Raw genomic sequence first — 54649 nt, forward strand, 5'->3', positions numbered from 1 at the left:
GAGCTGGACAAGCCGCGCGGCTTCTCGGTGATCGGGGCGGCCGGCATCGAGGCGTTCCTGGCCCCGCGGCCGGTGTCGATCCTGCCCGGCGTCGGCCCCGCCACGGTCACCGCCCTGGCCTCGGAGGGCCTGCGGACGGTGGGCGACATCGCCGGCGCCGACCTCAAATGGCTGGTCAAGGTGCTGGGCTCGGGGGGCCTGCGGCTGCACCACCTGGCCCATGGCCGCGACACGCGGGTGGTCGATCCCGACCAGGAACGCAAGACGATCAGCGCCGAGACCACGTTCAACGACGACCTCTACAGGGCCGAGGACCTGGAGGACGAGCTGTGGCCGCTGTGCGAGAAGGTCGCCCGCCAGGCGCGGGCCGGCGGCGTGGCGGGCCGGGTGGCGACCCTGAAGCTGCGCACGCCCGACTTCAGGATCCACACCCGCCGCCGCACCCTGGCCGTGCCGACCCAGACGGCCCGCACCCTGTTCCAGGTGGCGCGCGAGCTGCTGGCGGCCGAGCCGCGCGGCCTGCACTACCGCCTGATCGGCGCGGGCCTGACCGACTTCGTCCCCGCCGAGGGCGCGGCCGACGACTTCTTCGCCGGCGACGAGCGCAAGGCCCTGAAGAGCGAGACGGTGATCGACGGGCTGCGGGGGAAGTTCGGGGCGGGCGCGGTGGTCACGGGGCGGGCGTTGAAGGGGAAGTGATCCAAGCGCCCTTCCCTCCCCTTTACGGGGAGGGTGGCCCCGAAGGGGTCGGGTGGGGCTTGATGAGTCAGCGGACCCCACCCACCAGCTTCGCTGGTCCCCCCTCCCCATAAAGGGGAGGGAAAGACACAGGACTACATCAGCGAGCCCTTGCCGCTGGTCACCTCGGTATAGCGGTGCACCCGCACCGCCTGGACCAGCCCGAAGCCGACCATCACGGTCAGCATGACGGTGCCGCCGTACGACAGCATCGGCATCGGCACGCCCACCACCGGGGCCATGCCCATGACCATCGCGCCGTTGATCAGCACATAAAGAGCGAAGGTCGCCGTCACCCCGGCGGCCGACAGGCGTCCGAAGTGGCTGTGGCTGATCGAGGCGATGCGCAGGGCCATGAAGATCGCCACGCCGTACAGGAACAGCACGCTGACGCAGCCGACGAAGCCGAACTCCTCGGCCAGGGTGGCGAAGATGAAGTCGGTCTGTTTCTCGGGCAGGAAGTTCAGCTGGCTCTGCGAGCCCAGGCCCCAGCCCTTGCCCAGCAACCCGCCCGAGCCCAGGGCGATCTTCGACTGCATGATGTGGTAGCCGTTGCCCGAAGGATCCTTCTCCGGATCCATGAAGGTCAGGATGCGGTTGCGCTGGTAGTCGTGCAGCACGAAGAAGATGAACGGCGGCAGCGCGGCCAGCACGCCGACAGCCCCCACAGCGATCAGCCTCAGCGACAGCCCCGCCAGCACCATCACCGCCAGGCCCGGCAGGGCGATCAGCATCGCCGTGCCCAGGTCGGGCTGGTGGGCCACCAGCAGCACCGGCGCGCCGATCAGGGCGGCGGGGATCAGCAGCTTCCACGACAGTCGAGCGCTGTCGGCCGACAGGCCGTGATAGTAGCGGGCCAGGGCCAGGACCACGCCGATCTTCATGATCTCGGACGGTTGGAACCGCACCGGCCCCACGGCCAGCCAGCGCTGGGCGCCCAGCGAGGAGTCGCCGACCAGAGCGACGGCCACCAGCAGCAGCAGGCCGACGCCATAGATCGGATAGGCCAGGCTGAACCAGACGCGCAGGTCGACCAGGGCCAGGACGATCATCAGGATGAAATAGATGCCGAACCGCAGCAGGTGCTTGTCGGCCCAGGGCTCCCACGAGCCGCCGGCGATCGAGAACAGCATCAAGGCGCCGGCCCCTGCGATCAGGGCCAGGACCAGACACAGGGTCCAGTCGATCTCCGAGAACTTGATGATCGGCCGGTCGCGTTCGCCAGGCCGGCTGAGGCCGCCGCTGAGGGTCATCGGGGAACTCCGGGGGCGGGAGGCGCAGGAACAGTCGGGGCGGCGGTCGTCGGCGCCGCGCCCAGGGTCGGGTCGTCAGGCGCGGCGCCTTCGACCGAGCCGTCGGGGGCGGCCTCGACCGGCTCCGCCGGCAAGGGCATGGGCCGCTCGATGCGGGCCCGGACCTCGGGGTCCTTCAGCAGGGCCACGCGCATCACCTCGCGGGCCCGCGGGGCGCCGGCGGTGGCGCCGCCCAGGCCGCCATGCTCGACGATCACGACCACGGCGTAGCGCGGGTCGTCATAGGGAGCGAAGGCGATGAACAGATTGTGGTCCTTCAGCTTCCAGGCGACGCTGTCGCTCTTGCGGTTGGCGACCTTGTCGTAGCTGCGCACCTGGGCGGTGCCGGTCTTGCCGGCCATCTTGACGTCGCCCAGGCCCAGCTGGCTCTGGCGATAGGCGGTGCCGCGCACGTCGTTGGCCACCGCCTCCATGCCGCCGCGCACATAGGCCAGGTGCTCCATCGTGAACGGGAGGTCGGGCACGGCCGCGCCGCTGGGCTGCTCGACCCCGCCCACCGACTTGATCAGCCGCGGATTGAGCGCCTTCCTGCCGTTGGCCAGCCGCGAGGTCATCACCGCCAGCTGCAGGGCGTTGACGCTGAGAGCCCCCTGCCCGATGCCATAGCTGGGGGTCTCGCCCGGAAACCAGATCTGGTTGGCGGGATTCTTCTTGAAGGCCCGCTTCTTCCATTCGCGGTCAGGGACCAGGCCCTTCTTCTGGCCCGGAATGCCGATGTCGAAGGTGCTGCCGAAGCCCATGGCCCGCGCGGCGCTGGCGATGGCGTCCGGACCGATCTTCAGCGAGGTCTGGTAGAAATAGATGTCGCACGAGTTCTTGATCGCCTCGTGCAGGTTCTGCGAGCCGTGGCCGTTCTTCTGCCAACAGCGCCAGGTCCGGCCGCCATAGTACCAGCTGCCGCCGCAGCTTACGCGGACCTCGGGATCGACGCCGGCGGTCAGGGCCGCCAGGCCGACGGTCGGCTTGAAGGTCGAACCCGGCGGGAAGGTGCCGTTCAGCACCTTGTCCAGCAGCGGCTTGCGCTCGTACTCGGCCAGGGCCTTGTACTCCGGACCCGACAGGCCCTTGACGAAGCGGTTGGCGTCGAAGCTGGGGGCCGAGACCATGGCCAGCAGGTCGCCATTGCGGATGTCCATCACCACGATGGCGCCGCTCTCGTCGCCCATCACCTCCAGGGCGCGGTTCTGGATGTCGGCGTCCAGGGTCAGGCGCACTTCCTTGCCGGGGGTCGCGGGGATGTCACCCTCGGGATCCAGGCGCACCACGCGGCCCTGGGCGTCGACCTCGGCCTTGGTGGCCCCCGGACGGCCGCGCAGGTCGCGGTCCAGGGACTTCTCGATACCGGCCTTGCCGATCCGGAAGCCCGGATGGTGCAGCAGGTCCTGGTCCTGGGTGGGATCGTCCTTGGCCCTGTCGAGATCGCGGTCCGAGACCTTTGCCACGTAGCCGATCACGTGGGCGAACGCGCCGCCGAACGGATAGACCCGAACCTCGCCCATGTCGGCGGTCACGCCCGGCAGCTCCGGGGCGCGGATGTTGACGCGGGAGAACTCCTCCCAGGTCATGTCCTCCATCACCGCCACCGGGGCCTTCTTGGGGGCGCGGGCGATGTCCTTGAGCAGGCGGGCGCGGCGCGCGGCGTCGATCGGCACCAGCAGGGCCAGGTCGTCGAGGGCGGTCTCGACGTCGAAGTCCTTGGAATCCTTGCTGACCATCAGCCGGAAGTTCGGCCGGTTCGACGCCAGGGCCACGCCGTTGCGGTCCAGGATCAAGCCGCGCGGCGGCGGCGTCAGGCGGTAGTTGAACTGGTTGCCGGCCGAAAGCTTCTGGTAGCGCTGGGCCTCGACCAACTGCAGTTGGGCCAAGCGGCCGCCCAGGGCCAGCAGGCCGCCGCCGGCCAGACCGCCCATCAGGAACGCGCGGCGATGGAACACCCCCTGCCGCTCGTTCACCTCGAAGAACATGATGGACGGTTCGCTCATGGCGTCACCGGAACCGAACGTCCGCGTCCTCGAACCGGTCGATCAGCCGGTGGGCGAACGGGAACAACAGGGTCGTCACCAGGAACTGCCAGAACACGGCCAGCAGGCTGGGCATGGCCAGGCTGTCGAGCATGCTGAACAGGAAACCGGCGGCCATGGCCACGACGGTGACGCCGGCGAACCAGCCCCACATGATCGGCAGGCTCTGGCCGGTCATCATGCTGCGGCCGGCCAGGGCCGTGGCGTAGGCGACCAGCAGCGACAGGCCCCACAGGCCGGTCGGACCGCCCCAGAACACGTCCAGGAACAGGCCCAGGGCCAGCAGGGCGAACGGGGCCAGGATCGACGGCCGGATCAGCGCCCAGGCGAAGGCCGGGACCATGGCGAACACCGGCTCGGGCAGCTGCAGGCCGAAGATGCGGATCGGCGCGGCGAAGACGACCGTCGCGAGCACGCACAGCACGGCGGGCACGCCCAGCCAGAGGCCGGGGTGCAGGGGCCGCGCGCCGCCCACGCTAGAGCTCCCCGCCGGCCCGCTGGGCCGTGGTCGGTCCAGAGGTCACGGGCTTGGGCGCGGCCGGCTTCGGCGCCGCGGGCTTCGGGGCCGCCGCGGCTGGCGGCTTGGGCGGCGTCGCGGCCGGGGTCGCCGAGGCGCCTTGCGCCGTCGGTGTCGCGCCGGGACCCGTCGGCGTCGCACCGGCCTGGGCCGGCGGCTTGGGTGTGGCGGCGACCGGGCCCAGGATCGAGACGTCGGGGTCCTCGGTGGTCACTGGCGGCAGGCTGCGGGTCAGCAAGGCCTTCTGGTCGGCCAGTTGGGCGAAGTCCTTGAACAGCAGGATGCGGACATAGTCGATGGCGGCGTCGTCGGCGAACAGCACCACCCGCCAGCGGCCGTCCAGGCCCTTGACGGCCGCGCCCACCGGCAGGCCGCGCGGCACCACGCCGCCGTCGCCCGAGGTGACGACCCGGTCGCCCTCCTTGATCGGATCGGCGCCGCGCAGATAGTCCAGCTTGGGATTGGGGCCGCCGTCGCCGGTCAGGATGGCGCGGGCGTTGGTGCGGTCGATCATCACCGGGGTGCGCGAGGCGATGTCGGTCAGCAGCAGCACCCGGCTGGCCCCGTTGGCGACGCCGACCACCCGGCCGACCAGGCCGCGCTCGTTCATCACCGGATTGCCGACCACCACGCCCTTTTCCGAGCCGGAATCGGCCAGGCGGGTGTTGGCGAATGGACCGCGGGTGTCGGCGACCACGCGGGCGGCGACCATGGGGATCGGCGGATCGGTGCGCAGGCCCAGCAGCGAGCGGTAGCTCTGGTTCTTGTCGACCTCGGCCAGGTACATGTCGCGATAGCCGCGCATCTCCTTCAGCTCGGCCTTCAGCCGGCGGTTCTCGGACGCGGTGAAGAAGTAGCTGCTGACGAAGTCGACGCCCAGGCCGGTCCAGCGTCCCGGCGCGGCGATCACGCCGCTGACCGGCTTGGACACCGTGTCGACCGTCTGGCGGGTGACACCATAGGCCTGTTGCTGCAGGGTCTCGCGCCGGTCGGCCAGCAGGAACGCCACCGCGATCACGATCGCGACGATCAACGCCACGGCCGCCGTCCAGGTAAGCGGCACCTTCAGGTCGCCGAGCGGACCTTCGCGAAAGGGCACGAACTGTTCTCCCGACGCTCCCCGCAGCGTCCGACTTGGATGGGCGACCTAGATTTGGCGCCTAGGCGAGAGTCGATTCAAGCACGCCCTTCATCCACTTGGGATGTTCGAGCACCTTGCCGCAGCCCAGGGCCACGCACGACAGCGGATCGTCGGCCACGGTGACCGGCAGGCCGGTATGGTCGCGGATCTCGGCGTCCAAGCCGCGCAGCAGGGCGCCGCCGCCGGTCAGCATGATACCCTTGTCGGCGATGTCGCTGGCTAGTTCCGGCGGGGTGGCTTCCAGCGCCACCTTCACCGCCTCGACGATCTGCCCGACTGGTTCGGCCAGGGCGTCGGCAGCCTGCTTCTCGCTGATGCGGACTTCGCGCGGCACGCCCTGCATCAGGTCGCGGCCCTTGACGTCGATCGACAGGCCCTCGCCGTCGGCCGGGGCGCGAGCGGTGCCGATTTCCTTCTTGATGCGCTCGGCGGTGGTCTCGCCGATCAGCAGGTTATGGTGGCGACGCATGTAGCTGATGATCGCCTCGTCCATCTTGTCGCCGCCGACCCGGACGCTGCGCGAATAGACGATGCCCGACAGCGACAGCACGGCCACCTCGGTGGTGCCGCCGCCGATGTCGACGACCATCGAGCCGGTCGGCTCGTGGATCGGCAGGCCGGCGCCGATCGCCGCGGCCATCGGCTCGTCGATCAGGCCCACGCGGCGGGCGCCGGCGTTCAGACAGGAATCGTTGATGGCCCGGCGCTCGACGGCGGTGGCCCCCGACGGCACGCAGACGATGACCTTGGGGTTCACGAAGCCCTTGCGGTTGTGAACCTTGCGGATGAAGTACTTGATCATCTCCTCGGCGACTTCGAAGTCGGCGATGACCCCGTCGCGCATCGGGCGGATGGCTTCCATGTGGCCCGGCGTGCGGCCCAGCATCTGCTTGGCCTCGATCCCGACGGCGTGAACGATCTTCCGGCCGCCGACATTGCGCAGCGCCACCACCGACGGTTCATTCAGCACGATGCCCTTACCCTTTTGATAAATCAGGGTATTGGCGGTGCCGAGGTCGATGGCGATATCGCTGGAGATGGCGCCGAAAAGGGAAGAAAACATTGAAAGCCCTGACTGAGGGATAGGGGGGCGAAGGCGGCGGGTCGGTAGGGAAGCAGAAGGCGGCGGGTAGGCGAAACGGAACCGTTTGCGCCGGTGAACCGACGAAGGCGAAGGGGAAATACGGCTCCTACTTCAATTCCAAACGAGGACAACATGATTCCCGCGAAATGCGGGTTTTGTCCCTTTGACGAGCGCCTGCCGCACGACGGGAGCGCTGGCTCCCGCCGCGCCGTCGCCTGACTGCCACAAAGCTGTCGACGAAGCCCGTTTGCCCTGCGAAAGCGTTGAATTCAAGGTCTATTGCAGACCCCGCCTCACCTGTTTTCGCAGAACGGCGGCGTCGGGGGTTTCATCCCAGAAACATGGCCTTTTCTAGCCGAGCGCCGCCGTGGCCACGCCGGCCGCCGCGATCAGGCCGAAGATCATCTGAACGGCGCTCAGCCTTTCCGCGAACAGGCGTCGTCCGGCGATGGCGGCGATCGGCGCCTCGACCACCCCGACCGCCCTCACCTGCCCCGCCGGGGCCAGGGCCAGGGCGATGAACCAGCCAGCCGAGGCGGCCGCGCCCCAGAAGCCCGCGCCCAGCGACGGCCGCCAGGCCTTGGCCACGGCGACCAGGGTCGCCCGGCTGGTGATCGCCAGGAACAGGGTCAAGGCCAAGGTCTGGACCGCCTGGACCACGATCAGGGTGAACACCGCCGCGAAGATCGGGTGGGCCGGCTCCAGGGCGTGGCCCGCCTGGCGGAAAGCATTCAGCGAGATGCCGAAGGCCAGGCCCGACAGCAGGCCGAACAGCCCGCCGCTGACCGGCTGGTCGCCCGACGCCCCGGTCCGGGGCCAGGTGACCACCAGCAGGGCGACGCTGGTCAGGGCCACGCCCGTCCAGCCGACGGCGCTCAACCGCTCGCCATAGACCAGCCAGCCCAGCAGGGCGGCCAGGGGGATGGAGCTTTGCTGCACGGCCGTGGCCACGGCGAAGCCGGCGCGCTTCATGGCGGTCAGCAGGGCGGCCGTGGCGCCGATCTGGGCCGCGCCGCCCAGCAGGGCCGGAATCCAGAACGCCACGTCGGCCCGCGGATGCTCGCCCCGGGTCAGGGCGAAAGCGATGGCCACGAACACCGCCGTGAACGGCAGGCCGAACAGGAACCGCACCAGGGTCGCGCCCCAGGGCCCCGTGCCGCCCATCACCGAGCGCTGGGCGGCGTTGCGGGCCACCTGGGCGAACGAGGCGGCGATGGTGATGGGGATCCAGATCATGGCCGTCTCGCCGCGATGATAAGGCCCGACGCCCAGTCCAGGGCGACCGTCGCCAGGTCGGGATGGGATTTCAGGCGCGTGACCAGGGCGTCGATGCGAGGCTGGTGGCCGGGCGGCCAGTTGGGCTGGGGCGACATGTCGTCGACCACGTAGAGCCCGCCCGGACCCAGCAGCGCCAGGGTCTCGTCCAGGCCCTCGTACTTGCCCGGCCAGGCGTCGGCGAAGATCAGGTCGAACGAGGCCGGCCGCTGGGCGCGAACATAGTCCAGGCCATCCTCGATAACGAAGGTGACGCGCGGGTCGCCGGCGAGCACGGCGCGCGCCACCGCCTGGACACCCATGTCGGTGTCGATGCTGACCAGACTGGCGTCAGGCGCCATGCCGTCCAGCAGCCAGGCCGTGGCTAGGCCCGTGCCCGTGCCCAGTTCCAGAAATCGCCCGCCGGCCTTCGTGGCGGTCAGCAGACGGAGCATGGCGCCGGTTCCAGCTTCGGAGGGCATGTCGAACCCCAGGACGCGGCTACGGGCGTCGATCTCGCGCCAGGTCGCGGGCGTCGTGGCGGTGTTGTCGTCGAACATCGGCTCGTCCTTATGCCCCCCCTATGCGGGCGGCGGGTTTCCGAATGGAGGTCTTAGGCCGCTCGGGCGCACACCTTGATCGTCGGCCTGTCCGGTGACGGTTCCGACCAGAACGAGGTCTCGACCATGTCGTCCCATCCTTTCCGTCAGGCCGCGCGGTTCCTGCTCGGCGTTCCGACCGACGGGATCCACCACGCGCTCGGGCGGATGCTCGCCCTGGCCCAGGCCACGCCGCTGTGTTTCGTGGCGGTGACCGGGCCCGACGCCGGCGAGGCGATGAGCGTGCTGTGGCGACGCGGCTACGACCGGGTGGAAGCGGCCCGCCGGGCCACCTGCCGGGCGGCCGACGAGCAGAGCGACGTGCTGCTGGTCGTGGGCTGCGCGACGGCGGCCGACGCGCGCGCCGCGGCGGCCTCGACGATGGCCATGCTCCGCCCGGGCGGGGCGATGGTCATCGACGCCGGCGCGGTCCTGGACCAGGCGGCGCGCCGGGCGCTGTGCGACGACCTGCGGACCCTGGGGCTGGAGGTGGAGGCCCAGGCGCACCTATCGGCGGAACTGCTGGCGACACGGCCTTTCAGCAAGCGAGCGGCGGCTTAGGGTTGGATTGGGGACAGGCACATGTGCCTGTCCCCGTCCGTTGCAAACCCTAGAACCCGCTGGCGATCGCCGCTTCCGGCCGGCCCTTTTCCTTGCGCGCCATGAGGTTGTTCAGGGCGTTGACATAGGCCTTGGCCGAGGCGGTCAGGGTGTCGGTGTCGGCGGCCTGGCCGGTGGCGATGCGGCCGTCCTCTTCGAGGCGGACCGAGACCTGGGCCTGGGCGTCGGTGCCTTCGGTCACCGCATGCACCTGGAACAGGCGCAGGGCGGCGTTGTGCGGCACGATCTGCTGGATGGCGTTGAACACCGCGTCCACCGGACCATCGCCCGAGGCCTCGGAGGTCTTGATCTCGCCGTCGACTTCCAGGGTCAGCTCGGCCGACTGGCCATCGGTGCCGGCCACCACCCGCAGGCGCTGAACGCGGATGCGTTCGGAGCCGCGGGCCAGGGCGTCGTCGACCAGGGCGATGATGTCGTCGTCATAGACGTGCTTCTTGCGGTCGGCCAGGTCCTTGAAGCGGCCGAAGGCCTCCTTCAGGGCGTTCTGGCCCAGCTCGTAGCCCAGGTCCTTCAGCTTGGCGCGGAAGGCGTGGCTGCCCGAGTGCTTGCCCATGACCAGGCTGGACGGCGCCTGGCCGACCGATTCCGGGGTCATGATCTCGTAGGTCTCGCGGTTCTTCAGCATCCCGTCCTGGTGGATGCCGCTCTCGTGCGCGAAGGCGTTCTTGCCGACGATGGCCTTGTTGTACTGCACCGGGAAGCCGGTGATGGCCGAGACGTAGCGGCTGGCGCGGGTGATGTGGGTGGTGTCGATCTTGGTCTCGAAGGGCAGCTTGTCGCCGCGCACCTTCAGGGCCATCACGATCTCTTCCAGCGCCGCGTTGCCGGCCCGCTCGCCCAGGCCGTTGATCGCGCACTCGATCTGGCGCGCCCCGCCCTGCACCCCGGCCAGGCTGTTGGCCACGGCCAGGCCCAGGTCGTTGTGGCAGTGGGTCGAGAAGATCACCTTGTCGGCGCCCTCGACGTTCTGGGTCATCCAGCTGAACAGGTCGGCGTATTCGGACGGATAGGTGTAGCCCACCGTGTCGGGCAGGTTGATCGTCGTGGCCCCGGCCTTGATGGCGGTCTCGATGGCCCGGCGCAGGAACTGGCGGTCGCTGCGGGTGGCGTCCTCGGCCGACCATTCGACGTCGTCGCGCAGGTTGCGGGCGTGGCCGACCGAGCGGGCGATCACGTCGATGACGGCGTCCGGCTCCATCTGCAGCTTGTGCTTCATGTGCAGGTCGCTGGTGGCGATGACCACGTGGATACGGCCGCGTTGCGTGCCCTTCAGGGCCTCAGCGCAACGGTCGATGTCGACCTGATGGGCTCGGCACAGGCCGGCGATGGTGGAGTTCTTGACGATCTTGGCGATCTCGCGGACCGCCTCGAAGTCGCCGTTCGAGGCGATCGGGAAGCCGGCCTCGATGACGTCGACCCCCATCTCCTCGAGGATCTTGGCCAGTTCCAGCTTTTCGTCGTGCGACATCGAGGCGCCGGGCGACTGCTCGCCGTCGCGCATGGTGGTGTCGAAAATGACGACGTTGTCGCGCTTGTCGAAGGCGCCGGCGGATACGCCAGAAGAAGGGGGGGTCATGGGTCTACTCGTCGGAAGGTGTCTGCGTGGGGCCAGGTCTGACCTTTGGGGCGGCGGGTTCAGTCATCCCCTGCGCGCCCGGCCGCGACGAAGCGCGGCCCCTAGAGCGCCCAGGGGGTGGTAAGCCGAAGCGAAAGCAGTTGGCGCGCGACGTTCATGAGTTGCTTTCTACACAGCGACCCAAAAGCCAGCAAGCATTTTGCGCGGATCGCGCTATTGGCCGCACGCGAAGCAAGTTTCAACCAGGAGCAGCCCTCGGTTGAGAGACGTCGTGCGAGGGAGCGGCCGATCGCAGCGTCAAACGACCCGTTGAACGCGTTCAGGCGACCCGAACCCGCCCCGCCTACTCCGCCGTCTCGCGCTTCTTCAGCCAGTTGCGGGCCACCAGGCCGGCGGCGATCCAGACCAGCACGGCCACCACCAGCATGACGATGTGCCGCTGGCCGCCGCCCTTCAGGGTCTGGACGATGGAATTGCCGGCGAAGGCGGTCAGGGCGATCTTGGGGATGATGCCGACCGCCGTGCCGGCCGTGAAGTCGAGCAGCCTCATCGGCGTGACGCCGGCCGCCATGTTGACCACGATGAACGGCGCCGACGGCACCAGCCGGACGATCAGGCTGGCCAGGAAGCCGTTCTTGCCGATCAGCTTCATGAACTTGGCCACCCCGTCGCCGGCCAGGTCCCGCAGCAGGCGGCCGCCGAACGTCCGTCCCAGCCAGAACCCGACCAGGGACGAGACCAGGGTGCCGATCCAGCTGTAGGCGAAGCCGGTCCACGGCCCGAAGGCGACCACCGCCGCGGCGATCAGCACGAACTGCGGCACGCCGATGAAGGCCAGGACCGCGAAGGCGCCGACCGCGACCGGCAGGGCCCAGGGCCCGTGCGCGGCGCTCAGCCACTGCTCGACCGTGACCTCGCCGTTCAGCCCCAGCATCTGGGCCCCGAACAGGAAGACCACGCCCACGCCGCCGAACAGCACGAACGACACCGCGACCGTCCGCCAGGCCCGGGCGTCCATGTTGGTGAAGAAGTGGATCAGGCGACGAAGCATCCGCCTGCCTCGCCCATGCCCAAGGCGCGGTCAAGAGCCTGGCCGAGCGCGGTCCAGACGCAAGTCGCCCGGCGATCGCTCATTTTATTGTCAAGCTTCCCAAGGTATGGCGCGGCGGCGTGGTTAAGATTCCCCAAATACGACATTTCCGTTGCGAACCCGTCGTAACAGGCGGCTAAGTTATCCACAGGCCTCCGGTTGTGGACGGAAGGCGTTGGGGAGAGTGTCGGACGTGAAGACCCTGGCTGTCATTTCGCGCAAGGGCGGAGCCGGCAAGACGACTCTGGCGATCAACCTGACCCTGAGCGCCCACCTGGCGGGGTGGAAGACCCTGCTGGCCGATCTCGATCCGCAGCGCTCGGCCTCCGACGCCCTGCGGGCGCGCGGCGGGACCGGCCCCACCCTGGCCGAGATCAATGCCGGCAAGCTGTTCCAGGCCCGTTCGCAAGCGGTGCACGACGGCTATGACGTGATGCTGATCGACACGCCGGCCGCGCCGGACGCCGACGTGGCCGTGGCGGTCAATTCCGCCGACCTGTGCGTGCTGGTCTGCCGCCCCACCTTCCTGGACATCGCCTCGGTGGCGCGTTCGGCCGAGATGGTCCGGCGGCTGGGCAAGGCCGGACTGATCGTGCTGAACCAGGCGCCCTCCAAGCGCGGCGGCGTCGAACCCGCCAGCGTGCAGCAGGCCATCGAGGCGCTGCGGTTCTGCGGCCTGCCGATCGCGCCGGTCGGCCTGCGCTCGCGGGCCGTCTACCAGCAGGCGATCGCCCGCGGCCTGTCGGTCGGCGAATGGGACGCCCAGGCTCCGGCCGCCCAGGAGATCGAGCGCCTGTGGAGCCATGTCGCCGCCCTGCTGGCCCTGGACGGCCACGGACGCGACGTCCGCGCGGGCTGAGCCCATCGCCGCGACGCGGTTTCTCCAGGTTACGCAACGGCTTGCCAGGAAAACTGACTCCGCCGTCAAATACCCCGCAGGTTGAAGGTTCTGTTCATACCTTGGCCATAACAGTGTTCCACCTTGGGAAACCTTGCGGCCGCCTGAACCGGCCGCTCGGTCTGGGCGAAGAGTGCACGTCGTGAAGACAATTACTGTGCTTTCCCGGAAGGGCGGATCGGGCAAGACGACCCTGGCCGTGAACCTGGCGCTGATGGCCTTCCTGCGAGGTCACAAGGTGCTGCTGGCCGATATCGACCCGCAGCGGTCCGCGTCGGACGCCTTGCGGGCCCGCGGCGAGCCTGGGCCTGTCCTGGCCGACATCAACGCCGGCAAGCTGTTCATGACCAAGTCCAACGCGATGCGCGACCGCTTCGACTATCTGTTCGTCGACACCCCGGCCATGCCCGAGGCGGATGTCGCCCAGGCGGTGAACATCGCCGACCTCTGCCTGGTGGCGGGCCGGCCCTCGTTCCTCGACCTGGCCCCGATCGTCCGCACGGCCGAAGCCGTCCGCCGCCTGGGCAAGGGCGGCATGGTGGTGCTCAACCAGGCCCACACCAGCCGATCGGACGTCGCCCCGGTGGCCTTTCCGGACATCATGGAGGCCCTGCGGTTCTGCGGCCTGCCGTTAGCGCCGCACGGCCTGCGCTCGCGCGAGGCCTTCCAGAAGGCGATGGCGCACGGGCTCTGCGTCGCCGAGTTCGAGCCCAGCGGCCCGGCCGCCCGCGACCTGGAGCGCCTCTGGGCCCATGTCGAGGCGGGACTGGGCGGCCTTGGTCGCGGCTTGGGCGAAACGCCGATGAAGACCGCCCTCACCGCCTGATCCGGCTTTCACCCAGAGCCGACGCCGACTAGGTTCACCGCTCCAACGGCGGAGCCTCGCGCATGAAACTTCTCGGCGTCTCCGGCAGCCTGCGGGCCGCCTCGTTCAACACCGCCCTGCTGCGCGCCGCCCAGGAGTGCGCGCCGCAGGGCGTGACGATCGAAATCTTTCGCCTGCACGACCTGCCGCTGTTCAACCAGGACGTCGAGGACCAGGGCGACCCGGAGCCGGTCACGGCCTGGAAGGACGCTGTCCGCGGCGCCGACGCCCTGCTGCTGGCCTGCCCCGAATACAACGGCGGGGTCACCGGCGTGCTGAAGAACGCCATCGACTGGGCTTCGCGCGGCAGCCCCTCGGCGCTGTCGGGCAAGACCGCCTGCATCATCGGCGCCTCGCCCGGCGTCACCGGCACGGTCCGCGCCCAGGACGCCCTGCGCCAGTCGCTGCGCAAGGTCTCGGCCCAGTACTGGCCGCTCGGCGAGATGCTGGTCGGCCAGGCCCACACCAAGATCGAGAACGGCCAAGTGATCGACGAGAAGACCCTGGCCTATCTGGGCAGGCACCTGACGGCGTTCATCGAGCACATGCGGGGATAGCCTGGGTTCGCGCCAAGCGAGCCGTCAAGCCCGAGACTTCCCCTACTTCGTCATCGACGGGTCGTAGTTCGGGCCGAAATCCAGCACGAACAGCGGCCCCAACACCACGGTCTGCTTGGCGCCGCCCAGCTGGAGGCTGACCCCCGCCGCGCCCTTCTCGGCGTCCATGCCGGCCCGGCCGCTGAAGGTGTACATCTTCCAATCGCCGCCGATGGTCCCGACCTGGCCGTTGACGATCCCGCTCCACGGCGCGGTCGACTGATGGACCCCCACCGAACTGAGCGTCGCCGTGGCCGGCCCGCCGTCGACCGGCTCGGCCTTGGCCCAGAAGGCGACGGTGATGATGTCGCCCTTGGCGATCTTTCCGTCGACGCCCTGGCCGGCGGCGATGGCCCAGGGCTGGTCGGGCGTCGGCGCCGTAACCTGGACCCGCACCGCGGCCCCGCCGGTCACCGCCTTGTCCTTGACCGGAGCGTTGCTCTGGCCCGGCCCATAGACGTTCCAGACTACGGACGGCTTGTTGATCGCGTATTTCATGACGCCCGTGGCGGCCGGCTCGGCGGCCTTGGCCGTCATTGGCGCGACGGCTGCAAGGCCAAGCGCGGCCACCGCCGCCAGGATGGCGATCTTGCTCATGGTTTCCCCCTTCAAGAGACGTCGTTGCGTCGATCGTCCGCCATCGGCGGCCGATATGGTCGTTCCTCCGGGGCCGCCTTTCACGCGGCGGCTCTCGTCTTTACGATGATAGCGGTACCGCTCCTCTTCCGTCCGCGCAAGAACCCCGTGGCTCGCGGCCTTTGTTGCGTTGCACCGGGGCAAGCACGGGCGTAAAGACCGCCGCAATCCTGAAACCGGTCTTTCGAGTCCACGTCCTCCCAGGGGAGTCCTGAACCATGTCGCTCGAGTCCGCCGCCCTGCGGCGCATCGCCCCGTCCGCCACCATCGCGATCAGCGCCAAGGCGCGCGCCCTGAAAGCGGCCGGCCGGGACGTGATCGCCCTCTCCGCCGGCGAACCGGACTTCGACACCCCCGACAACATCAAGGACGCCGCCATCGCCGCCATCAAGGCCGGCAAGACCAAGTACACCGACCCCGACGGCATGCCCGAGCTGAAGGCCGCCATCTGCGCCAAGTTCAAGCGCGAGAACGGCCTGGACTACAAGCCGAGCCAAGTCCACGTCGCCCCGGGCGGCAAGCCGGTGATCTACAACGCCTTCGTCGCCACCCTGAACCCCGGCGACGAGGTGATCATCCCCGCGCCGTACTGGGTGTCGTATCCGGACATGACCCTGCTGGCCGGCGGCACGCCGGTGTCGGTGGAGACCACCGCCGAGAGCGGCTTCAAGATCACCCCGGCCGCCCTGGAAGCGGCGATCACGCCGAAGTCCAAGTGGCTGATCATCAACAGCCCGTCCAACCCGTCGGGCGGCGCCTATACCCGCGCCGAGCTGCAGGCCATCGCCGACGTCCTGCTGCGCCACCCGCAGGTCTGGGTGCTGACCGACGACATGTACGAGCACCTGGTGTTCGACGACTTCGAGTTCACCACCATCGCCCAGGTCGAGCCCCGGCTCTATGACCGCACCCTGACGATGAACGGCGTCTCCAAGGGCTATTCGATGACCGGCTGGCGCATCGGCTACGCCGCCGGCCCGGAAGCGCTGATCAAGGCCATGGGCAAGATGATCAGCCAGACCACGTCGAACCCCTGCTCGATCTCGCAGTGGGCGGCGCTGGAGGCCCTGAACGGCCCGCAGGACTTCATCAAGCCGAACGCCAAGCTGTTCCAGGAGCGGCGCGACCTGGTGGTGTCGATGCTGAACCAGGCTTCCGGCCTGCAATGCCCGACGCCGGAAGGAGCATTCTACGTCTATCCGTCCTGCGCCGGCCTGATCGGCAAGACCGCGCCCTCGGGCAAGGTCATCGAGACCGACGAGGACTTCGCCGGCGAACTGCTGGAAGCCGAGGGCGTCGCCGTGGTCCACGGCGCGGCCTTCGGTCTGTCGCCGTTCTTCCGCATCAGCTACGCCACCGCCAACGACGTGCTGGAGGACGCCTGCCAGCGCATCCAGCGCTTCTGCGCCAGCGTGAAATAGCCTTTCTTCCCGGCTTTGGCCGTCATTCTGGCCCTTTTGGCGAGGATGACGGCTGTAAGTCGGCCGCGAACCGCGCTACGGCTCCTTTTTGCCGCGTCCCGCGGCCAGGAGATCGTCATGGCCCGCACCCCGAACTATTCCTTCGAACGCCAGGAACGCGAACGCCTGAAGGCCCAGAAGGCCGCGCAGAAGGCCGCCGAAAAGGCCGCCGCCAAGCAGGCGGCCGAAGACGCCGCGCCACCCAAGCCCCCAACCGACGATCAGTGAAAGACGGCGCATGCCCAGCTCGACGAGCTTCAACCACGAAACTGTCTCTCTGGACGGCGAGCACTTCTCCGACTGCGAGTTTCGCGACTGCCGCCTGACCTTCGCCGGCGGCGAGGCTCCGGTGTTCAAGAACTGCAAGATCGTCGACTGCGAGTGGAAGTTCGAGGGCGCCGCCGAGCAGACCCTGGCGCACCTGAAGGCCGTGTGGAACGCCGGCGGCAAGGCCCCGGTCCAGGCGCTGATCAAGGAAATCACCGGCGGCGGCCGCTGATCCTCTCGGAGCCTTGTGCGCCGCGCCGGGTTAGTACCTTGGGGCGCAAGGCACGGGATTGAAGGATCGGCCCATGCGCGACGCCAAGGACTGCCTCGCCCGAGCCAGCGAGATGGAGCGACGCGCCGGGGCCTGCGGCCCGGGAAGTCTCGCGATGGAACTGCTGTCGATGGCCCAGACCTGGCGTTATCTGGCGCAACAGGCCCTGTGGCAGGATGCATTCGTCGCTCAGACGCTTCAGGACTCCGACCTGAAATAGGCCTAAGGTCGAGCTATCGGCGCCCATCCGTCGCCGTCCGCGAGCGTTCCTGCGCCTAGGATCGGGTTCCAAATTGCCCATGAAGCGTCCGATCCCAGGGATTGAAGACGCACAGACGCTGGCCCAGGCGATCGTGGACACCATCCATGAGCCGTTGCTGGTGCTCGACTCCGCGTTTTCCGTGCTGGCCGCCAGCCGGTCGTTCTACGAGACCTTCAAGGTCAACCCCGAGCACACCGTGGGCTGCTTGCTCTATGCCCTAGGCGACGGGCAATGGGACATCCCCGCCCTGCGCGAGCTGCTGGAAACCATCATCCCCGAGCGCGTGGCCATGAACGGCTTCGAGGTCAATCACGACTTCCCCGGCCTGGGCCGGCGGATCATGCTGCTGAACGCCCGCAAGGTGATCTACGAGACCAGCGCCAACTCGACGATCCTGCTGGCCTTCACCGACATCACGGCGCGCCGGGCGATCGAACGCGAAAAAGAGAGCCTGCTCGCCCGCACGCGCGACCTGTTGTACCAGAAGGAGGTGCTGTTGCAGGAGATGCAGCACCGGGTCGCCAACAGCCTGCAGATCATCGCCAGCATCCTGATGCTCAAGGCCCGGGCCGTCACCTCCGACGAAACCCGCTTTCACCTGAAGGACGCCCATCAGCGGGTGATCTCCGTGGCCGAGGTGCAGTCGCACCTGCACGCCTCGGGCGGCGTCGACCAGATCGAGGTCGGCCCCTATCTGACAAAGCTGTGCGCCAGCTTGGCGGCCTCGATGATCGGCGACAGCCAGCCGATCGCCCTGAAGGTGGTCGCCGACCATGGCGCGATCGGTTCGGACAAGGCCGTCAGCATCGGCCTGATCGTCACCGAACTGCTGATCAACGCCGTCAAATACGCGTTCCCGGTGTTCAAGGACGACGCCCGCATCACGGTGACCTTCGCCAGCGACGACCAGGCCTGGACGTTGACGGTCGCCGACAACGGCGTCGGCAAGGCCGCAAAACCGGCCCCGACCAGGGCTGGCGGCCTGGGCACGGTGATTGTCGATGCGCTGGTCAAGCAACTGGACGGTCACATGACGGTGGCCTCCACCGGCGGCATGACGGTGACGATCCGGCACGCCCATGTCGGGGCGTCGACTCCCGTCGCCGCCTGAGGCGGCGCGGTTCTGGCCGCGACATTCCGCGCGACTGCACGCTTCGTCCGGAGCGTGCTAGGTCAAGCCTGGGGCGTCTGATTCTCGGGAGCGCGCATGCGCATTTCCGGCCGTATGGCCTTGGCTCCGGCGTTCGCCGGCTTGCTTTTCCTCGCCCTGGCGCCCGCCGCCCAAGCCGCTCGTCTCGACGACGCCGTCCTGGACGAGCTGAACTTCGCCCGCGCCCGTCCGGCGCAATACGCCGACGAACTGCGCCGCGAGCTGAACCGCAGCGACGATCCCGCCGCCGTCGAGGAGGCGATCGACTTCCTGGATCGCCAGGCCTCGCTGCCGCCCCTGGGGCCGGATCGGCGCGTCGCCGCCGCGGCCCGCCAGCACGCCCAGGCCCAAGGACCGCGCGGCGACGTCGGCCACGGCCCGGCCGGCTCGCTGGGCCAGCGGCTGCGCGGCCAGGGCGTCTGGGCCGGCCTCTCGGCCGAGAACATCTCCTATGGTTTCGAGGACCCTCGCGACATCGTCCGCCAACTGATCGTCGACAGCGGCGTTCCCGGCCGGGGCCATCGCCGCAACATCTTCGGCGCGGGCTACCAGCTGGCCGGCGTGGCCTGCGGCCCGCACCGCGCCTACGGCTACATGTGCGTGATCGACTTCGCCGGGGCCCTGCCCCCGCGCTAGAGCAAGCCGCGCGATATGGGAATCGCTCGGCTTGCTCTAGATTTTTGTTTTCGCATCGCTTTTGCGGAAAAACCGGCATCCACTTTTCCGCGCGATGCTCTAGCCGTCGATCCAGTCCGTCAGCCCTTCGCGGGCGTGGACCTCGCGCAGCGAGGGCATGGCCCGCATCCGGGCCAGGTAGCGGGCGATGTTGGGCCAGGCCGTGGCCTGCCGGGGCAGGTTGCGCGACCAGCGCATCAGCATGGTGGCCAGGAAGTCCACCGCCGACAGCCGCTCGCCCAGCATGTAGGGGCCCTTGGCCGCCAGCTGCGCGTCGACGCGGTCCCAAACCGCCTCGACCCGCGCCCGCGCCACCGCCTGGGCGGCCTCGGCGTTGGCCTCGCCGGCCGGCTCGTGCGGATAGTACCAGGCGCGGAAGCTGGGCAGCAGGGCGTTGGCCAGATAGACCATCCACTGGAAATAGGCCGCGCGCTCCGGCGTCCCGGCCGCCGGCGCCAGGCCCTTGTCGGCGTGGCGTTCGGCCAGCAGCATCAGGATCGCCGCGCTCTCCAGCACCGGCGCGCCGTCGACGATCAGGGTGGGCACCACCCCGCTGGGATTGAGCTTCAGATAGTCGGGGGTCTTGTTGGCGCCGGTCGCGATGTCGGTCAGGACCAGCTCGAACGGCGCGCCGATCTCGATCAGCATCCAGTGCACCGCCAGGCTGGCCGTGCTGGGGCTGTAGTAGAGCTGGTACATGCGAAGGATCCCTCACCCGTTGGCGGGCGAGGGATCGGTCAGCACGGCGGAGCTGTCAATCGCCCCGCGAGCGGCGTCAGTGCTTTTCGCGCCAGCGCGCCTTGGCGTCGTCCTTGGTCAGGGTCAGGTGCACGCCGTCGTCGTCGACATGGTCGACCCAGGTGATCGGGATCAGGTGATGCTTGAAGCCGCCGCCCAGGTCCAGCTTGGCCAGTTCGATCTCGCCGCCGACCACGTGGTCGACCCGGCCGACGTGGCCGCCGTCCGAGCCGACCACTTCCAGGTGTTCGCGGATTTGCGAGGCGTCGATCATGGTGTTCCTCCTTATGATGGACGTTCGGCAAAGCAACGGCTGGGGCTGCGGCGCAGTTTCCTGGCGGCTTGCGAGTCCGCGATGTTCGCTCTACGTTCTAGCCAAGGTTGCGACTTTGCGGATGTCGCGTTCCTGACTATCACTCGGCGACCACCGCAGGGGAGACACCGATGATCCGATCGCTCGCCGCCGTCCTGACCCTGCTGACCGCCGCCCCGCCCACGGCGGGAACGGCATGGGCCCAGGCGGAAGCGCCGCCCGCGGCCGTCGCCCAGCCGGCGCCCGAGGCGGCGACGCCGGCCCCCTCGCCCGCCCCGCCCGCCACGCCGCCGCCCAGGGTCGACGCGGCGTTCGCCGACGACGGCGTCACCATCACCGACGGCGGCAAGAGCGTTCTGTTCTACCGCACCGCCCCGGCCGACCCGCGCGAGGCCGGCCGGCTGAACTACGTCCACCCGATCTGGGCGCCCGACGGCACGGTGCTGACCGAGGATCGCCCCGCCGACCACCTGCACCAGCGCGGGGCGTTCTGGAGCTGGCACCAGGTGCTGGTCGACGGCAGGAACCTGGCCGACGGCTGGTTCATGAAGGGCCTGACCTTCCACGTCCGCGAAAAGCGCTTCAAGGGCGACAGCGGCGGCGGCGGGACCCTGGTGGTCAACGCCGACTGGATCGTCAATTCGACGCCCGAGGTGACCTATGTGGCGCGCGAGACCACCAAGGTCCGCGTCTATGCGCTGAAGGCCGGCGCCCGGCGCATCGACTTCGACACGGTGATCACCGCGCGGTCCGACACCCTGGCCCTGGGCGGCAGCGACGACGCCAAGGGCTATGGCGGCTTCTCCGTGCGGCTGGTCAGGCCCGACCGCCTGACCTTCGGCTCCGGCGGCAAGGCCGTGACCCCGGCCGTCGGGCCGGTGGAGGCCGGCAAGGCCATGGGCTTCGCCTGGGCGCCGGGCGACGGGTCGCCCGCCTGGACCGTGGGCCTGGCCTGCAAGGCCAACGGCGCGCCGATCACCCGCTGGATCCTGCGCCGGGAACTATCGATGCAGAACTGCGTCTTTCCCGGGCGGGCGCCGTTCGTGCTGAAAAAGGGCGAGACCCTGCGCCTGCAGTCGACGCTGATCCTGCGGCCGGCGACGCCCGCCCCCGCTGGACCGAAGAAGAAGGGCTAGGCCATGGCCGAGATCCTCAACCTGAACCAGGCCCGCAAGGCCAAGGCCAAGACCGACGCCAAGACCAAGGCCGCCGAGAACCGCGCCAGGTTCGGCCGCACCAAGGCCGACAAGGCCCTGGACGCGGCTCGGGTCGACAAGCTGCAACGCGACCTGGACGGCGCCAAGCGCGAGGACTGAAACGGCCGGCCAGATCAGAGCCGTCCCCTGAGACCTCCGCTGCCGGCCAGTTCGCTCATCCACGGGGCATTTTTGATCAAAGGAGCGCTAGGGCCAGCGCCTTGGATGCTCCCGAAGGGCGAACATCAAGCTCTGCTCTACCTGCGCCAATCCGCCACACACGGCGTTAGCCTTTTCGCCGCGTCACCCCCGTAAGGTCGGAAAAACGACGGACGGGGAGAGACATGGGCGATCACGAGGCGCTCAGGCTGGACGCCTTGCGGTCCTTCGGCGTCCTGGACACCCAGGCGGACCCGGCGATCGACCGATTGGCTGGCCTGGCCGCGAACCTGTTCGACACCCCGATCGCCGTGGTCTCCCTCGTCGACGAGCAACGCCTGTGGTTCAAGGCCAGGGTCGGCGTCGAAGCCACCGAAACGCCGCGCGACAAGGCCTTTTGCGGTTACGCCATAGAGCAGGGGCCGGAGTCCGTCATGGTGGTCGAGGACGCCTCGACCGACCCGCGCTTCGTCGACAATCCCCTGGTCACGGGCCCGCCCGAACTGCGCTTCTACGCCGGCGCCGCCCTGACCACCAAGGACGGCCATAACCTGGGAACGCTGTGCGTCCTCGACCACAGGCCACGCCCCCGGCCCGACGACGCGGCGCTGGAGCGGCTGAGGCTGCTGGCCCGGATCGTGGTCGACGAATTCGAACTGGCCAAGGCCCACCGGAAGACCCGCGAAAAGCAGCGCCTGCTCGAGATCGCCGAGACCATGGCCGGCGTCGGCCATTGGCGCCTGGACCTGTCCACCGGCGCTGTCGCCTGGTCGGACGCGGTGTACGATATCTACGGGGTCGATCGGGAGACCTTCGATCCCAATATCGATGACGCGGTCGCCTTCTATCACCCGAAGGACCGCGAACTGGTCCGGCGTCACGTCGTCTCGACAGTGAAGACGCGGACAGGTTTCGACTTCCAGCTTCGCCTCATCCGCGCGGACGGCGCCCTGCGGCATGTGGTCAGCCGCGGCGTCTGCGAGCAGGACGATCAGGGGCGGCCGACGGCCGTTTTCGGGCTCTTCCAGGACATCACCGACACGGTCGAGACGATCGACACCCTTCGCAGCAGCGAGCGGCGCTACCGCCTCGTCACGGAACGGGCGGGCGACGTCATCACCTGCTATGACTTTTCGGGAGGCGGCAAGTTCATCTCGCCGGCCATCCAGCGCCTCCTTGGCTACACCGTGGCCGAGACCATAGGACTGACCGTTCCCAGCATCCTGCACCCAGAGGACCGGGACGCGGTCATGACGGTCTTCGGCGAGATGTCGCGGGGCCTGGACCACAAGACGATCCAGCACCGGTCGCGGCACAGGCTCGGCCACTATGTCTGGGTCGAATCCAACCTGCAGCTGGTGCGGGACGAAACCGGCGCGCCCGAGGAGATCGTCAGCGTTTCCCGCGACATCTCCGACCGCAAGGCCCTGGAGCTGGAACTGATCGCGGCGCGTGACGACGCTCGCGAACAGGCCCAGCGCGCGCTGCTAGCCGAAGACATCGGCGGTCTTGGCTATTGGCGATACGACCTGCGCACGCGGCGCCTCGACGTCTCGCGCAAGATGTTCGAGATCTATGGCCTGGACTACGTCGAACGCCCTGAAATCGACCTCTTCAACGACCGGCTCCATCCCGGCGACCGGGCCTGGACGCTGGCGCGGATCGCCGAACGCCTGCGCACCGGCGAGGACGACCACAACGTGCCGACCCGCATCATCCGCCCCGACGGCGAGGAGCGCTGCGTCTCGGGCAGCTCGATCACCGTCAAGGCCGCCGACGGCCTGCCCGCGTTCATGATGGGCACGGTTCGCGACATCACCGAAGACCGCAGGGCTCAAGCCGCCCTCGCCGAGAACGAGGCGCGCTATCGCCTGCTGGCCGACAACGCCAGCGACATGATCGCCACCTTCAATCCCGCCGGGGAGATCTGCTTCATCTCGCCGGCCTGTCGCACCATCCTGGGCCGCGAGCCGGAAGAGCTGGTCGGCCGGCGCGTCGTCGACCTGACCCATCCCGACGACCGGGATCACATGATCAACTACTATATGGCCCTGATCCGTCGCGGTCCTTCCGCGATCTCGGAACCTTACGAGTTCAGGGCGCAACATAGGGACGGTCGGTGGATCTGGCTGGAAGGCCAGCCGAAGCTGTCCTTCGACGAAGCCGGCGTGCTGGTCGCCATCCAGGACGTCGCCCGCGAGATCACCGCGCGCAAGGCGATGGAGGCGGCGCTGATGGAGGCTCGCGCCGCAGCCGAGGCCGCCGCCGCGGTCAAGTCCGAGTTCCTGTCGAACATGAGCCACGAACTGCGCACGCCGCTGACGGCCGTGCTCGGCTTCTCACGCCTGATCGAGGGCCAGCCCGAGCTGTCGCCCACCACCCGGCGGTTCGTCGACCGGGTCGCCAACGCCGGCCAGGCCCTGATGTCGACCGTCAACGACATTCTCGACTTCTCCAAGCTGGAAGCCGGCCAGGTCGAGATCCGGAGCGCCGTCTGCGACCCTGGCCGCCTGGTCGAGGACGCGCTGGACCTCTTCACCTGCCAGGCCCAGGAAAAGGGGATCGTGCTCGCCATCGTCGGCGCCGAGACCCTGCCCCCCGCCCTGTTCATCGCGCCCGATCGGGTGCGCCAGGTGTTGCTCAACCTGATCGGCAACGCCGTCAAGTTCACCGACCACGGCGGCGTCACGGTCGAGGTCGCGTGGCGCCAGGGCCCGAAGAGCCTGCTGATCTCGGTGCGCGACACCGGCGGCGGCGTTCCGGCCGATCGGCTGGACCAGCTGTTCAAGCGCTTCTCGCAGATCGACGGCTCCTCCACGCGCCGACATGGCGGCACGGGCCTGGGCCTGGCCATCTGCAAGGGCCTGGTCGAGGCCATGGGCGGCCAGATCGGCGTCGAGAGCGTCCTTGGCCAGGGCAGCCGCTTCTGGTTCGAGCTGCCCGTCGGCGAGGTCGAGCCCGCGACCCTGGCCAGCGCCTCGAACCAGGCGGTCGACCTTCCCGTCGCCTGCCGCGTGCTGGTGGTCGACGACAATCCCGTCAACCGCGACCTGGTCCGCACGGTGTTGGACGCTCTCGGCGCCGAAACCAGCGAAGCCGTCGACGGCGAAGCGGCGGTGGCCCGGGCGGGGGCCGAGCCGTTCGACATCATCCTGATGGACCTGCGGATGCCGGGCATGGGCGGGGTGGCCGCGGCGCGGGCCATTCGCCAAGGCCGCCTCAACGACAATGTTCCGATCATCGCCTTCTCCGCTGACGCAACGGAGGCGCCCGCCGGCGTGTTCGACGGCGTCGTCGCAAAGCCGCTCGAAACCCGCGCCTTGATCCACGAGATCAATCGCGCGCTTCAGTTCGAAACGGTCGACCATGCGGCCTGAAGCCAGCCACAGACGAATCTTCATCGCCGAGGATGACCGCAGTGTCCTGGAACTGCTGACCACGAGGTTTGTCGCAGCGCATTTTCTGACGACGCGCCGATGTCCACTTGGTCGAAAAAGGCCCTAGCGTGGCGCGAGATGGCGCCCGGGCTTGGCCCGGGCCTCCCGCATCGCCTGGGCCGCCTGCTCGCTGGCGAGCCGAGCCAGCCGGACCTTGCGCGCGGCGATCCACTCCTGAACCAGCAGCACCCAGCCGAACGTGGTTTCCTTATGGGTCTTCAACGCTTGGTCCATCATGATCACCCTTCCTGGCGTTTCATGACTGGAAAATCGCCTTTCACACCGGAGATGACAAACGCGGTCTCCTTGCGTAAGCATAAGCCCTACTTATGCCTGACATCCTCGCCAGCCTGCCGCTCAGCGCCATCCGGATCTTCGAGGCCGCCGCGCGCCTGAAGAGCTTCACCCGCGCCGCCGACGAGCTGGGCGTCAGCCAGGCCGCGGTCAGCTGGCAGGTGAAGGCCCTGGAACAGCGCCTGGACCAGCCGCTGTTCACCCGCCTGCCGCGCGAGGTGGCCCTGACCCCGGCGGGCGAGCGCCTGTCGCGGGCGGCGAGCGAAGCGATGAGCATCCTGCGCACGGCGGTGTCCGACCTGGTCGACACCGAGGAGGGCGTGCTGTCGATCACCACGGTGCAGAGCGTGGGCGGCCACTGGCTGGCGCCGCGCCTGGGCGGCTTCCAGATCGCCCATCCGCGCATCGCCGTGCGGCTGGACGCCTCCAGCCGGCTGGTCGACCTGCAACGCGAGCCGTTCGACCTGGCCCTGCGGGCCGGCGGCGGCGATTGGCCGGGCATGGAGGCCCACTTCCTGATCCCCTCGGCCCAGACGGTGCTCTGCACGCCGGACTTGCTGGCCCGTCTCGGCGGCCCGGCGACGCCCGCCGACCTGCTGCAGGCGCCGCGCATCGGCGCGCCGGAATTCTGGTCGGCCTGGTTCGACGCCGCCGGCGTCGACGCCGCCGGGGACCACGCGCCGCCGCGCCTGTCGGCCGACGCCCAGGCGCTGGAGGTGGCCACCGCCCTGGCCGGCCAGGGCGTGGCGCTGGGCTCGCCGATCTTCTTCGCCCAGGAGATCGCTCAAGGTCGACTGGTCGCCCCGTTCGACATCACCGCCAGCTATGGCGGCGGCTATTGGGTGGTCTATCCCGCCGAGCGCCGCCGGGTGCGCAAGATCGTGGCCTTCCGCGACTGGATCCTGGCCCAGGCGGCCGCCGACCCGCTGGTCGCGCGCTATGGCCGATCCTAGCGGACCTCGTAGCCGTAGCGCTTGATGATGGCCACGGCGGCCGGCGACTTCAGGAAGGTCATGAACGCCCGGGCGGCGGGGTTCTTCTCGCCCGTCCGGAGCAGCACCACCTGCTGCTGGATCGGGGCGTGGTCGGCGGCCGGGACCAGCCAGCGCGACCCGCCCGGCTGGTCGATCACCTGCGACAGGGCGACGAAGCCCAGCTCGGCGTTGCCGGTCGCCACGTACTGATAGGCCTGGGCGATCGAAGCGCCCTTGACGATCTTCGGGGCCACGGCGTCGTAGACCTTCAGCCTCCGCATCGTCTCCACCGCCGCCTCGCCATAGGGCGCGGCCGTCGGGTCGGCGATGGCCAGCTTTTCGAACTTGCCCGACCCCAGCACCGCGCCCTTGGCGTCGACCAAGCCCGGGGTCTTCGAATAGAGCACCAGGCGGCCGACGGCGTAGGTGAACCGCGCGCCGGGGACGCTAAGCCCTTCCTGCTCGGCCTTCAGGGGCCGCTCGGCGTCGGCCGACAGGAACACCTCGTACGGCGCCCCATGGGCGATCTGGGTGTAGAACTGGCCCGAGGCGCCGAAGCTCAGCGTCGCCGTATGGCCGGTCCTGGCCTTGAAGGCGGCGGCGATCGCCTTGGCCGGCTCGGTGAAGTTGGCGGCCACCGCCACCTGCGTGTCCGCCGCCAGGGCCGGCGCGGCGGCGAGCGCGAGCACGGCCCCGAACAAGGCCAAGCTGGCCAGCTTGAAGCAACGGGTGATCATGCGGACTCTCTCGGGAAGCGGGCGCTTGGCGTTATGTAGTTGAACTACCGAACGCTGGAAAAGGTCAAGCCTCGCCGGCCCGCCACGCCTGGGCATAGCGCTTGTAGTTGGCGACCTCGGTCACGCGGGTCGGTTGAAGCGGTCGCGGTGCTGGGGCGGGATGGCCTGGTAGGCGGCGTTGGGCGCTAGCCCGAGAATCCGGCGCGCCTCGTCCAGCGGCAGGGCGAACAGCGCCGGGTAATCGACCGCCGGCAGCCAGGCCGCCGCCCGGCCGTTGCGCCAGGCCTCGCGCACCGCCCGGCCGTAGGGCTGGCCCCGTCCGGCCTTCCGCAGTTGGCGCGCCCCGGCCAGGGCGATCACGGCGAAGCCCAGGCTGCGGGTCTGGGCGTAGGAAAAGGCCACCACGCAGACCTCGCCAAGCGCGTCCGTGCCGTAGCCGGTCAGCACGTGCCAGACGTCATGCACGTCGCGCATGCGCCGCGCGTACCAGGCCAGGGGATGGGCGGCGTCGACATCGGCCTCTGGAATCTTGCGGCTTTCTTCGGCCAGGCCTTCGGCGGACAGGCCGCGCGGGGCGATGAAGTCGCGATAGGCGGCGCCGACCGTGCCGGGACTGAACTGGGCCAGCCAAGCCGGATCCGACAGCCGCTCGGCGAACTCGTCGCGCTCGTAGGCGATGCGGCCGCCCTCGGGCGTGCTCATCAGCCGGCGATAACCTCTCGGGATCGCGTCGCCTGACAAGGCGCGCATGATCTCGAACACCTGGGCGGTGTCCTCCTTGTCGGCGATCAGGCGCCGGACGGCCCGGAACGCCCGCAAAGGCTGCAGGTTGAAGGTGTCGCGGGTCCGCGTCATCGGTTGACGTGGCCTTGGCCCACCGAGCACTTGCGTGGCGGTGATCATGAGGCATGCTCCTGCTGAACCCGACAAAGATGACATGGCGTCATTTTTATTCAAGAGGGTTCAGCGACCCCGATCCGGGAACCTTGGCGGACCGCCAAATGGGCAAATGGGGATTGGCGAGATGGGCAGTTTGAAAAAGCGTTCGATCAACCTGGCCGGCCACGCGACATCTCTGGCCCTGGAGCCCGAGTTCTGGGCCGTGCTGCAGGCGGCGGCCGGCGCCGACAAGATCAGCATCGCCGGCCTGATCCAGCGCATCGACGCCGGGCGCGGCGAGCGACCCTTGGCCTCGGCCTGCCGGGTGTTCGCCCTGCACTACAATGCGGCGGGTCCGAAGGGCTGAGCCTAGCCGTTGGTCACGCCTGGCCCCGGCTTGGGCAGGGGCGGCGGGTTCGGGTTGGGGGTAGTGTCGCGCCGCGGCAGGACGGGGGCGGCCGGCACGCGCATCGACAGGTCGCCCGGCCGCACGGCCAGCACGCCCGCACGCCAGCCGCTCCACACCAGCGCCGCGATCAGCGTCAGCAGCACCGCCAACAGGGCCGCGCCGATCCATCCGGTGTGGTGGCGGGGATGGACGCCAGGGTCATGGGTCATCGTCGTCTCTCCTAGCCGCCGGGCTGCGGCGCGTTCGGAGGCCTGGGCGCCTCGGGCGCCTTGGGCGCGGCGGGCAGTTGCGGGGCCGAGGCGGTGATGTCGACGTCGACCTTCTTCTTCTGGGTGAAGCCGCCGCCGCTGAACATCGGGAAGGCCAGCACCGCGACGACGACCACCAGGGCGCCGATCACGAAAGCCATGCCGGCGTTGCCCCCGCCCGTACTGGAACCTTCGGCCATGTTCGGCCTCCTTGTCGCTTCCGTTCCGCAAGAGAAACGGCAGGGCGGAGTCGAGGTTCCGACGCCCCTGCGGGAGGAAGGCCGCCATGCGACGGGGCTTCGTCCGAACCCCTAGGGAGTATGCGCCCGCCTTCTGCTCTCCCTTTCTTTAGATAGCACTAAGTGCTACATATGTGTCATGACCAAGACCAATGAAGTCGCGCGGGTCTTCAAGACGGCTTGGTTCACCAAGGCGGCCCAAAAGGCGCTGATCAAGGACGACGAGCTTTGCGCGGCCATTGCGGCGGTCATGGCGGGCCAGGCCGATGATCTGGGCGGCGGGGTGTTCAAGAAACGCCTCGATAAGAACCGAAGTCGCAGCGTCATCCTGGCCAAGGGTCGAAGATATTGGGTTTACACCTATCTGTTCGCGAAGAAGGACAGGGCGAATATCGAAGACGACGAATTGAAGGCCTTTCGCAAACTGGCCGACCTCTACGCCGAGAAGACCGATGTGGAGATCGACAAGGAGCTAAAGGCCAAGGTGATTGTGGAGATCTGTCATGACCAAGCGCAAGTCTAAGAGCGACGCCTTCGAGGCGATCCATGACACCGTCGCCGGAATGTACCGAGCCGGCACGATCGACAAGGCCACGATGCGCGATTTCGACGCAACTTGCCTAGCCGTGCCGCCGATGATCGAGCCCGCGCAGATCAAGCAGCTTCGCGAGGACAACCATGTCAGCCAGCCGGTCTTCGCCCGTTATCTCAACACGAGCGAAAGCACCGTGGAGAAGTGGGAGGCCGGCGCCAAGAAACCCAGCGGGGTGGCGCTCAAGCTACTGGCGATCGTGCAGAAGCACGGGTTGCAGATTCTGACATAGAAGCTCCGAGAGCGAGGCCATCACGCGAAACTGGACACCCTGTTCGAGCCACTTGAAGAGTATGTATCCCTCGTTCGGCGAGGAATGGCTGGATTGCTGCCACGAACAGGGCGGAATAGGGATCGTGCCATGAAGCGTCTTTTGCCTTTCCTGCTTCTGGTTCCGCTGGCGGCTTGTGGACAGCAACCTTCGTCCGCGAACAACCAGAGAGCTGAAGCCTTGGCTCAGAATGCGGCTGTGCCGGTGGACAATTCACAGTTTTGGCAGCCGCCAACCGATGCCTCGCAGGCCGACAAGGCTCTGATACTCGACTGGTCAAACGCCAACGAAGGGTGCCAAGGCGGTAGCGGCGTCACGCCCAATGACCCGATTTGCAAGAAGCGCGACGCTTTCCAAGATCGTCTGAGAAAGCATGGTTTGTGTTGGGGCGCGCCAATGGAAAAATCGGCGGCGAACAATGACTGGCATCGCTGCGGCACCTACGACACTGATAATCTGACCAATGTCGATGCCGATATTCAACGAGGACTTGCGATTCTGGGCGAGGGCAACGATGTCCAACCGGACGTGACCTCTGATCCGCAGGCGGACGACTGGTATAATGAAAAGCAGCGGCCGAAATCGCCCTTGCTGCAAGCCTACGAAAACGCAGTAGAGCCCATCGATCAGAAGATTGCGCTGGCGAACATCTTGGCTGAATGCGGTATCCGTGGGCCGGAGTGGCACCAGCAGATGCTCGCGGCCCTTAACGATCGGAAGCTCCAGCCATCGATCGAGGAGATGCGGCAACGCCTGTTACCGAGCGATCTAGCGGCGGCCAAGCGCTTCGACCAAATAGTTATCGACGGCGCGATGAAGTTCAATCTCGGCGGCCGGTCGAAGGAGGCGGCCTGCCGCGCGATCGCGAACATGCCCTTCGCTTCGAATGAAACGGCTTTTCAGCGATAGCCAGATGGACAACCAGAGTATCTGCCTTGAGGGACACACCCTGCCTCGAGGGACACACACTCATTTCTGCGCCGGCTTCGCGGCCGACAGGTGCGTTGGGGAAATGAGTGTGCGTCCCTCACCCGCGCTCACCCGCGTTCTCTCCCCCGCGAGGGCTTAAGTCGGGCGAGGTTTGTGCTACATATGTTCCATGTCTCAAGGCTTCGACTCGTCCCCCTCCCCCGACGACTTCCCCGGCGATCTTCCCGCCCCCCGCATCTCCGACCTGGCCCGCCCGCGCGCGCCGGACGGCCCCGCTCCGAACTATCTGGAGGGGCTGAACCCCGAGCAGCGCGCCGCCGTCGAGGCCACCGAGGGCCCGGTGCTGGTGCTGGCCGGCGCGGGCACGGGCAAGACGCGGGTGCTGACCACCCGCCTGGCCCACATCCTGGCCACCGGCCGCGCCCGGCCGTGGGAGCTGCTGGTCGTCACCTTCACCAACAAGGCCGCCCGCGAGATGCGCGAGCGGATCACCCACATCATCGGCGACGAGGCCGAGGGCCTGCGCTGGCTGGGCACGTTCCACTCCGTGGCGGCCCAGATCCTGCGCCGCCACGCCGAGCTGGTGGGGCTGAAGTCCAGCTACACGATCATCGACACCGACGACCAGGAACGTCTGCTCAAGCAGCTGATCGAGGCCGCCGACATCGACGCCAAGCGCTGGACGCCCCGCGCCTTGGCCGGCCTGATCGACACCTGGAAGAACCGCGGCTGGACGCCCGACCGCGTGCCGCAGAGCGAGGCCGGCGAGTTCGCCAACGGCCGGGGGATCACGCTGTACCGCCAGTATCAGGAGCGGCTGCGCATCCTCAACGCCTGCGACTTCGGCGACCTGCTGCTGCACAACATCACCATCTTCACCGCCAATCCGGACGTGCTGGCCGACTTCCAACGGCGCTTCCAGTACGTGATGGTCGACGAGTACCAGGACACCAACGTCGCCCAGTACCTTTGGCTGCGCCTGCTGGCCCAAGGGCGTCAGAACGTCTGCTGCGTGGGCGACGACGACCAGTCGATCTATGGCTGGCGGGGGGCCGAGGTCGACAACATCCTGCGCTTCGAGCGCGACTTCCCGGGCGCCAAGGTCGTCAAGCTGGAGCGCAACTACCGCTCCACCGAGCACATCCTGGCCGCCGCCTCGGGCCTGATCGACGCCAACAAGAGCCGGCTGGGCAAGACCCTGTGGACCGAGGCGGCCGGCGGCGAGAAGGTCAAGGTCAGCGGCGTCTGGGACGGCGAGGCCGAGAGCCGGATGGTCGCCGACGAGATCGAGAAGGCCAAGCGGGCCGGCCGCAAGTACAGCCACATGGCCATACTGGTCCGCGCCTCGTTCCAGATGCGGGCCTTCGAAGAGCGCTTCGTGATGCTGCAGATCCCCTACAAGGTGGTGGGCGGCCCGCGGTTCTTCGAGCGGGCCGAGATCCGCGACGCCCACGCTTACCTCAGGCTGATCCAATCGCCCGACGACGACCTGGCCTTCGAGCGCATCGTCAACACCCCCAAGCGCGGCATCGGCGATACCTCGGTGCAGAAGCTGCTGCAGATCGCCCGGCTTGAGGGCATCTCCACGGTCGACGCCGCTCGGGTGATCATCGGCGGCGACGACCTGCCGGCCCGCACCCGCACGGCGCTGAGCAACTTCCTGCGCGACCTGGACCGCTGGCGGGCCCTGGCCGCCACCACCCCACACCAGCGGGTGATGGAGGCGGTGCTGGAGGAGAGCGGCTATACCGACGCGCTTCGCCTCGACAAGGGCCCCACCAGCCAGACGCGGCTGGAGAACCTGAAGGAACTGGTCCAGTCGATGAGCGCCTTCGACACGCTCGAGGGCTATCTGGAGCACGTGTCGCTGGTCATGGACCTGGACAAGGGGGCCGGCGACGACGCGGTCTGGATCATGACCCTGCACTCGGCCAAGGGGCTGGAGTTCCCGCTGGTGTTCCTGCCCGGCTGGGAGGAAGGCGTGTTCCCCAGCCAGCGCAGCATGGACGACAAGGGCGAGAAGGGCCTCGAGGAAGAGCGCCGCCTGGCCTATGTCGGCATCACGCGGGCCCGCGAGGAGGCCCGGATCAGCTTCGTCGCCAACCGCCAGGTCTATGGACGCTGGACCAGCCAGCTGCCGTCGCGCTTCGTCGACGAACTGCCCCTGGCCCACGTCGATGCCGCCTCGGAGACCGGCTATTACGGCGGTGGACCGGGCATGCAGCAGACGGTCTCGTCGCGCTGGGACGATCCGGGGACCAGCACGTTCACGGCCGGCAGTTATGACAGTCCCGGCTGGAAACGCGCCCAGGAACGGACGGCCCATTCCGAAAGAGGGGGTTTCAGCGAGCGCGGGTCGACCTGGCGCAGCGGCGGCTCGGCCGCCCGCTCAGCCCCGATCGAGGGCGAGGGCCGGCTGGTGGCGGTCTCGGCAAGCTCGGCCGCCAGCGCCTACACGCGCGGCGATCGGGTGTTCCACGTCAAGTTCGGCTACGGCAAGGTCACCGGCGTCGAGGGCAACAAGCTCAGCGTGTCGTTCGACAAAGCGGGCGACAAGAAGGTGATCGACAGCTTCGTGGAGAAGGCGTGAGGCGACGGGCGTGGGCTCGGGCGCCGCGGCTCCTGCATTTGGATCGCGGGCCGCCGGCGCCCATATTCCCCTCATGCTTCCTCCCCACGTCCGCGTCGTCGATCTGGAGACCGCCGGAAATGGCCCGCACGACGTCTGCGAGATCGGCTGGCAGGACGTCACGCTCGGCTCGGACGGCCTCTGGCGGGTCGACGAGGGGCGCGGGTCGCGACTGGTCAATCCCGGACGCCCGATCACGCCCGAGACCATGGCCGTCCACCACATCATCGACGCCGACGTCGCCGACGCGCCGTTCTGGAAGGACGTGGCGGCCGGCGTCCTGAAGCCCGAGGGCGAGATCCTGGCGCTGGCCGCCCACCGCGCGGCCTTCGAGCAACGATACTGCACGCCCCGGTTCACGGGCGGCGCGCCCTGGATCTGCACCTGGAAGTGCGCCCTGCGGCTCTGGCCGCACCTGGCGAGCTTTTCCAACCAGATGCTGCGCTACCAGCGCATGCCCGAGGGCCTGGTTCGCGAGCTTGGCCTGCCGGCCCATCGGGCTCTGCCAGACGCCTATGTCACCGCGCATCACCTGCGCGACATGCTCAACGAGGCCTCGCTGGAGCAGCTTCTGGCCTGGAGCCGCGAGCCCGGCCTGCTGCCGCGCGTGCCGGCCGGCCCTGAACGCGGCAAGCCCTGGGACCGCCTGGCCGCCGAAACCCTGCGAACGCTGGCCCAGGATCGCGACCCCAACATCCGCTTCAGCGCCGAGACCGAACTGCGCCGTCGGGGCGACGCGCTCGAACCGCCGGCGATCGAGCCGGCCCAACGGACTTTGCTGTGAGCGCAATACCGATCAAATAGCCCTTCGAGGCCCGCGCTATCCAGACGCACGCTTCGTCACGAGACCCGCTCATGAACCCCGTCCAACAGGCCATCTGGTTCATCGAGAACCACTTCACCCAACCGATCTGTTTGGACGACGTGGCTCTGGCCGGCGGCGTTTCGCGCTTCCACATGTCCCGCGCCTTCGTGGTCGCCACCGGTCGCCCGGTGATCGGCTATCTGCGCGCGCGGCGGCTGACGGAGGCGGCGCGGCAGCTGGCCGAGGGGGCGCCCGACATCCTGTCGGTGGCCCTGGAGCACGGCTATGGCTCGCACGAGGCGTTCACCCGCGCGTTCCGCGACCAGTTCGGGGTCACCCCCGAGCAGGTGCGCGCGGCGCGTGACCTGGAAACCCTGAAGCTCGTGGAGCCCATCATGCTCGACAACACCCCGCGTACCGACCTGCCCCCGCCCCGCTTCGAGGACGGCCGCCCCCTGCTGATCGCCGGCGTTCTGCAGCACTATGGATGCGAGGACAGCGGCGCCGGCATTCCCAGCCAATGGCGCCGCCTGGTCCCCCATCTGGGCCATATCCCGAACCAGGTCGGCGGAGCGCTCGCGGACGTCACCTACGGGGTCTGCGCCAACAGCGACGATCACGGCAATTTTGACTATCTGGCCGGGGTGGAAGTCACTGAATTCTCCGACCTGCCCGCGGATTTCGCGACGCTGCGCATCCCGGCCCAGTCCTACGCCGTGTTCCGCCACGCCGAGCATATCTCGCAGATCCGTACGACGATGCGCGCCATCTGGAACGTCTGGCTGCCCGCCTCGCCCTACGAGGCCGCGGACGCGCCGCTGTTCGAGCGCTATGGGCCAGAATTCGACCCGCGCACCGGCGAAGGCGGGCTGGAGATCTGGCTGCCGGTGAAGGCGAAGACCTAGCCCCGAACCCGCGCCGGGTTGCCCACCACCGTCGCGCCCTTCGGCACCCCGCGGGTGACCACGCTCCCGGCCCCGATGATGGCGTCGTCGCCGACGGTCACGCCCGGCAGGATGATCGCCCCGCCGCCGATCCAGACGTTTTCGCCGATGCTGACCGGGCGGGCGTATTCGACGCCCGTCCGGCGCTCGACCGGGTCGCGGGGGTGTTCGGCGGTGTAGATCTGGACGTGCGGTCCGATCGTCGTGGCCGCCCCGATGGTCACCTGGGTGACGTCCAGGATCACGCAATTGAAATTGAGGAACGCGCCCTCGCCGATGGTGATGTTGTAGCCGTAATCGCAGTGGAACGGCGGCCGGATGCTGACGCGGTCACCGACCTCGGCCAGCCGCTCGCGCAGCAGGGCGTGGCGCTCCGACGGCGGCAGGTCCAGGGCGTTGTAGCGGCCCATCCAGGCCACCGCCGCCTCGTGGTCGGCCATGATCTCGGGGTCGATCGGGCTGTAGAGGTCGCCGGCCAGCATGCGCTGCTTGTGGGTGCGAACGTCGGTCACGAGGCGAAGGCTCCTTGCTCGCGCCCTCCATGCCAGACGCCGGACGCCGGGACAAATCTGGCGGTCGGCCGCCCTAGAACCGCTCCAGCGCCTCGCGCACCACGTCCGGCGCGTGATCTATGACCCGCAGATAGGCCGTCAGGGCCGCGTCCGACCGGGCCTGGCCCAGTTCCAGGGCGGCCAGCTGGGCCAGCGGAATCTGGAACGCCCGCGCGAACTCCTCCTGCGACAGGCCGCTGCGCCACCGCACGCCCTGCACCAGCGCCCGCGCCGACCGCGCATGGCCAGGGTCGGCCTGGTCGTCGATGGCCATATCGGCGGTGATCTGGGATCTGGTCATGCAACGCTCCTCGCACTGGCCCCGTGCGGGGTGTGTAGGCGCGTTCCGTTGCAGGAATTCGACCCCTTTGCGTCGGCAGGGCGACTCTATCAGGGCTTTTTGGGCGTGATCACCTTCACCGGTTGCGCCGCCATGGTCCGGGCCTTGGCCTCGACCGCCTCCACGCCCTTCAGCGGGTCGCCGGCCGCTTCCAGCATGCCGTTGAACACCTTCAGGTCCTTGGTGCTGATCTTCTGGATGTCCTTGTCCTTGGCCCATTCCAGGCCGATCAGCTGGCCCAGGCGGCAGGCCTTGGGCAGCAGCGCCGGCTGCTCGCCGGGACCGCCCTTGGCCAGCAGCTTGCCGACGATGTCGTTCCAGTTGGGCGAGCCGGAAAAGCAGAACGACAGGTGATCGCAGGTTCCCGTCCAGAACCGCTTGTACCAGCGCAGGTGCTCGTCGGTGTCGAAGCGGATGGCGTCGGTGGGTCTGACCACGGACCGGCAATCGGCGCGCACGAACTCGCCGGCCCGAGCGGCCGGCGCGAGTCCAAGCAACACAATGGCCGCCAGGGCCGTCCAACCTCTACGCAACGCCAACAGCGACTTCCCCGAAACGCGACCGAACACGTCCTTTTTCCGGACGCCCATACAAACCTTGTATCGCGCTGACTAAGAACGATCTTCCGACAAAAATGCGGCGGTCGCCTCGATCGCTTCCACCAAGCTGACCCGTTCGATCGTCACGCCCTCCGGCAAGCTGGAGAACAGGCGCGTCGGCGCGGCGGCGTCCAGCATCACGAACACCCCTCGGTCGTCGGCCCGGCGGATCAGGCGGCCGAAGGCCTGGCTGATGCGGGCGCGCGCCGTCGAGTCATCATATCCTTTTCCGCCAAATCTCGCGCGGCGGGCCTTGTGCAGCACGTCGGGGCGCGGCCAGGGCACGCGGTCGAACACCAGCAGGCGCAGGGACCGGCCCGGCACGTCGATGCCGTCGCGGATGGCGTCGGTGCCCAGCAGGCACGCGTCCTCCTCGGCCCGGAAGATGTCGACCAGGGCGCCGGCTTCCAGCGGATCGACGTGCTGGGCGTAGAGGGCCAGGCCCTGGTCGGCCAGGGGCGCGGCGATCCGCTCGTGCACGGCCTTCAGCCGGCGGATGGCGGTGAACAGGCCCAGGCCCCCGCCGCCGGCCGCCAGGAACAGTTCGCGCATGGCCGCCGACACCTGGCGCGGATCGTCCTTACCCACGTCGGTGACCACGAAGGCCCGGGCGTTGTTGGCGTAGTCGAACGGCGAGACCAGGCGCAGCACCTTGGGCGACTGCGGCAGGCGCGCGGCCCCGGTACGCATCTCGGCCAGGGCGAACGGATCCTCCAACGCCGGGTCGGTCAGGGTGGCGCTGGTCACCAGCACGCCATGGGCCGGCGACAGCACCGCCGCGCGCAGCGGCTCGGTCGGGTCCACCCAGTGGCGGCGACAGGCGGCGTCGACCACGCGGCCGTACAGGAAGGTGGCCTCGAACCAGTCGACGAACTCCGGGTCGTCTTCCGCGTCCTCGTCGATGGCCTTCAGGATCGAGCGCCAGGCCGGCAGGGTCATGCGGGCGCGGCGGTCCAGGCCGCGCAGCGCGCCCTCGATCCGCGCCCGTTCCGAGGTTGGCAGGGTGTCGGCCTCCTCGTCCAGCACGTCCTCCAGGTGCCGGGCCAGGGCCAGCAGCGGCGCCTCGATGGCCGCCAACGCCTTGGCCGCCTCGCCGGCCCGCTCGCGCACCAGGTCGATGGCCGGGCGGGCGGCGCATTGCAGCCCCTGCTCGGCCGCGCCGGGACGGTCGCTGACCCGGGCCCGCAGCTGCTCGATCACCGAGACCAGGTAGGTTTCAATAGGCCCGATCGGATTGACCTGGCCGTCCGGCGGCGCGATCCTCCCCGACCAGCCCTCGCCCGGCAGGGCGGCGGCGGCGTGCAGGGCGGCGTTCAGGGCCGCGCGGGCGCCCTCGCGCTCGCCGATGATGTCCAGCAGCCGGGCCTCCAGCCCCCTGCCCCGTCTACCGCGGCCCTCCGGCCCGCGCAGCCAGCGCCGCAGCTCGGCCGCCTCGGCCCCAGACAGGGCGGCCGAAAAGGCGCTGTCGGCGGCGTCGAAGAGGTGGTGGCCCTCGTCGAAGACGATGCGCTTGAGCGAGGTGGTCTCGTTGTCGCCCTTCAGGCCGCGCGCCGCCCGGGCGCCGTCGAAGGCCGCCTGGCTCAGCACCAGGGCGTGGTTGGCGATGACGATGTCGGCCCGCTTGCTGGCCCGCACGGCCTTTTCGATGAAGCAGACGCGATAGTGCTGGCAGCCGGCGTGGATGCACTCGCCGCGCCGGTCGACCAGGTTGGCGGGGCCGGCCTGCACCGAGGGCGGGATGGCGAACAGGGTCGGCAGCCAGGCTGGGAAATCGCCGCCGGTCATGTCGCCGTCGCGGCTGGCGCGCGCCCAGCGGGCGGCCAGGCCCAGGCCGATCAGGTCACCATTGCCCAGCTGGGCGGTGTTGACCTGTTCCTGGAAGTTCAGCAGGCACAGGTAGTTCTCCCGTCCCTTGCGGACCACCGCCTTGCGGGCCCGGACTAGCGGGTCGGGATAGATCGAATGGCTCTCGCGCTCGATCTGGCGCTGCAGGGCGCGGGTATAGGTGCTGATCCACACCGCCGGGCCGTTCATCTCGGCCCACACCGAAGCCGGCGCCAGATAGCCCAGGGTCTTGCCGACCCCGGTGCCGGCCTCGGCCAGCATCATCTGCGGCTCGCCCTCGCGCTCGCGCGGGGCGAAGGCGTAGGCGGCTTCGCGGGCGAAGATGTCCTGGGCCTCGCGCACCTCGTCCAGGCCGGAGCGGTGCAGCAGCTCCTTCAGCCGCTCGCTGGCGCGCTCGGGGTCGACGGGGCGCGAGCCGGGCTCGCCGGGCGGAGCCTGATCTTCCCACTCCATGGCGCGGGCCCAGACGTCGAGGCCGGAGCTGCGGAACTGGTTGCCGACCGGGGCCGAGCGCAGGGCGCCGACCACCGCCGGCCCCCAGGCCCAGCCGGCCCGGGCCAGGGTCTCGGCGACCGCCAGGGCCTCCTCGCGCGACGGCCTGGGCGTCATCGCCAGCTCGTGCAGCAAGGCGGCCGCCGCCTCGCGCAAGGTCTGGGCCTGGGCCGGCGCGCCCTTGGGCTCGGGCAGGCCCAGCGCCGTGGCCAGCCCCACCGCCGACGGCGCGCAGAAGGTGGCCGGCCGGGTGAACGCGTAGAGCTCCAGCACGTCGAACAGCCCGCGGCCCCGCGTCGGGGCCTGCAGGTTCAGCCGCTTGGCCGTCATCGCGGCGTGGGCGACCAGGACGGGACCGTGTTCGAACAGGTCGCGAGCGTCAGGCGTGCGCAGCGCTCGCCCGCCGCCATCGTCGCCCGGCCGGCCCACGCCGCCATCGGCATAGCCGGCGCGCGGCCCGGGCAGAACCACCAGGGCGGGAGCAAGATCGAGGGCGGGAATCTGTACGGTCACCCATTCTTTTTAGCGGATCAGCGCTCGAAACGGAACGGGAACATATTCAGGCTTGGCGGGATCGCGACGGCCTGCCACCTTCGCAACCTCAAATGGAGAAGTTCATGCGCCCCGCCCTGCTCGCCTGCCTTTTCTCGGCTGTCTCGTCGTTCGCCCTGGCCCAGACCCCCGAACAGCCCACCCCGGCCCCGATGGTCACGGTGATCGGCAACGGCCGCGCCGAGGCTCCGGCCGACTTCGCCTGGCTGAACTTCAACCTGCGCGGCGAGGGAGCCGCCGCGCCTGACGCCGTCACCGCCCTGACAACGAGCCGCGGCAAACTGGAGGCCAGCCTGAAGGCCCTGCCCGGCAAGCCGACCCTGGAGGTGCGCGGCGGCACGCTGTCCATCCGCGAAGTCCGTCCGAAGTCCTGCGTGGTCAACTACGCCGCGCCCAATCTCAGCACCGGCGAATGCGCGGTGATCGGCAGCGTCGCCACGGTCGGCCTGCAGGTGAAGGTGACGCCGGCCAAGCAGGTCGGCGACGTGGCGTCCCTCGCGGCCCAACTCGGCGGGGCCGAGGTCAATCTCAACGGCGGCGGCCTCGCCGACGACCAGGCGCTCGAGGACAAGGCGATGCGCGAAGCCGTCGCCGACGCTCAGCGCCAGGCGCGGCTGATCGCCGAGTCCTCGGGGCGCCACCTCGGCCCGATCCTGCGCATCCAGGACTCCCAGGCCAACGTGGTCAACGGCTTCCCGCCCCCGCCGCCACCTCCGCCTCCGCCTCCGGTCGCCTACGCGGCGCGCGAGGAGTTCGCGTTTTCGGCCGCCAAGCTGGCCGCGCCATTGGCCATGACGCCCCCGCCGATCATGCGCAACGCACGGGTGACCGTCACCTACAGCCTGTTGCCGTAGCCTAGGCGATCGGCGTCTCCGAGGAGCCGCTCTCCAGGCGCTCGACGGCGTCCGACGCGGCTTGCGCCACCTCGACGTCGTCGCTCTCGGCGGCCATGCGATAGAGTTGCGCCGCCTTGGCGCGGCTGGCCTTCACGCCCTCGCCGTCCTCGTACATCTGAGCCAGCTCGTAATAGGCCGTCAGATTGCCGGCGTTTGCCGACAGGGCGTAGAGCCGCAAGGCCTTTTCCAGGTCGACCGCGACGCCCTCGCCGTCGTGATAGGCGGCGGCGATATTGGCCAGGGCCACCGCCGAGCCTCGCTGGGCCGCGTCCGCATAGAGCTCGAGCGCCCGGGTCTCGTCGACCGGCATGCCGTAGCCCTGCGAGGCGTAGGCGCCCAGGTCGTTGGTCGCGTCGACCGAGCCGGCGGCGGCGGCCTTGCGCATCCAGGCGACGGCCTGGGTCTCGTCGGCGGCCACGCCGCGTCCCAGCTGATAGGCCAGGGCCAGCTTGTACATGCCGCCCTCGTCGCCGCCGGCGGCCGCGCGCCAGTACCAGCCCAGGGCTTGGGTCAGATCCTCGGAACTCGTCTCATAGACCAGGCCGGCGTTGTAGGCGCCCAGGGCGTCGCCCTTGGCGGCGGCGGCCTTGTACAGCGACAGCGCCTTGGCCTCGTCCTGGTCCAGGTCCTGGCCGGCGAAATAGAGATTGCCCAGGGCGATCATGCAGCCGGTGTCGCCGGCCTTGACCCCGGCGTTCAGCCAGCGCACCGCGGCCTCGACGTCACGCTGGTCGCCCTCGGCGTTCAGATAGCTGTCGGCCAGCAGGTCGTAGGCGGCGACGTCGCCGGCCTGGGCGCGGCGCAGCAGCTCGGCCCGGGCGGGCGCAGCGGGCGCGGCGGATGCGGCCAGGGACGGCGCGCCGAGCACCAGCATCGTCGCCAAAGCCAAGCCTGCAAGGCTGTTCCGAGCCATCCGTCCCATGCGCGCCACGCCCTCACGATCCTGACCTTCCGGTAGACTCGCCTACCATCCTTGTCAAAAGGCCGGACTTAGGCAGGTTGACGCATGGAAACGGAACGAGAACATGCTATAGGCCGGTCAATGGCCGAGGCGACCGCCCTTCCTCCCCGCTTTCAGCAGTGGTTCGCCTCGCGCGGCTGGGCGCCGCGACCCCACCAACTGGCCATGGTCGAGAAGGGCCGGCTGGGCCGCGACGCCTTGCTGATCGCTCCCACCGGCGGCGGCAAGACCCTGGCCGGCTTCCTGCCCAGCCTGATCGAGTTGGCCGAACGCCCGCCGCGCAACACCCCGGCCGGGGTGCACACCCTCTACATCTCGCCGCTGAAGGCCCTGGCGGTCGACATCGAGCGCAACCTGGCCACGCCGATCCGCGAGATGGGCCTGGGCGTCGTGGCCGAGAGCCGCACCGGCGACACCGGCGAGGCCCGCAAGCAGCGCCAGCGCCTGCGGCCGCCCGACATCCTGCTGACCACGCCCGAACAGCTGGCGCTGTTCTGCGCCTGGGAGGGCGCGCGGACCTATTTCGCTGACCTGTCCTGCGTGATCATCGACGAGGCCCACGCCATCTGGCCGTCAAAGCGCGGCGACCTTCTGTCGCTAGGCCTGGCGCGGCTGCAGCTGTTCGCGCCGAGGATGCGGCGAGTGGGACTGTCGGCGACGGTGGACGACCCAGACCTGGTGCGGCGGTGGTTGGGGGTGAATGAACCCCCTCCCCCTTGTGGGGAGGGGGCAGGGGGTGGGGGCGCCGCGCTCACGGCGTCGGGCGCTCTGCCGGCCGCCCCCCACCCCCAACCCCTCCCCACAAGGGGGAGGGGGGCAAGCAAAGTCGACCTCGTCCTCGGCTCGGGCGGCGCGCAGCCGATCGTCGAGGTGCTGGTCTCCGGCGGCCGCGTGCCGTGGGCCGGCCACACGGCCGAGCACGCCATGGCCGAGATCTACGAGATCATCAAAGGGGCCAAGACCGCCCTGGTCTTCGTCAACACGCGCTTTCAAGCGGAATTCGCCTTCCAGGAACTCTGGAAGCTGAACGACGACGGCCTGGCCATCGCCCTGCACCACGGCAGCCTGGCGGCCGAACAGCGGCGCAAGGTCGAAGCCGCCATGGCGCGCGGCGAGATCCGCGCCGTGGTCTGCACCTCGACCCTGGACATGGGGATCGACTGGGGCGACGTCGACCTGGTCATCCAGCTGGCCGCCCCAAAGGGCGCCTCGCGGATGGTCCAGCGCATCGGCCGCGCCAACCACCGCCTCGACGAGCCCTCGCGCGCCATCCTGGCTCCGGCCAACCGCTTCGAATATCTGGAGTGCCGCGCCGCCGCCGACGCCATCCTGGGCGGCCACCTGGACGGCGAGCCGGCCCGGATCGGCACGCTGGACACCCTGGCCCAGCACATCATGGGCTGCGCCTGCTCCGAGCCCTTCGCCCTGACCGACCTCTATGACGAGGTCCGCACCGCCGGCCCCTATGCCGACCTGTCGTGGGAGGATTTCGAGACCGTCGTCGATTTCGTCTCGACCGGCGGCTACGCGCTTCGCACCTACGACAAGTTCCGCCGCATCGTGCCCGGCCAAGACGGCCTCTGGCGGGCCCGCAACGCCCAGGCCGTGCTGCAGCACCGGATGAACGTCGGGACTATCGTCACCGCCGCCACGGTCAATGTGCGGATCGGCGGCGGCAAGCGGCCGATGGGGGGCAGGAAAGTCGGCGAGGCCGAGGAAGGCTTCTTCGAACAGATGAAGCCGGGCGACACCTTCATCTTCGCCGGCCAGGTCTGGCGGTTCAACAGCCTGGTGGGCGTCGATGCCTTCGTCACCCCCGCGCCGGACAAGGACCCGATGATGCCCAGCTGGGGCGGGTCGAAGTTCCCGTTGTCGACCTATCTGGCCGGCCGCGTGCGGGCGATGATGCACGACGAGGCCGAGTGGCCCGCCCTGCCCCCGGACGTCCAGGAATGGTTGGGCTACCAGAAGGTCCGCTCGATCATCCCCGAGCGCGACGAGATGCTGCTGGAGACCTTTCCGCACGGCAAGCGCTTCCACCTGGTCTGCTACCCGTTCGAGGGCCGCCTGGCCCACACCACCCTGGCCATGCTGCTGACCCGGCGACTGGACCGGCTGGGCATCGGCCCGCTGGGCTTCGCGGCCAACGACTATGCGGTCAACATCTGGGCGCTGAAACCAATGGACCAGCTGGACCTGGACGAGCTGTTCGCCCAGGACATGCTGGGCGACGACCTGGAGGCCTGGCTGGCGGAAAGCTTCCTGATGAAGCGCGCCTTCAAGGCCTGCGCCCTGATCTCCGGCCTGATCGAGCGCCGCCATCCGGGCCAGGAGAAGTCCGGCCGCCAGGTGACGTTCTCGACCGACCTGATCTACGATGTGCTGCGCCGCCACCAGCCCGACCACCTGCTGCTGCGCTGCGCCCGCGCCGACGCGGCGACCGGCTCGCTGGACGTGGCGCGGCTGGGCGAGATGCTGGCGCGGGTCCACGGCCGCATCCGCCATGCGGCGCTGGACCGCGTGTCGCCGATCGCCGTGCCGATTATGCTGGAGATCGGCCGCGAGCGCGCGCCGGGCGACGCGGCCGGCGAAATGATCCTGGCCGAGGCCGAGGAAGACCTGATCGCCGAGGCGATGGCTTGATGAGAGTATGCGCGTGACCAGCCTGGCGTTCCAGATCGGCGATTGCGGCGGCCTGCGGCTCGAGATCGCGGGGACGCGCGCCGTGCTGCGCCACTCCGGGGCCCTGTGGCTGGAGGCCGAGCGCACGATGGTCGTGGCCGACCTGCACTTCGAGAAGGGCAGCAGCTACGCCGCCCGCTTCGGCCAGATGCTGCCGCCCTACGACACCCGCGAGACCCTCGACCGGCTGGAGCGCGAACTGGCCGCCCTGTCGCCCGCCACCCTGGTCTTCCTGGGCGACAGCTTCCACGACGGGGCCGGCGAGGACCGGCTGCCGGGCGAGGACCGGGCCCGCATCGCCGCCTTGGCCCTGGGCCGCCGGCTGGTCTGGGCGGTGGGCAACCATGACGAGGACGGCCCCCGTACCCAGCCCGGCGAGGTGGTCGACGAGGCCGAGATCGCCGGCCTGACCTTCCGGCACGAGCCCCTGCCCGGCGCCCAGGCCGGCGAGGTGGCCGGCCACCTGCATCCGGCCGCCAGGGTGACCAGCGGCCGGGCGACGATCCGGCGCCGCTGCTTCGTCACCGACGGCGCGCGCCTGGTGCTGCCGGCCTTCGGGGCGTTCACCGGCGGGCTGAACATCCTGGACCAGGCCTTCGCCCCCCTGTTCGGCGGACCGGCCCTGGCCGCCGCCCTGGGCCCCCGCCGCGTCCACGCGGTGGGCTGGAAGTCACTACGCCCGGACTGAGGCTCCGCGAGACGGATCACCCTTCCCGCCCGGGCGTTTGATCCCCGGGACGTTGGAAGGAGTATCGTCATGCGACCGATCCTGATCGGCGTCGGCGCCGTTCTGGTCCTGTCGGGCGCGCCCGCGGCCGCCCTGGCCGGCGAAGCCCCGGTCAAGACCGTGGCCAAGCTCGACGCCAAGGACCCGAAGTACGACACCGAAGCCTGCAAGGCCCTGCGCGCCAAGGCGATCGATTACGAAGAGCCAGGGCTGGTCAAGAAGGCGCTGAAGATGGGCGGCAACGCCGTCGTGCCGCTCGCCGGCACGGTGGCCTCGGCGGCCCTGGGCATGAAGCAGGACGGCAAGGCGGAAAAGCTGAGCAAGCAGGTGGCGGCGGCCTGCGTGTCCGACCCACTCAACGAGCCGACCCCGCTGATCAACGCGCCGAAGGCCGAGGCGGGCGCGGCCGTGATCGCGGTCCAGGCGCCGGTGGCCGATGTCGTTACGGCTACGGCGGTGAACGCGGCGGCGACGGAAACGGTGGCCGTCACCCAGTAGGTTTCTAGAGGTGGAGGGCCTGTTCCAGGGCGAAGGCCAGCGAGATGGCCGCGCCGGAGGTCAGCAGGGTGCGCAGGCGCGGGCGCCAGGCCGGCCCCTCGTGGTTGGTCACGTCCCACAGCCATTGCAGGATGAAGACCAGCAGGAAGCCGGAAAGCTGCCAGGCCGGCTCGAACTTCAGCCCGCCCAGCAGCAGGCCGAAGCCGGCCAGGGGAAACAGCAGGGACAGGCCCAGGGTCAGCCAGCGCGGACTGGCGCGCTCGATCTCCAGGCCGCAGCGTATGCCGCCCAGGTACGACATCATGGCCGTCGAATAGGCCAGCAGGCTGATCAGCGCCACCTGGCGCATGTCGATCGGGCCGTAGCAGAACAGCGCCGAGCAGACCACGAACGGAACCAGCGTCGCCAGGCCGCAGACCCATACGGCCAGAGGAACCGGCACGCGATCCTGCGGATGATCGGCCGCTGCTGCTTCGAACGCCATGCCTACTCCTTCGGGCGCGAATTCCGACGCACGCCCTTCCCCCCGGAAGGGACCGACTATTACCGAGGTCAGCCCATAGGTCCACGGACGATATTTGGCCACAGGACACAGTTTTTGAGCGAGCGCCATGGGACGCTCGCTCAAAAAGGCTTCGGAAGCTCGGCTTCGAGGGCTGGAAAGGCCGTCCGGATCAGCGCGCCCAGGCCGACAGGCGGCTCAGGGTCTCGCCGTCCAGGGCGCCGGAGCCCTGCAGGTTCTGGTCGCGCTGATAGGCGGCGATGGCCATCTGCAGGGCCGGCGAGGTGACGCCGTCCTGGGGTCCCTGGTAGTAGCCCAGCTTGGACAGGGCCCGCTGGGCGGTGGCCAGGCCGGCGCTGGGCGCGGCGGCCGAGGCGACGGCCTGCACGGGCGCGGCCGCCTGGGAGCGGAAGCCGCTGGCCGAGCGTTCGGCGATCCGCTGGCCTTCGGCGGTCAGTTGGGCGCGCAGGGCCGTGGCCCGGGCGCGGGACGCCGTGTCGCCCGACCGCGCCGCGATCAGGTACCACTTGTAGGCCTCGGTCGGGTTCTGGCTGACGCCCCAACCGCCTTCATAGAGCTGGGCCAGGTTGAACTGGCTGTCGACCAGGCCCAGGTCCGACGCCTTGCGGAACCAGCTGGCGGCCTTGGTCGAGTTCCGTTCGCCGCCCTCGCCCTTGTAGTAGTAGAGGGCCAGGTTGTGCATGGCGCGGGCTTCGCCGGCCGTGGCGGCGCGCTCGGTCCAGCGGCGGGCCTCGACCAGGTTCTTCTTCACCCCGCCCTCGCCGACCTCGTACATCTTGGCTAGGTAGAACTGGGCGCGCGGCAGGCCCAGGTTGGCCGCCTTGCGCAGGCTTTCCAGCCCGGTGCGGTCCTTGGCCTCGATACGGCGCACGCCGTCGTCATAGAGGGCCTGGGCGTTCTCGCCGGGCGGCGTGACGGCCGGCGCGGCCTCGGGCGAGAGCGCCCCGACGGGAACCTGGGACGTCAGGGCCACGGCGGCGCGGGCGCCAGCCGGGCTGGTGTCGGTCTCGGCGGCGCGGATCTCGCCGGTGGACTTGTTGGAGGTCCCCTCTGCCACGCGTTCGGGCAGCGGGCCCGAACCTTGAGCCAAGCTCATAATGGCGCCGGCCGAGAGCATGCCCAGGCAAGCGGCGGTGGCCGAAACCATCAGGGCGGTCTTCACCGCGTCCTTCTTGGCCTTCTTCTCCGACTTCTTGGCGCCGAAGCCGGCGAACAGCGAGGTTCCGGCCTTCTTCGGCTTGTCCTTGCCCCTGGCGTCGCCGGACAGGGCGGCCTGGCGGGCCGCGGCCCGGGCCTGCTCGATCACTTCGCGGGTCGACAACGGGCGCGACGGCGCGACCGGCTCTTCGGGGGCGGCGAAGTCGGGCGTGGCGAACTCGGGAGTCGAGAAGTCGCCGTCGTATTCGGCGTCGGGCTCGAACGCCGTTTCCGGCTCCAGGGCCGACACGAAGCCGTCGGCGGCCTCGAAATCCTCGTCGCCGAACTCCAGCGTCGGCGGTTCGCTGGCCGGGAAGGCCGGCGCCTCGAACACCGGGGCCTCGAAGGCGGCCGGCGCGGCGGTGCGGGCCGGCGTGGAGACCGGGAGCGGCGCGTGGGGCGGAATGAACGCGGCCGGCTGGTGGAAGACGTCCTCGGGAACGGCCTCACCGCCGAACGAGAAGCGCTCGCCGTCGTCGTCGAACGGCGACAGGGCCGGACGCGCGGGCGGCGGGGACGTGGCGGCCGCCTGCTCGGCGGCCCGGCGGTGAGCCTCCGCCAGCTTGGTGTCGATCTTCTCGCGGGCTTCCTCCAGCAGGCGCGCGGTGCGCTCCTCGCTCTGGCGGATGCGGTCGACCAGCTCCTGCGAGGTGCGCTCGTGGCGCTGGTTCAGGCGGTCGGTGACGCGGGTGACCTGGTCGCCGACATCGTCGATGGCCAGGGCGTTGCGGCGCTCGGCGTTGCTGATCCGCTCGGCCAGCTTCTCGGTGATCCGGGCGATCTCCGTGCCCAGCTTCTCGAGGGCCTGGGCCTGGACGCTGTCGGCGCGGTTCAGCTTCTGGTCGATGCTGGCGGCGACCTGCTCGATGGCGGCGGTGTTGCGGGCTTCCGAGGTCTGGACGCGGCGGTTCAGGGCGTCGGCCATGCCGACCACCTCGCGGCCCATGCGCTCGATGGCCTGGGCCGAGCGCTGCTCGGCGGCCTGCACGTGGGCGGTCATCTCGCCCAGCTTGCGCTCCATGCGGTCGAAGCGGCCATCGGCGGATTCACGCAGCTTGGCGGCCATCTCCAGGCGGGCGGCCTCCATGCGCTGGGTCAGGCTGCCGGCCAGGTCGTCGAGGCGCTTTTGGACGCCTTCGCCGGGATTGCTGCTCTCGACGGTCCGCAGGCGGCCGTCCAGGGCGCCGAACGAGGCGTTGAGCGCCTGCAGGGCTTCGGACGTGCGGGCCTCGGCGGCTTCCAGGCGCTGGCCCAGGCGAGCCACGACCTCTTCGACCAGCGCCGAGGGATCGCCGACGCCGGCGCCGGCCTGGCCGTCCAGGCGTTGTTCGAGGTGGGCGATGGTCTCGCGTGTGCGGGCCTCGCCCTCATAGAGGTGGCCGGCGACCTTGCCGAGCGCGCCTTCCAGGGCGCGCAGGGCCTCGGCCGACCGCGGACCGACGGACTCGGCCTCGATGCGGCGCAGCCGTTCGGCGGCGCGGGTCTGTTCGGACTTGATCTCGTCCACCGCGCCCTCGAAGCGGGCTGCGACGGCGACCTGCTCGCGTTCGGCGGCGACCAGGCGCTGCAGCGCGCCGCGCACGGACTCGTCAATGCCGGAAATGGCCTGGGCCGAACGCTTCTCGGCCGCCTCGATGCGGTCGGTCAGGCGATCCAGGGCGATGGCCACGCGACCGACCTCGTCGGCCGGATGTTCGCGGGCCTCGATGCGCGACGGCGAGCCGCCGCGGGCGGTCTCGTAATAGGAAGGATTGGCGCGGTCGTTGTTGACCGCCAGGGAGGGGCGGCTGGGCTCGCCGAAGGCTTCCAGGGACGCGGCGTCGAAGCCCTCGCCCTCGATGATCATGCGATTGAGCCATTCGCCCAACGTCATGCCGGAGCGACGCGCGAGGTCCTTGGCGACCTCCCGTGCCTTGGGGTCTATCCCCTTAACGCTCCATGGCGCCGCGGCCGTCATGCGAATCGTTCCCTCTGCACCTGGGAACCAACGCTAGTCACCGATTCCTAGCGTGTAAACGCGACCCATACCGCTACATATAGCAATGGTCTAGATTAACTGTGGATGGTTAACAGGCGCACCTTCCCAACGTGTGTACCTAAGATTCGGCTCCTTGTGGTTAATGAACGTTAACCATTTGCACGGCCGATTGTCGCAGGCCATGAGAGGCGCATGGACCTCCCCACGACCCTCGCCGTCGCCCTCGCCGCCCTGATGTTCGCCGTGTTCTGCGGCTGGCGCGGCGCGCGTCCGATCAATGTTTTAAAGGGTCCGCGCATGATGCCGTGGCGTCCGCTGATGGTGATCGGCGCCGTCGTGGCCCTGCTCATGGCGGCTCATCTGCTCAACCTGCTGGGGCTGAAGACGGGCGACCCGCGCTACTAGGTCGCGGCCTTTTCGTCAGGCCGGAGACGCCGCCGGACGACAACAGGCCGATGTCGGCGAGCAGAAAAGGGATCGCCCACTTGTGAGGCGCGGCAATGTAGCGCGGCTGCCAGACCGGATCGTACTTGTCCTTGTAGCGCCGGACGCCCTGGAAATTGTAGATTTCCTCGCCACGCTCGTAGAGCAGGCGGCCCACGCGCGACATGATCGGCGCCAGGGGACGGTCTTCCAGGCCGGCCAGCGGCGCGACGCCGAACTCGAACGCCTGGTAGCCCTGCTCCTTGCCCCAGCCCAGCAGCTCGACGAACAGGTAGTCCATGACGTTCTTGGGCGCGTCGTCGGAATAGCGCATCAGGTCCATCGAGAACGAGACCTTGCCGGCCGTGGTCCACAGGGTGGCGAAGGCCACGATCCGGTCCTCGACCCGCACCAGGGCGACCGGGAACTCGGCCACGTAGCGCTCGTCAAAGCCGCCCATCGAGAAGCTCTTCTCGCCGCCGGCGTGGTGGGCCAGCCAGGCGTCGGAGATCGCCTTCAGCTGCGGCATGACCGTGTGGACCTGGTCGGCGGGCAGGACCTCGAAGGCCGCCCCGCCCTCCCCGGCCTTGCGCCAGTTGCGGCGCAGGACCTCGCGCCGGCGGCCGGCCAGGGAGAACGCCTCCAGCGGCACCGCGGCGCTCTCGCCGGTCTTCTGGATAGCCAGGCCCAGGTCGACGCTGTCGGGCAGGTCGGCCGGCCCCAGGGCGTAGAAGCCGGCGCGGGCGGCGTGGGCGTCGGCCAGTTCGCGGAACCGCCAGAACAGCTCCATGCGCTCGTCGTCGCGCCCGACCGGCGGGCCCATGGCGATCCACGAGCGGCCGCGCACGCCGAACATCAGGAAACTCTCGCCCGAGGCCGAGAACAGGAAGCGCTTGTCGCCCAGCAGGGCCAGGTTGGACGGCGGCTCGGCGTTCTCGGCCTTGGCCAGGATGGCGCGGACCCGGTCGAACTCTGGGTCGGTGTCGTCGACCACCGGCGGCGTGGCCGGGGTGGCGATCAGCCGCCAGACGCCGATGGCCATCAGCACGATGGCGGCGGCGGCCGACGAGCGGATGGCGCGGGCCACTTCCCGGTCGCCGATCGTCTTCATCACCGACTGGTCGGCGTATTCGGTGTGGGCGAAGGTCCACCAGCCGCACAGGGCCACCCCGATCAATGCTGCGGCCGCCGACAGCAGCCAGCCGGGCGTGATCTCCATCCGCGACAGGGCCGCCTTGCGGGGAAAGGCCTCGTGGAACGGCAGCATGGCCAGCATGATGGCCGTCAGGATGACGGTCTCTTCCCAGTTCAGACCCTTGAACAGGGCCAGGATCGCCCCGCCCGCCAGGGTGAACAGCGCCGCCCACCAGGCCGCGTCCAGGCGCGAGCGCAGGCCGAAGGCCAGCAGCACCAGGACCAGGCCCAGGATCGACGAGACGAAGTGGCTGACCTCGATCAGCGGCCCCGGGGCTACGGCCACCCAGATCGCGAAACGGGTCGGCTCGGACGGGGTCGCGCCCGAGGCCAGCAGCAGGATCCCGGCGCACGCCGCCAGGATGGCCGACAGCGTCGGCGCGACGGCGAGGAAGGCAGGCCTCAGTTGCGGCGCGGACATCAAGACCCCTGATCGGCGAATCCCGGCGGGACACGTCATCGGAGTCCTCTATAGCGCGGCTTGTCCGCAGCGGGCGCCCGTCGCGTGACGAACGGCCGTTTGAATCAACTTGCCCCCGGCGTTCCATGGCGTAGTCTGCCGGCCGACGACGCCCATAAGCGTCGCGAAACGATGCGATTGCGGTAGGGAGAACGGCCATGGCGGATTTCGGCGGCGGCGGCGACCTGGAGGCTTTCCGGGCCGAGACGCGGGCCTGGCTGGAGGCCAACTACCCGCCATCGCTGAATGCGCCGATGAGCGAGGACGACGCGCCCTGGGGCGGCAAGCGCTTCCAGTGGAAGAACCCCGAGGCCAAGCTGTGGCTTGACCGCATGGCCGAGCGCGGCTGGACCGCGCCGATGTGGCCCAAGGCCTACGGCGGCGGCGGCCTGTCCAAGGCCGAGAACAAGGTGCTGGAGCAGGAATTGCGCCGCCTGAAGGCCCGCCCCGCCCTGATGAGCTTCGGCGTCTGGATGCTGGGTCCGGTGCTGCTGGAATACGCCACCGAGGAACAGAAGCAGCGGTTCCTCCCCGAAATCGTGCGCGGCGAGACCCGCTGGTGCCAGGGCTATAGCGAGCCGGGCGCGGGCTCGGATCTCGCCTCACTCCAGACCAAGTGTGAAGACAAGGGCGACCACTGGCTGATCAACGGCCAGAAGGTGTGGACCAGCTACGCCGACCAGGCCGACTGGATCTTCTGCCTGGTGCGCACCGACACCACCAAGAAGCACGAGGGCATCTCGTTCGTGCTGTTCGACATGGCCTCGCCCGGCGTCGAGGCCCGGCCGATCAAGCTGATCAGCGGCTCCTCCCCGTTCTGCGAGACCTTCTTCGACAATGTGAAGGTCCCCAAGGACCAGCTGGTCGGCAAGGTCAACGGCGGCTGGGACATCGCCAAGCGGCTGCTCCAGTACGAGCGCCAGAACATCTCGGCCTCGGGCTTCGGCGGCGGCGGGGGGCTGGACCTGGTGGAGGCGGCCAAGACGGAGGTCGGGGTCGATGCTTCCGGCAAGCTGGCCGACGGCGACCTGCGGGCCCGCATCGCCCACCACCGCATGGACGCCCACGCCTTCATGCTGACCGTGCGCCGGGCGGAAGCCGAGTCCAAGCAGGGCTCGGGCCCTAGCGCCGCCGTCTCGATCATCAAGTACGCCGCCGCCAAGATGAACCAGGAGCGCACCGAGCTGCTGGTCGAGGCCCTGGGCCTGCAAGGCCTGGGCTGGGAGGGCGAAGGCTTCACCCAGGACGAACTGGCGGCGCCGCGCGCCATGCTGCGCGCCAAGGGCAACTCGATCGAAGGCGGCACCAGCGAGGTCAACCTCAACGTCGTCGCCAAGCGGGTGCTAGGCTTGCGGGATCACCAGTAGGGGCGCCGAGGGACCATGATCGAGTTCTGGCCATGATCGAGTTCTGGTACGAGTTTGGATCCACCTACAGCTACCCCGCCGCCATGCGCGTCGAGCGCCTGGCCCAGGCCGCCGGCGTGACCGTGGCGTGGCGGCCGTTCCTGCTAGGGCCGCTGTTTCACGAGCAGCAGGGCCTGACCGACAGCCCGTTCAACGCCTTTCCGGTCAAGGGCGACTACATGTGGCGCGACCTGCAGCGGGTCTGCGACCTGGAAGGCCTGCCGCTGGTCCATCCCAGCCAGTTCCCGCGCAACGGGCTGCTGGCCGCCCGCGTGGCGATCTGCGGCTTGGAGGACGGCTGGACCCCGGCCTTCAGCCGCGCCGTCTACCAGGCCAATTTCGTCGACGACCAGGACATCTCCAAGGCCGAGGTGCTGACCCCGTTGATCGCCTCGGTCGGCGCGGCGCCGGACGCGGTGCTGGCCGCCGCCGCGACCGATCCCGTCAAGAGCCGCCTGAAGGACCACGTCCGCCAGGCCCAGGAGCGCGGCCTGTTCGGCGCGCCCAGCTTCGTCACCGCCGACGGCGAGCTCTTCTGGGGCAACGACCGTCTCGAACAGGCCCTCGCCTGGGCCGTCCGCCATCAATCTTTGGAGCAAGCCTGACATGGCCGTCCTGACCGAAGAACAGACCATGCTGCGCGACGCCGCCAAAGGCTGGACGCAGGACAGCGCGCCCGTCGGCGCCTTGCGCAAGCTGCGCGACAGTGGCTCGAAGCAAAGCTTCGACCCAGCGGCGTGGAGCGAGATGGGCGCCATGGGCTGGGCCGGGGTGATCGTGCCCGAAGACTTCGACGGCTCGGCCTTCGGCTATCTGGGCCTGGGCCTGATCCTGGAGGAGACCGGCCGCAACCTGGTGGCCTCGCCCCTGCTCTCCACCGCCCTGGTCGCGGCCTCGGCCTTGGTGCTGGGCGGTTCGGACGCCCAGAAGGCCGCATGGCTTTCGAAGATCGCCGCCGGCGAAGTCGTCGCCACCCTGGCGGTCGATGAGGGCGCGCACCATGCGCCGCTGAACACGACCCTTTCGGCGACGACGTCCGGCGGCGGCTTCGTCCTGCACGGGACCAAGACCTTCGTCCTCGACGGCGAGACCGCCGACCTGCTGATCGTCGCCGCCCGCACCTCGGGCGCGGCCGGCGACAGCGACGGGCTCACCCTGTTCCTGGTCCCCGGCGACGCTCCGGGCGTGACCCGCACCCACCTGGCCCTGGTCGACAGCCGCGGCGCGGCCAGGATCACCTTCGACGGCGTGCAGGTCGGCGCCGAAGCGGTGCTGGGCGAGGTCGGCCAGGGTTGGGCGATCCTGGAGCCGGTGCTGGACCGCGCCTATGCGGGCCTGGCCGCCGAGATGCTGGGCGCGGCGACCGCCGCCTTCGAGATCACCCTGGACTACATCAAGACCCGCACCCAGTTCGGCCAGGTGATCGGAACCTTCCAGGCCCTGCAGCACCGCGCCGCCAAGCTGTTCACTGACCTGGAAACCACCCGTTCCTGCGTCGAGGCGGCGCTAGAGGCGGCCGACGCCCATTCTTCTTCAGGGCGCGCGGATACCCGCCTGCTGGCCTCCCTGGCCAAGGCCAAGGCCAGCGAAGTGCTGCACCTGGCGTCCAACGAAATGGTCCAGATGCACGGCGGCATTGGCATGACCGACGCCCACGACGCCGGCCTCTACATGAAGCGCGCCCGCGTAGCTGAGGCCCTGTTCGGTTCGGCCTCGTTCCACCGCGACAGGTACGCGCGGCTGTCGGGGTTCTGAGGGGCCGTGCGTCCTTCGAGGCCCGCTACGCGGGCGCCTTAGGATGAGGAGCTTGGTTGCGCCGAATTCCTCATCCTGAGGTGCGCGTCGTAGGCGCGCCTCGAAGGACGCACGGCGTCCAACGCCGAACCTTCGCCCTAGGAACCCCGACAGCCAACGACGGTTCTCCCCTCCTCTCCCCCGAGAAGGAAGATCCGTCATGAGCACAGATCCCAACGACAGGGCCGCCGTCGAAAAGCGCCTCTGGAAGGAACTGGACGACGCGCGCTTCGGCATGTTGGGCTTGGTCGACGCGCGCGAGCACTTCCAGCCGATGACCATCTTCATCGAACCCGAGCACGACCTGATCTGGTTTTTCACCCACGACGACACCGACCTGGCCAAGCGCGCCAAGGGCGGCGCCGAGGCGATGCTGGTGGTGCAGTCCAAGGACCATGACTTCCACGCCTGCATCGGCGGCGCCCTATCCCTGGCCCGCGACTCGGCCCGGATCGAGCGGTACTGGAGCGCGACCGTCGGCGCCTGGTTCCCGGAGGGCAAGGACGACCCTCGCCTCACCCTGCTGCGCCTCGACGCCCGCGACGCCGCGGTGTGGATCTCCAAGGCCGGCCCGGTCCGCTTCGCCTGGGAAGTGGCCAAGGCCAATCTGACCGACAGCCCGCCCGAAATCAGCGACACCGCCCACGTCAGGTTCAGCTAGAGGGACTACCGCTTGCGGGTCGGGAACGGCGCATGGGCCAGG

57 protein-coding genes (2 of these 57 only partly in view) are annotated in these 54649 nt (G+C 69.3%); 31 read left to right on the forward strand and 26 right to left on the reverse strand.

What is annotated here, in order from left to right; translation table 11 throughout:
- Positions 1-699: the 3' portion of a DNA polymerase IV gene (locus ACSQ2G_RS02830; protein ID WP_436028106.1), read on the forward strand. The gene continues 558 nt to the left of window position 1, outside the view; only the last 699 of its 1257 coding nucleotides appear in the window; the start codon falls outside the window, past its left edge; its stop codon occupies positions 697-699.
- A 134-nt stretch (positions 700-833) separates the two neighbouring features.
- On the opposite strand, the gene rodA is transcribed toward ACSQ2G_RS02830, so the two are convergent.
- The 7 genes from rodA to ACSQ2G_RS02865 form a co-directional block, all read right to left on the reverse strand.
- A complete protein-coding gene (gene rodA, locus ACSQ2G_RS02835) occupies positions 834-1991 on the reverse strand; it encodes a rod shape-determining protein RodA (protein WP_436028107.1) in 1158 nt (385 codons plus the stop codon).
- Positions 1988-4033, reverse strand: a complete 2046-nt coding sequence (mrdA, locus tag ACSQ2G_RS02840) for a penicillin-binding protein 2 (RefSeq protein ID WP_436028109.1) — start codon at positions 4031-4033, stop codon at positions 1988-1990. The genes rodA and mrdA overlap by 4 nt, the downstream gene beginning before the upstream one ends.
- Positions 4034-4037: 4 nt before the next feature.
- A complete protein-coding gene (locus tag ACSQ2G_RS02845; RefSeq protein WP_310084709.1) occupies positions 4038-4589 on the reverse strand; it encodes a hypothetical protein in 552 nt (183 codons plus the stop codon).
- Positions 4549-5688: a rod shape-determining protein MreC gene (mreC, locus tag ACSQ2G_RS02850; protein WP_436028110.1), complete on the reverse strand. Its 1140-nt coding sequence runs from the start codon at positions 5686-5688 to the stop codon at positions 4549-4551. Before mreC ends, ACSQ2G_RS02845 begins: the two co-directional genes overlap by 41 nt.
- A gap of 61 nt (positions 5689-5749) precedes the next feature.
- Complete coding sequence (locus tag ACSQ2G_RS02855) at positions 5750-6793, reverse strand: rod shape-determining protein (protein ID WP_310084367.1); 1044 nt, start codon at positions 6791-6793, stop codon at positions 5750-5752.
- 372 nt (positions 6794-7165) lie between these two features.
- A complete protein-coding gene (locus ACSQ2G_RS02860; protein WP_436028113.1) occupies positions 7166-8050 on the reverse strand; it encodes an EamA family transporter in 885 nt (294 codons plus the stop codon).
- Entirely contained in the window at positions 8047-8628 is a 582-nt protein-coding gene (locus ACSQ2G_RS02865) for an O-methyltransferase (RefSeq protein ID WP_436028115.1), read from the reverse strand. Before ACSQ2G_RS02865 ends, ACSQ2G_RS02860 begins: the two co-directional genes overlap by 4 nt.
- A gap of 126 nt (positions 8629-8754) precedes the next feature.
- Between ACSQ2G_RS02865 and ACSQ2G_RS02870 the strand changes: the two genes are divergently transcribed.
- Positions 8755-9228, forward strand: coding sequence for a hypothetical protein (locus ACSQ2G_RS02870; RefSeq protein WP_436028116.1), 474 nt, complete (start codon positions 8755-8757; stop codon positions 9226-9228).
- 49 nt (positions 9229-9277) lie between these two features.
- Here the strand turns inward: ACSQ2G_RS02870 and ACSQ2G_RS02875 are convergent, their stop codons facing one another.
- On the reverse strand, positions 9278-10864 hold the full coding sequence (locus ACSQ2G_RS02875; RefSeq protein ID WP_436028118.1) for a 2-isopropylmalate synthase: 1587 nt from the start codon (positions 10862-10864) through the stop codon (positions 9278-9280).
- A gap of 343 nt (positions 10865-11207) precedes the next feature.
- Positions 11208-11915 carry a TVP38/TMEM64 family protein gene (locus ACSQ2G_RS02880; RefSeq protein WP_436028120.1) on the reverse strand — a complete coding sequence of 236 codons (708 nt, stop codon included), beginning with the start codon at positions 11913-11915 and terminating at the stop codon, positions 11208-11210.
- Positions 11916-12147: 232 nt separating this feature from the next.
- On the opposite strand from ACSQ2G_RS02880, the gene ACSQ2G_RS02885 reads away from it, so the two are divergent.
- The 3 genes from ACSQ2G_RS02885 to ACSQ2G_RS02895 all read left to right on the forward strand — a co-directional run bounded on the left by ACSQ2G_RS02885 (position 12148) and on the right by ACSQ2G_RS02895 (position 14274).
- On the forward strand, positions 12148-12813 hold the full coding sequence (locus ACSQ2G_RS02885) for an AAA family ATPase (RefSeq protein ID WP_436028121.1): 666 nt from the start codon (positions 12148-12150) through the stop codon (positions 12811-12813).
- 196 nt (positions 12814-13009) lie between these two features.
- On the forward strand, positions 13010-13678 hold the full coding sequence (locus ACSQ2G_RS02890; RefSeq protein ID WP_436028123.1) for an AAA family ATPase: 669 nt from the start codon (positions 13010-13012) through the stop codon (positions 13676-13678).
- A gap of 62 nt (positions 13679-13740) precedes the next feature.
- On the forward strand, positions 13741-14274 hold the full coding sequence (locus ACSQ2G_RS02895) for an NADPH-dependent FMN reductase (protein ID WP_436028125.1): 534 nt from the start codon (positions 13741-13743) through the stop codon (positions 14272-14274).
- A 42-nt stretch (positions 14275-14316) separates the two neighbouring features.
- Here the strand turns inward: ACSQ2G_RS02895 and ACSQ2G_RS02900 are convergent, their stop codons facing one another.
- Positions 14317-14910 carry a hypothetical protein gene (locus ACSQ2G_RS02900; protein ID WP_436028127.1) on the reverse strand — a complete coding sequence of 198 codons (594 nt, stop codon included), beginning with the start codon at positions 14908-14910 and terminating at the stop codon, positions 14317-14319.
- Between the two features lie 257 nt (positions 14911-15167).
- On the opposite strand from ACSQ2G_RS02900, the gene ACSQ2G_RS02905 reads away from it, so the two are divergent.
- The 6 genes from ACSQ2G_RS02905 (at position 15168) to ACSQ2G_RS02930 (ending at position 18995) form a co-directional block, all read left to right on the forward strand.
- Positions 15168-16370 carry a pyridoxal phosphate-dependent aminotransferase gene (locus ACSQ2G_RS02905; RefSeq protein WP_436028129.1) on the forward strand — a complete coding sequence of 401 codons (1203 nt, stop codon included), beginning with the start codon at positions 15168-15170 and terminating at the stop codon, positions 16368-16370.
- A gap of 117 nt (positions 16371-16487) precedes the next feature.
- Positions 16488-16637, forward strand: coding sequence for a hypothetical protein (locus ACSQ2G_RS02910; protein ID WP_099052419.1), 150 nt, complete (start codon positions 16488-16490; stop codon positions 16635-16637).
- A gap of 10 nt (positions 16638-16647) precedes the next feature.
- Positions 16648-16908 (forward strand): hypothetical protein, encoded by a 261-nt coding sequence (locus tag ACSQ2G_RS02915; RefSeq protein WP_436028131.1) that lies wholly within the window; start codon positions 16648-16650, stop codon positions 16906-16908.
- 73 nt (positions 16909-16981) lie between these two features.
- On the forward strand, positions 16982-17167 hold the full coding sequence (locus ACSQ2G_RS02920; protein ID WP_310084407.1) for a hypothetical protein: 186 nt from the start codon (positions 16982-16984) through the stop codon (positions 17165-17167).
- A gap of 79 nt (positions 17168-17246) precedes the next feature.
- Positions 17247-18320 (forward strand): sensor histidine kinase, encoded by a 1074-nt coding sequence (locus tag ACSQ2G_RS02925; RefSeq protein ID WP_436028133.1) that lies wholly within the window; start codon positions 17247-17249, stop codon positions 18318-18320.
- A 96-nt stretch (positions 18321-18416) separates the two neighbouring features.
- On the forward strand, positions 18417-18995 hold the full coding sequence (locus ACSQ2G_RS02930; RefSeq protein ID WP_436028135.1) for a CAP domain-containing protein: 579 nt from the start codon (positions 18417-18419) through the stop codon (positions 18993-18995).
- A gap of 99 nt (positions 18996-19094) precedes the next feature.
- On the opposite strand, the gene ACSQ2G_RS02935 is transcribed toward ACSQ2G_RS02930, so the two are convergent.
- Both ACSQ2G_RS02935 and ACSQ2G_RS02940 read right to left on the reverse strand, forming a co-directional pair.
- Entirely contained in the window at positions 19095-19733 is a 639-nt protein-coding gene (locus tag ACSQ2G_RS02935; RefSeq protein ID WP_436028137.1) for a glutathione S-transferase family protein, read from the reverse strand.
- A 76-nt stretch (positions 19734-19809) separates the two neighbouring features.
- On the reverse strand, positions 19810-20046 hold the full coding sequence (locus ACSQ2G_RS02940) for a DUF2171 domain-containing protein (RefSeq protein WP_310084418.1): 237 nt from the start codon (positions 20044-20046) through the stop codon (positions 19810-19812).
- A gap of 170 nt (positions 20047-20216) precedes the next feature.
- Here ACSQ2G_RS02940 and ACSQ2G_RS02945 point away from each other — a divergent pair, with 170 nt between their 5' ends.
- The 3 genes from ACSQ2G_RS02945 to ACSQ2G_RS02955 all read left to right on the forward strand — a co-directional run bounded on the left by ACSQ2G_RS02945 (position 20217) and on the right by ACSQ2G_RS02955 (position 24817).
- On the forward strand, positions 20217-21221 hold the full coding sequence (locus ACSQ2G_RS02945; protein ID WP_436028140.1) for a DUF6807 family protein: 1005 nt from the start codon (positions 20217-20219) through the stop codon (positions 21219-21221).
- Positions 21222-21224: 3 nt separating this feature from the next.
- Entirely contained in the window at positions 21225-21401 is a 177-nt protein-coding gene (locus ACSQ2G_RS02950) for a DUF4169 family protein (RefSeq protein ID WP_436028142.1), read from the forward strand.
- 224 nt (positions 21402-21625) lie between these two features.
- Complete coding sequence (locus ACSQ2G_RS02955; protein WP_436028144.1) at positions 21626-24817, forward strand: PAS domain S-box protein; 3192 nt, start codon at positions 21626-21628, stop codon at positions 24815-24817.
- A 123-nt stretch (positions 24818-24940) separates the two neighbouring features.
- Here the strand turns inward: ACSQ2G_RS02955 and ACSQ2G_RS02960 are convergent, their stop codons facing one another.
- A complete protein-coding gene (locus ACSQ2G_RS02960) occupies positions 24941-25114 on the reverse strand; it encodes a hypothetical protein (protein ID WP_436028146.1) in 174 nt (57 codons plus the stop codon).
- Between the two features lie 92 nt (positions 25115-25206).
- Here ACSQ2G_RS02960 and ACSQ2G_RS02965 point away from each other — a divergent pair, with 92 nt between their 5' ends.
- Positions 25207-26124, forward strand: a complete 918-nt coding sequence (locus ACSQ2G_RS02965) for a LysR substrate-binding domain-containing protein (protein WP_436028148.1) — start codon at positions 25207-25209, stop codon at positions 26122-26124.
- Here ACSQ2G_RS02965 and modA read toward each other — a convergent pair.
- Both modA and ACSQ2G_RS02975 read right to left on the reverse strand, forming a co-directional pair.
- Positions 26121-26882, reverse strand: a complete 762-nt coding sequence (gene modA, locus ACSQ2G_RS02970; RefSeq protein ID WP_436028150.1) for a molybdate ABC transporter substrate-binding protein — start codon at positions 26880-26882, stop codon at positions 26121-26123. The genes ACSQ2G_RS02965 and modA overlap by 4 nt on opposite strands.
- A 120-nt stretch (positions 26883-27002) precedes the next feature.
- Positions 27003-27785: a Coq4 family protein gene (locus ACSQ2G_RS02975; protein WP_436028152.1), complete on the reverse strand. Its 783-nt coding sequence runs from the start codon at positions 27783-27785 to the stop codon at positions 27003-27005.
- Positions 27786-27906: 121 nt separating this feature from the next.
- Between ACSQ2G_RS02975 and ACSQ2G_RS02980 the strand changes: the two genes are divergently transcribed.
- Positions 27907-28128 carry a ribbon-helix-helix domain-containing protein gene (locus tag ACSQ2G_RS02980; protein ID WP_436028153.1) on the forward strand — a complete coding sequence of 74 codons (222 nt, stop codon included), beginning with the start codon at positions 27907-27909 and terminating at the stop codon, positions 28126-28128.
- Between the two features lie 2 nt (positions 28129-28130).
- On the opposite strand, the gene ACSQ2G_RS02985 is transcribed toward ACSQ2G_RS02980, so the two are convergent.
- On the reverse strand, positions 28131-28379 hold the full coding sequence (locus ACSQ2G_RS02985) for a hypothetical protein (protein ID WP_436028155.1): 249 nt from the start codon (positions 28377-28379) through the stop codon (positions 28131-28133).
- Between the two features lie 11 nt (positions 28380-28390).
- Complete coding sequence (locus ACSQ2G_RS02990) at positions 28391-28618, reverse strand: hypothetical protein (RefSeq protein ID WP_436028157.1); 228 nt, start codon at positions 28616-28618, stop codon at positions 28391-28393.
- Positions 28619-28796: 178 nt separating this feature from the next.
- Between ACSQ2G_RS02990 and ACSQ2G_RS02995 the strand changes: the two genes are divergently transcribed.
- The 6 genes from ACSQ2G_RS02995 (at position 28797) to ACSQ2G_RS03020 (ending at position 34789) form a co-directional block, all read left to right on the forward strand.
- Positions 28797-29180 carry a type II toxin-antitoxin system RelE/ParE family toxin gene (locus tag ACSQ2G_RS02995; protein ID WP_436028159.1) on the forward strand — a complete coding sequence of 128 codons (384 nt, stop codon included), beginning with the start codon at positions 28797-28799 and terminating at the stop codon, positions 29178-29180.
- Positions 29161-29481 carry a helix-turn-helix domain-containing protein gene (locus ACSQ2G_RS03000; RefSeq protein WP_436028161.1) on the forward strand — a complete coding sequence of 107 codons (321 nt, stop codon included), beginning with the start codon at positions 29161-29163 and terminating at the stop codon, positions 29479-29481. The genes ACSQ2G_RS02995 and ACSQ2G_RS03000 overlap by 20 nt, the downstream gene beginning before the upstream one ends.
- A 129-nt stretch (positions 29482-29610) precedes the next feature.
- Positions 29611-30429, forward strand: coding sequence for a hypothetical protein (locus tag ACSQ2G_RS03005; RefSeq protein WP_436028163.1), 819 nt, complete (start codon positions 29611-29613; stop codon positions 30427-30429).
- A 190-nt stretch (positions 30430-30619) separates the two neighbouring features.
- Positions 30620-33040 carry an ATP-dependent helicase gene (locus ACSQ2G_RS03010; RefSeq protein WP_436028165.1) on the forward strand — a complete coding sequence of 807 codons (2421 nt, stop codon included), beginning with the start codon at positions 30620-30622 and terminating at the stop codon, positions 33038-33040.
- 73 nt (positions 33041-33113) lie between these two features.
- Positions 33114-33863 (forward strand): DNA polymerase III subunit epsilon, encoded by a 750-nt coding sequence (locus tag ACSQ2G_RS03015; RefSeq protein WP_436028167.1) that lies wholly within the window; start codon positions 33114-33116, stop codon positions 33861-33863.
- Positions 33864-33934: 71 nt separating this feature from the next.
- Positions 33935-34789 (forward strand): GyrI-like domain-containing protein, encoded by an 855-nt coding sequence (locus ACSQ2G_RS03020; protein ID WP_436028169.1) that lies wholly within the window; start codon positions 33935-33937, stop codon positions 34787-34789.
- Here the strand turns inward: ACSQ2G_RS03020 and ACSQ2G_RS03025 are convergent.
- From ACSQ2G_RS03025 to ACSQ2G_RS03040, 4 genes are all read right to left on the reverse strand, one after another.
- The gene (locus tag ACSQ2G_RS03025) at positions 34786-35340 is read right to left on the reverse strand and encodes a sugar O-acetyltransferase (RefSeq protein WP_436028171.1); all 555 of its coding nucleotides are present in this window, start codon (positions 35338-35340) and stop codon (positions 34786-34788) included. The genes ACSQ2G_RS03020 and ACSQ2G_RS03025 overlap by 4 nt on opposite strands.
- A 73-nt stretch (positions 35341-35413) precedes the next feature.
- A complete protein-coding gene (locus tag ACSQ2G_RS03030; protein ID WP_436028173.1) occupies positions 35414-35680 on the reverse strand; it encodes a helix-turn-helix domain-containing protein in 267 nt (88 codons plus the stop codon).
- An 89-nt stretch (positions 35681-35769) separates the two neighbouring features.
- Positions 35770-36258 (reverse strand): hypothetical protein, encoded by a 489-nt coding sequence (locus ACSQ2G_RS03035; protein WP_436028175.1) that lies wholly within the window; start codon positions 36256-36258, stop codon positions 35770-35772.
- Between the two features lie 72 nt (positions 36259-36330).
- Complete coding sequence (locus ACSQ2G_RS03040; protein WP_436028177.1) at positions 36331-39168, reverse strand: ATP-dependent DNA helicase; 2838 nt, start codon at positions 39166-39168, stop codon at positions 36331-36333.
- A gap of 104 nt (positions 39169-39272) precedes the next feature.
- Between ACSQ2G_RS03040 and ACSQ2G_RS03045 the strand changes: the two genes are divergently transcribed.
- Positions 39273-40061: an SIMPL domain-containing protein gene (locus ACSQ2G_RS03045; protein ID WP_436028179.1), complete on the forward strand. Its 789-nt coding sequence runs from the start codon at positions 39273-39275 to the stop codon at positions 40059-40061.
- Between the two features lies 1 nt (position 40062).
- Here the strand turns inward: ACSQ2G_RS03045 and ACSQ2G_RS03050 are convergent, their stop codons facing one another.
- Positions 40063-40992: a tetratricopeptide repeat protein gene (locus tag ACSQ2G_RS03050; RefSeq protein ID WP_436028180.1), complete on the reverse strand. Its 930-nt coding sequence runs from the start codon at positions 40990-40992 to the stop codon at positions 40063-40065.
- Between the two features lie 153 nt (positions 40993-41145).
- On the opposite strand from ACSQ2G_RS03050, the gene ACSQ2G_RS03055 reads away from it, so the two are divergent.
- The 3 genes from ACSQ2G_RS03055 (at position 41146) to ACSQ2G_RS03065 (ending at position 44971) form a co-directional block, all read left to right on the forward strand.
- The gene (locus ACSQ2G_RS03055) at positions 41146-43707 is read left to right on the forward strand and encodes a ligase-associated DNA damage response DEXH box helicase (protein WP_436028182.1); all 2562 of its coding nucleotides are present in this window, start codon (positions 41146-41148) and stop codon (positions 43705-43707) included.
- A 7-nt stretch (positions 43708-43714) separates the two neighbouring features.
- The gene (pdeM, locus tag ACSQ2G_RS03060; RefSeq protein ID WP_436028183.1) at positions 43715-44434 is read left to right on the forward strand and encodes a ligase-associated DNA damage response endonuclease PdeM; all 720 of its coding nucleotides are present in this window, start codon (positions 43715-43717) and stop codon (positions 44432-44434) included.
- A 69-nt stretch (positions 44435-44503) separates the two neighbouring features.
- Positions 44504-44971: a hypothetical protein gene (locus tag ACSQ2G_RS03065; protein WP_436028185.1), complete on the forward strand. Its 468-nt coding sequence runs from the start codon at positions 44504-44506 to the stop codon at positions 44969-44971.
- A gap of 4 nt (positions 44972-44975) precedes the next feature.
- Here the strand turns inward: ACSQ2G_RS03065 and ACSQ2G_RS03070 are convergent, their stop codons facing one another.
- Positions 44976-45455, reverse strand: a complete 480-nt coding sequence (locus ACSQ2G_RS03070; protein WP_028040308.1) for a DUF3429 domain-containing protein — start codon at positions 45453-45455, stop codon at positions 44976-44978.
- A gap of 190 nt (positions 45456-45645) precedes the next feature.
- Complete coding sequence (locus ACSQ2G_RS03075) at positions 45646-48564, reverse strand: peptidoglycan-binding protein (RefSeq protein ID WP_436028187.1); 2919 nt, start codon at positions 48562-48564, stop codon at positions 45646-45648.
- A 297-nt stretch (positions 48565-48861) separates the two neighbouring features.
- On the opposite strand from ACSQ2G_RS03075, the gene ACSQ2G_RS03080 reads away from it, so the two are divergent.
- Positions 48862-49074: a hypothetical protein gene (locus ACSQ2G_RS03080; protein ID WP_436028189.1), complete on the forward strand. Its 213-nt coding sequence runs from the start codon at positions 48862-48864 to the stop codon at positions 49072-49074.
- On the opposite strand, the gene ACSQ2G_RS03085 is transcribed toward ACSQ2G_RS03080, so the two are convergent.
- Positions 49034-50707 (reverse strand): phosphatidylglycerol lysyltransferase domain-containing protein, encoded by a 1674-nt coding sequence (locus tag ACSQ2G_RS03085; RefSeq protein ID WP_436028191.1) that lies wholly within the window; start codon positions 50705-50707, stop codon positions 49034-49036. The genes ACSQ2G_RS03080 and ACSQ2G_RS03085 overlap by 41 nt on opposite strands.
- A gap of 197 nt (positions 50708-50904) precedes the next feature.
- Between ACSQ2G_RS03085 and ACSQ2G_RS03090 the strand changes: the two genes are divergently transcribed.
- The 4 genes from ACSQ2G_RS03090 to ACSQ2G_RS03105 all read left to right on the forward strand — a co-directional run bounded on the left by ACSQ2G_RS03090 (position 50905) and on the right by ACSQ2G_RS03105 (position 54607).
- A complete protein-coding gene (locus ACSQ2G_RS03090) occupies positions 50905-52113 on the forward strand; it encodes an acyl-CoA dehydrogenase family protein (RefSeq protein ID WP_436028193.1) in 1209 nt (402 codons plus the stop codon).
- A gap of 32 nt (positions 52114-52145) precedes the next feature.
- Positions 52146-52757 carry a 2-hydroxychromene-2-carboxylate isomerase gene (locus tag ACSQ2G_RS03095; protein ID WP_436028195.1) on the forward strand — a complete coding sequence of 204 codons (612 nt, stop codon included), beginning with the start codon at positions 52146-52148 and terminating at the stop codon, positions 52755-52757.
- Position 52758: 1 nt separating this feature from the next.
- Positions 52759-53907 carry an acyl-CoA dehydrogenase family protein gene (locus tag ACSQ2G_RS03100; protein ID WP_436028197.1) on the forward strand — a complete coding sequence of 383 codons (1149 nt, stop codon included), beginning with the start codon at positions 52759-52761 and terminating at the stop codon, positions 53905-53907.
- 199 nt (positions 53908-54106) lie between these two features.
- A complete protein-coding gene (locus tag ACSQ2G_RS03105) occupies positions 54107-54607 on the forward strand; it encodes a pyridoxamine 5'-phosphate oxidase family protein (RefSeq protein WP_436028199.1) in 501 nt (166 codons plus the stop codon).
- 5 nt (positions 54608-54612) lie between these two features.
- Here the strand turns inward: ACSQ2G_RS03105 and pyk are convergent, their stop codons facing one another.
- Positions 54613-54649 carry the 3' portion of a pyruvate kinase gene (pyk, locus tag ACSQ2G_RS03110; protein ID WP_436028201.1) on the reverse strand. The gene runs 1394 nt beyond the window's last position, so 37 of the gene's 1431 nt are visible here — the last part of the coding sequence; its start codon lies beyond the right edge, outside the window; the stop codon is at positions 54613-54615.

The sequence above is a fragment of the Caulobacter sp. LjRoot300 genome (assembly GCF_964253875.1).
Taxonomy (GTDB): domain Bacteria; phylum Pseudomonadota; class Alphaproteobacteria; order Caulobacterales; family Caulobacteraceae; genus Caulobacter.

Coding starts and splice junctions, on each gene's coding strand:
- ACSQ2G_RS03045 (WP_436028179.1), top strand. CDS start 39,273: ATGCGCCCCGCCCTGCTCGCCTGCCTTTTCTCGGCTGTCTCGTCGTTC.
- ACSQ2G_RS02965 (WP_436028148.1), top strand. CDS start 25,207: ATGCCTGACATCCTCGCCAGCCTGCCGCTCAGCGCCATCCGGATCTTC.
- ACSQ2G_RS02895 (WP_436028125.1), top strand. CDS start 13,741: ATGAAACTTCTCGGCGTCTCCGGCAGCCTGCGGGCCGCCTCGTTCAAC.
- ACSQ2G_RS03030 (WP_436028173.1), bottom strand. CDS start 35,680: ATGACCAGATCCCAGATCACCGCCGATATGGCCATCGACGACCAGGCC.
- ACSQ2G_RS02875 (WP_436028118.1), bottom strand. CDS start 10,864: ATGACCCCCCCTTCTTCTGGCGTATCCGCCGGCGCCTTCGACAAGCGC.
- pdeM (WP_436028183.1), top strand. CDS start 43,715: ATGCGCGTGACCAGCCTGGCGTTCCAGATCGGCGATTGCGGCGGCCTG.
- ACSQ2G_RS03020 (WP_436028169.1), top strand. CDS start 33,935: ATGAACCCCGTCCAACAGGCCATCTGGTTCATCGAGAACCACTTCACC.
- ACSQ2G_RS03075 (WP_436028187.1), bottom strand. CDS start 48,564: ATGACGTTGGGCGAATGGCTCAATCGCATGATCATCGAGGGCGAGGGC.
- rodA (WP_436028107.1), bottom strand. CDS start 1,991: ATGACCCTCAGCGGCGGCCTCAGCCGGCCTGGCGAACGCGACCGGCCG.
- ACSQ2G_RS02910 (WP_099052419.1), top strand. CDS start 16,488: ATGGCCCGCACCCCGAACTATTCCTTCGAACGCCAGGAACGCGAACGC.
- ACSQ2G_RS03000 (WP_436028161.1), top strand. CDS start 29,161: ATGACCAAGCGCAAGTCTAAGAGCGACGCCTTCGAGGCGATCCATGAC.
- ACSQ2G_RS02920 (WP_310084407.1), top strand. CDS start 16,982: ATGCGCGACGCCAAGGACTGCCTCGCCCGAGCCAGCGAGATGGAGCGA.
- ACSQ2G_RS02960 (WP_436028146.1), bottom strand. CDS start 25,114: ATGATGGACCAAGCGTTGAAGACCCATAAGGAAACCACGTTCGGCTGG.
- ACSQ2G_RS02940 (WP_310084418.1), bottom strand. CDS start 20,046: ATGATCGACGCCTCGCAAATCCGCGAACACCTGGAAGTGGTCGGCTCG.
- ACSQ2G_RS03095 (WP_436028195.1), top strand. CDS start 52,146: ATGATCGAGTTCTGGTACGAGTTTGGATCCACCTACAGCTACCCCGCC.
- ACSQ2G_RS02930 (WP_436028135.1), top strand. CDS start 18,417: ATGCGCATTTCCGGCCGTATGGCCTTGGCTCCGGCGTTCGCCGGCTTG.
- ACSQ2G_RS03055 (WP_436028182.1), top strand. CDS start 41,146: ATGGCCGAGGCGACCGCCCTTCCTCCCCGCTTTCAGCAGTGGTTCGCC.
- modA (WP_436028150.1), bottom strand. CDS start 26,882: ATGATCACCCGTTGCTTCAAGCTGGCCAGCTTGGCCTTGTTCGGGGCC.
- ACSQ2G_RS02950 (WP_436028142.1), top strand. CDS start 21,225: ATGGCCGAGATCCTCAACCTGAACCAGGCCCGCAAGGCCAAGGCCAAG.
- ACSQ2G_RS03015 (WP_436028167.1), top strand. CDS start 33,114: ATGCTTCCTCCCCACGTCCGCGTCGTCGATCTGGAGACCGCCGGAAAT.
- ACSQ2G_RS02925 (WP_436028133.1), top strand. CDS start 17,247: ATGAAGCGTCCGATCCCAGGGATTGAAGACGCACAGACGCTGGCCCAG.
- ACSQ2G_RS03080 (WP_436028189.1), top strand. CDS start 48,862: ATGGACCTCCCCACGACCCTCGCCGTCGCCCTCGCCGCCCTGATGTTC.
- ACSQ2G_RS03010 (WP_436028165.1), top strand. CDS start 30,620: ATGTCTCAAGGCTTCGACTCGTCCCCCTCCCCCGACGACTTCCCCGGC.
- mrdA (WP_436028109.1), bottom strand. CDS start 4,033: ATGAGCGAACCGTCCATCATGTTCTTCGAGGTGAACGAGCGGCAGGGG.
- ACSQ2G_RS02945 (WP_436028140.1), top strand. CDS start 20,217: ATGATCCGATCGCTCGCCGCCGTCCTGACCCTGCTGACCGCCGCCCCG.
- ACSQ2G_RS02995 (WP_436028159.1), top strand. CDS start 28,797: ATGACCAAGACCAATGAAGTCGCGCGGGTCTTCAAGACGGCTTGGTTC.
- ACSQ2G_RS02870 (WP_436028116.1), top strand. CDS start 8,755: ATGTCGTCCCATCCTTTCCGTCAGGCCGCGCGGTTCCTGCTCGGCGTT.
- ACSQ2G_RS03070 (WP_028040308.1), bottom strand. CDS start 45,455: ATGGCGTTCGAAGCAGCAGCGGCCGATCATCCGCAGGATCGCGTGCCG.
- ACSQ2G_RS03065 (WP_436028185.1), top strand. CDS start 44,504: ATGCGACCGATCCTGATCGGCGTCGGCGCCGTTCTGGTCCTGTCGGGC.
- ACSQ2G_RS03105 (WP_436028199.1), top strand. CDS start 54,107: ATGAGCACAGATCCCAACGACAGGGCCGCCGTCGAAAAGCGCCTCTGG.
- ACSQ2G_RS03090 (WP_436028193.1), top strand. CDS start 50,905: ATGGCGGATTTCGGCGGCGGCGGCGACCTGGAGGCTTTCCGGGCCGAG.
- ACSQ2G_RS02980 (WP_436028153.1), top strand. CDS start 27,907: ATGGGCAGTTTGAAAAAGCGTTCGATCAACCTGGCCGGCCACGCGACA.
- ACSQ2G_RS03100 (WP_436028197.1), top strand. CDS start 52,759: ATGGCCGTCCTGACCGAAGAACAGACCATGCTGCGCGACGCCGCCAAA.
- ACSQ2G_RS03085 (WP_436028191.1), bottom strand. CDS start 50,707: ATGTCCGCGCCGCAACTGAGGCCTGCCTTCCTCGCCGTCGCGCCGACG.
- ACSQ2G_RS02855 (WP_310084367.1), bottom strand. CDS start 6,793: ATGTTTTCTTCCCTTTTCGGCGCCATCTCCAGCGATATCGCCATCGAC.
- ACSQ2G_RS02880 (WP_436028120.1), bottom strand. CDS start 11,915: ATGCTTCGTCGCCTGATCCACTTCTTCACCAACATGGACGCCCGGGCC.
- ACSQ2G_RS03005 (WP_436028163.1), top strand. CDS start 29,611: ATGAAGCGTCTTTTGCCTTTCCTGCTTCTGGTTCCGCTGGCGGCTTGT.
- ACSQ2G_RS02905 (WP_436028129.1), top strand. CDS start 15,168: ATGTCGCTCGAGTCCGCCGCCCTGCGGCGCATCGCCCCGTCCGCCACC.
- ACSQ2G_RS02990 (WP_436028157.1), bottom strand. CDS start 28,618: ATGGCCGAAGGTTCCAGTACGGGCGGGGGCAACGCCGGCATGGCTTTC.
- ACSQ2G_RS02915 (WP_436028131.1), top strand. CDS start 16,648: ATGCCCAGCTCGACGAGCTTCAACCACGAAACTGTCTCTCTGGACGGC.
- ACSQ2G_RS02865 (WP_436028115.1), bottom strand. CDS start 8,628: ATGTTCGACGACAACACCGCCACGACGCCCGCGACCTGGCGCGAGATC.
- ACSQ2G_RS02900 (WP_436028127.1), bottom strand. CDS start 14,910: ATGAGCAAGATCGCCATCCTGGCGGCGGTGGCCGCGCTTGGCCTTGCA.
- ACSQ2G_RS02860 (WP_436028113.1), bottom strand. CDS start 8,050: ATGATCTGGATCCCCATCACCATCGCCGCCTCGTTCGCCCAGGTGGCC.
- ACSQ2G_RS02985 (WP_436028155.1), bottom strand. CDS start 28,379: ATGACCCATGACCCTGGCGTCCATCCCCGCCACCACACCGGATGGATC.
- ACSQ2G_RS02955 (WP_436028144.1), top strand. CDS start 21,626: ATGGGCGATCACGAGGCGCTCAGGCTGGACGCCTTGCGGTCCTTCGGC.
- ACSQ2G_RS02935 (WP_436028137.1), bottom strand. CDS start 19,733: ATGTACCAGCTCTACTACAGCCCCAGCACGGCCAGCCTGGCGGTGCAC.
- ACSQ2G_RS02975 (WP_436028152.1), bottom strand. CDS start 27,785: ATGATCACCGCCACGCAAGTGCTCGGTGGGCCAAGGCCACGTCAACCG.